The following is a 57,671-nucleotide window of genomic DNA, read 5'->3' as shown; positions in this document are numbered from 1 at the left end:
CAGGCCCTGAACTAGCGGCAGATCTTGCTCAGTTACTTGGGTTATACGGTGAAACTGCACTGCAATTGAACCAAAAACTGTTGGGTATTGATTGGGTGGCTGTGCTTCAATCATCAAACTTAGTGGGAACGACCAACGATTGTGTTAAGCCTCTAATGTTCGATGGGCAGCGTGTCTATTTACAGCGTTATTGGAACTACGAAGTTGTGTTGGCTGAGACCTTAAACCGTTTAAGTAAGCCGGTAGAGTTCAATACTGAGCAGAAAAAAGCGCTGACTGAAACGCTCAATCTGCTTTTTGCACGTAGCTATCATTTTCTGTTTAACGCCTTAGCCAAGGCTGAAGCAAGCCAACAAACGTCTCAGGTATTACGCCAACAATTGGTGTGTGACCATCTTGATATTGTGAATGAGCAGGCTTTAGATTGGGGATCAATCGACCAAGCGATTGTTCAAGCCAAGCAAGTGACAGATTTAGATGCGCTGGATAGCCTCGTGCCGTTATCTGTCTGTTTGAACTGGCAAAAGGTCGCGGCAGCGGTAGCGTTGAGTCGTCGTTTTGCGGTGATTTCTGGTGGGCCGGGTACTGGTAAAACAACCACGGTAACCAAATTACTGTCGGCGATGGTCGAGCAATCTCTCAGCCAAGGTAAAACACCAACGATTAAGCTAGTGGCACCAACGGGTAAAGCGGCGGCGCGTTTAACCGAGTCGATCGGTAAAGCAATTGAACAGCTGCCATTAGCGCCTGAAGTGAAAGCCAACATACCGACCGAATCGAGCACCTTACACAGATTACTCGGTGCGATTCCTAACCGTGCTGAGTTTAGGCATAACCGACGCAATCCACTCCACCTTGATATCTTGGTAGTGGATGAAGCTTCAATGGTTGATCTGTCGATGATGTATAAGCTGGTGGATGCACTTCCTGAGCACGCAAGGCTCATCTTATTGGGTGATAAAGACCAACTCGCTTCAGTAGAGGCAGGTGCTGTGCTCGGTGATATCTGTTCATTCAACTCTGCAGGGTACAGCACAGCGCAAGGCAATTTGATTGCAGAGATGACAGGTTTTGATGCGATAGCTAAACCAAGACAAGACAAAGCTGGAGCGGTGAATCCGCCTGCGATTGCGGATAGCTTGTGTATGCTGCAGAAGAGTTATCGTTTCGATGCGCGCTCCGGTATCGGTCAGCTGGCAAAAGCAATCAATAATGGTTCTGCGAATCAAGTAGACCAAGTGTTTGCCAAAGGTTTTGGCGATATCGAAAACCACCCTCTGTCGAGTGACAGCTATAACCTGATGCTGCGTACTTTGGTTAACGAGTATGGTGAGTACCTCAATAGAATGAATGTGCCGTTGGAAGAGTTAGAAACTCAAGAAGCGAGAGCGAAATCGGTACTCGATTTGTTCAGCCAATGCCGACTGTTGTGTTCCATTCGTGAAGGGGATTTTGGTGTTAAAGGCCTCAACCACAGAATTGAAAGAGCACTGGCCGCAAGGCGTTTGGTGAGCCCTCATAATGATGAGCTGTGGTATCACGGACGTCCTGTTATGGTGACGCGAAATGATCATGGCTTGGGTTTGTACAATGGTGATATTGGTATCTGTATGCTTGAGGCGGGTTCTAGTCAACCTGACTTAACCCCTCGTTTGAAGGTCTATTTTGAGTTGCCCGATGGCAGCGTAAAAGCTGTGCTACCAAGCCGAGTGCCCGATCATGAAACGGCTTATGCAATGACAATACACAAATCTCAGGGTAGTGAATTTGATCTGACCTTAATGATCTTGCCGCCAGATTTCAGCCCTATTTTAACGCGGGAGCTTATCTATACAGGTATTACACGTGCGAAGAAACGACTGATGATGTTCAGCGATACAAATGTGTTGAAGCGTGGGATTAAGGTGAAAACAGAGCGAGTGAGTGGTTTAGGCAGTCGCTTAACGAATTAGTCGTTATGGACGGCTAGAGAAGGTTTTGAACTTAGGGCTAGACAAACACAAAGCAACCATCCTTGGTTGCTTTGAGCGTTATTAGGAATCAGAGCCTAAAAACGCTCGAGTAAACGATATGTGGTTTATCTTGTACTTTGCTTGGCAATTCAAAATAAACTCTTTTAGATTCTCGCTAACAGGGAACACGCAGTGTACGTCTAGCCCTTCTAAGAATTGGTTATCAGCCATATCCCAAAAACTTTGCAGCGAGTTACAAACAATGGTTCTCATATCAATATTGCTCTTTTTGCTGTTTATATTAACGAGCAGAGCTAATGTTAGCGTGCTGGCCGTCAACGGGTATAGCAATCCGTGCAGTGACCACCTCAATGAGTTCGACATGACTATCGAGATGGCAATTCCAATAAAAACATTTGTTAAGATTATTAAAGCGTCTAAATTCTATACAATTATACGTGTGAGTGAAAGTGCATAGTTAATAAATCTCATATAGGAAACGATTACATTTGCAATTATTTTTCTGTCGAAGTGAGATTGTGCTCCAAAACTTTATTTATACGTTGAGCGCCAAGATCTTTGAGTTTCTCTGATAGTTGTATAACCCTTGTTTTTCCATCGGTAATTCATCAACCGCTATCTCGTAAAAACCCTGTTCACGGAACCAGTGAAGGCTGTGCGTAGTAAGGACAAAAATCTGGTCGATATCACGAGATTTTGATTGGTGACGCATGTAATCCAGCAACAATTGCCCACGGTTTCCATCGCGATAGTCAGGGTGAATCGCCACACACGCCATCTCCGCCATATGATCTTCCGGGTATGCGTAAAGCGCTGCGCAACCGATAATCAGCCCGTCTTTTTCAATAATGGTAAATCGGTGGATTTCTTGCTCTAGCTGTTCTCGAGAGCGGCGCACTAAGATGCCTTGTTCTTCAAGAGGGCGAATAAGGTCAAAGATGCCGCCAATATCGTCGATCTGAGCTTGTCTTACTTGCTCGGCACTAGCCATGACCACTTGGGTTCCAATACCGTCAAAAGAGAACAACTCTTGGATTAATGCGCCATCTACCTTGTAGCTGATTAGATGACAACGAGGCACACCAGCTCGACAAGCGGAGATCGCTCCTTTCAAGAAGCGCAGTGTTCCTGTGCTCATGTCTTCGGCAGGATTTTGAGATTCCGTTAATCGTTCTAGAATTTGCTTGGCATCTTTAGGGAAGAGTTCGGCGAGCACGTTACCGCGTTCATCTGTTACCCCTTGTTCGGAGCAGAAGCCAATCAGCTTGTCGGCCTTTAGACGAATAGCAACTTGGGTAGCGACCTCTTCAGAAAGTAGGTTAAAGCTTTCGCCTGTCACGGAGCTGGCAATAGGGCCAAGCAGTACAATTGAACCTTGGTCAAGCGTGCGATTGATCCCTTCGATATCGATTCGACGAATACGCCCGCTGTGGCAATAATCCGTACCGTCATCCACGCCAAGCGGTTGAGCCGTAATGAAGTTACCACTCATAACATTGAGTTGAGTGCCTGCCATCGGCGTGTTGTTTAAGCTCATTGAGAGGCGTGCGGTGATGGCAAGTTGAAGCTGTCCAGCAGCCTGCATAGCGACGCCCAAAGAATATTCATCAGTGACCCTAATATTCTTGTGATAAGGCGTATGGCAATCTTGCTTGGCGAGCAATTGGTTGATCTGCGGTCTTGCCCCGTGAACGAGAACAATCTTTACTCCAAGGCTGTGGAGCAAGGCTATATCACTAATAATGTTACCAAAGTTCCTGTCGGCAACGGCTTCGCCTCCCAGCATAATGACCATGGTTTTGCCACGGTGAGCATTTACGTAAGGGGTTGATTGTCTGAAACCTTTTACTAGCGCTGTACTTCTTAATTTCACAGAACAAGTCCATTTTGTTTATTTATTCGATAATTTAGCATTTAAATTCAAATGTAAACAACACCTTTTTGGAATAAAGCGCAAACTATTCTTATCTAGGCTTCAATATATAAACTGCCTCAGTGTAGAATGCGCATAGCATCCTTATGAGTAGTCACCGAATGCAACAAGCTCCAGCAACAAAGAACAAAATCGATGAGATAACCAAAGGTCTCTACAGCGAAGCTGATCAGCGCAATCAATCTAAGTTGAAGCGTAAGATCATTGAACGCTGTTTAATGGTTCTAGCCTTAGTGGGTTCGTTTGCGGTGGTTTCTTTGTTCGGCGATGTGCTTTCCCGAGTGCAAAATGCGGCGACGCCCGACAATCTGATATACGGCACTTGGATAGAGCAAGATGTTGCACATTATGCGACCGATGAGTTTGTTCTGAATGCTAATGGTGTGTCAGTTCGTGGGTCTGTTGTTTCGACGAGCTTTGACTTTGACGGTAGCTACTTTGAATATAAGGCGGGTGATAAAACCTATCGCTTCCGCATGACCAATTCTGACAATACAGAAATGGTGCTCGATTCTGACAGTCACTACAATCCTATCTTCCGCCTTAAGGGCCATATCGAGAACTCCGTCCGATAGGTTATCTTCTTGTAAACTCTTACAATCTAAGATTGTGTTATCTGACTGTTTTTGTCATCCTCGATGCATAGAATTTTTAGGATGACTCTTGTGATTAAAAAATGGCTTCCCCTTGTCGCTGCCTCTTTGTTATTTGGCTGTGCTCAACCCACTGATCTTGCTCAGCAACACCTTGATGACGAATTTCCTCGCACCTTGAATAAGGTCGATCAGGTTGAATCCAATAAACCAAGAGACTACACCGCATTTGCAGAACAAGCTGAGATGGTGGTTTCTAAATCCCCTTCGATGGCTAAAATCTATGAGCCGCTTTATCAACAACTCAATGAGTGGGCGATGCTGAGTGGAGATCCAAGCGAGCTAGCGAATTTTGGCGTTCAAACCGCTCAACTAGGTGGTGGTGATAAACAAGGCAATGTTTTGTTCACGGGCTACTTTTCTCCTGTGATGGAGCTGCGCCACGAAGCGAATGAAGAATATCGTTACCCTGTTTACGGGCTTCCTGAGTGTGGCAAAGAGTGTCCAACACGCGAAGAGATTTACAACGGCGCATTAGAAGGTCAAGGCCTTGAGTTAGGTTATTCAGCAAACCGCATCGACCCATTTATGATGGAAGTGCAGGGCAGTGGATTTGTGCACTTCGGTGATGATGACACGCTGCAGTATTTCGCCTACGCGGGTAAGAATAATAAAGCTTATGTGAGCATTGGCCGTGTTCTGATTGAACGAGGCTTAGTTCCACGCGAAAAAATGTCGCTAAAAGCAATCAAAGAGTGGGTATTGGCAAACGATCCTGAAGTAGTGAAAGAGCTGCTTGAGCAAAACCCTTCTTTCGTTTTCTTTGAAGCGAGAGACGACCTATCGGTAATGGGCAGCGCGGGCATTCCTCTATTACCGATGGCGGCGGTAGCGGGCGATCGCTCTATCTTACCTATGGGAACACCGATTCTTGCTGAGGTTCCACTACTGAATGCTGATGGTACTTGGAGCGGCGCTCATCAACTAAGACTGCTATTGGTTTTGGATACGGGCGGCGCGGTTAAGCAAAACCATTTGGACCTTTACCACGGCATGGGCCCTCGAGCGGGTACAGAAGCGGGCCATTACAAGCATTTTGGTCGTGTGTGGAAGCTCGGTTTAGATGGCAGCGCAACTGAAGCGCCTTGGGCTTTGCCTCCTGAAAAGGTTGAGTAAGCTACAATAAAATAGGGCATTGAAAGCGAATCGCTAATCCCCTAGACTTTTTATTCAAGAGTGCGTATAAAACGCACTCTTTTCTTTTTCTCAGAAATAAATTGGCGGCAACAATGCGTGAATTGACCACTCCAGCTTCAGAAAACTATGACCAACGATTTGGTGGCACCCGTCGCCTATATGGCAATAGTGAAGTCGACATACTTAGAGCAGCACACGTGTGTGTGATCGGTATTGGTGGTGTCGGTTCATGGGCGGTTGAAGCGCTTGCTCGTACTGGTTTAGGTGAGCTGACTTTGATCGATATGGATGATGTGTGTGTGACCAACATCAACCGTCAGATCCACGCAATGTCGGGTACCGTTGGTAAAAGCAAAATTGAAGTGATGGCAGAGCGCGTTAAGCTGATTAACCCTGAGTGTAAAGTTAACCTGATTGACGACTTCATCGGCCCAGACAATCAGGCTGAATACCTGTCGAAAGAGTTCGACTTTGTATTAGATGCGATTGACAGCATGAAAGCTAAGGCTTCACTGTTGGCATATTGTCGTAGCAACAAAATTAAGGTGATCACCACTGGTGGTGCGGGTGGTCAAATCGATCCGACTCAAATCAAAGTGGCTGATCTGACGAAGACGATTCAAGATCCGCTCGCGAAGAAGCTAAAAGATACCCTTCGTCGTCATCATAATTTCCCTAAGAATCCAGCACGTAAGTTTGGTATCGATTGTGTGTTCTCAACTGAACAGCTGAAATACCCTCAAGCTGACGGCAGTGTCTGTGCTGCGAAAGCGACAGCAGAAGGTCCAAAACGTATGGATTGTGCGACGGGTTTTGGTGCGGCAACAGTTGTAACGGCGACGTTTGGTTTTGTAGCTGTTTCGCGTATCGTTGAAAAGCTGATTCAAAAGCACGCTAAGTAACGTCTTTTACTCAATTAACAATCGACTGGATATTAAAATGACCACATTCCCAAGCTCTCCATTCGGCACTGAAATTACCAGTGATGATATCGTCGCGAAGATGCAGACATTCAGCGGCTGGGAAGACCGTTATCGCCAAGTGATTCAATGGGGTAAGAAACTGCCAACGATGCCTGATGAACTGAAAAGTGAGCAGGTGATTGTCTCTGGCTGTGAAAGCCAAGTGTGGTTGGTTTCTCAAAATATCGACGGTGTTTGGCACTTTTGTGCTGATTCTGATGCTCGTATTGTGCGCGGTCTGATTGCATTAGTGATGGCTGCGTATGATGGAAAAACATCAGAGCAGGTTCAAGCGTTCGATATTGATGGTTACTTTGAACAAATCGGTCTAATTACCCACCTTAGCCCATCTCGCGGTAATGGATTAAAAGCGATTGTTGCTCAAATCCAAGAGCTAAGTGCTTAATATCTTCTTGATACACAGAAGCAAAAAGGGTTGACGTTAAACGCCAACCCTAAGTAATTTCGCTACTCCCTAAAGCATATCAACGGCTTTTTCTATCGCCGCTACGAGCTTTTCAACATCATCCATGTTGTTGTAAATACCAAATGAAATTCGAACCGTTCCTTTCACATTAAGTGCATCCATTAATGGGTGAGCACAATGATGCCCTGCACGTACTGCGATACCTTGCTGATCCAGTAGAGTCGCTATATCTTGATGGTGAACACCATCCATCACAAAAGTAATCACACTTGCGTTAGGTTGATACCCTAAAATCTGAATGTCATCCAGTTTACAGAGAGCAAGATAAGTCTCGTGTTGTAGTTGGTGGATATGATTTTCGACATCTTGTTGTACAAAACCACTTAACCATTCTATTGCGGTGCTTAGTGCTATGGCTCCTGCCACATTTGGCGTGCCCGCTTCGAATTTGCCAGGCAGTTCTGAAAAAGTAGTGCCAGAGAAAGAGACGCGCTCGACCATTTTGCCACCACCATGCCAAGGTGGCATCGCTTCAAGCAATTCAAGTTTGCCGTAAAGCACACCAATACCGGCAGGGGCATAGAGCTTGTGCCCTGAGAATACGTAGAAATCCGCACCTAAAGCAGCAACATCAACTGGCTCATGAACGATGCCTTGCGCGCCATCGACCACAACAATCGCATTCATCTTGTGTGCTTTTTCTATGACAGCTTCAATTGGCTGACGAGAACCCGTCACGTTGGTTATCTGAGCCAATGCAACAATCTTGGTTCGTTCATTTAAAAGCGTATCAAACGCGACTAGGTCAAATTCGCAATCCGATGTCATCGGTACTTTAACGACTTTAGCGCCGGTTTGTTCTGCAACAATTTGCCAAGGCACTATGTTGGCGTGATGTTCCATTTCACTAACCAAGATCTCATCGCCAGGTTGAAGGGTACTTCTTGCGTAGGTTTGAGCGATCAGGTTAAGTGCTTCGGTAGCGCCACGAGTCCAGATGATCTCTTTTGAAGAGCTTGCACCAATAAACTGAGCGACCTTATCTCTTGCCGCTTCAAACTGACTGGTCGCGTTCGCTGTTAAGCTATGACTACCACGGTGAACATTGGCATTTTGTTTGGAGTAATATTGGCTAATGGCATCAATAACCACCTGAGGTTTTTGTGTCGTTGCCGCGCTGTCTAAGTAAATCAATGGTTGTTGATTGATGGTTTGTGATAGCGCAGGAAACTGCTCTCGGATGTGATTGATATCAAGCATCTATTCTTACCTAAAATCTTGGGAATTGGTGCTAGCGTTGTGCTTAGCGGTATTATTATTTTATCGCGACTTGTTAACCGTTGCTGACTAATCTTGATGATTCCAGCTATTTTCTTGCCCTTTGACCTGATCGAAAAGCTCTTGGTTAACGGGAGCTTCTATCTGATGCTTAAGCGCTATTTTTATTAGGTGTCCAGTGATGAAGTCGATCTCTGTCTTGCGCTGGTAAAACATATCCTGCTTCATGGATGAGTTGTTTTGCGCCGTGGCTTGGATAACCTGTTTGACGCTTGCTTCCAATTCATCGAATGAACAAACGATCCCTTCGGCTTGCATAACCTGCGTGAGCTCTTTAACGATAGAACTCAAAATATCCTCAAACCTTTTATCTGCAAGCTCGCCATTCTTGATCTGTTCAAGGCCCGTGAGTGGGTTGATCGCACAATTGATGGCGAGCTTAGTCCAAAGCGCGGTTTCTATTTGTGGGTTCCAACGCACAGCAGGGAGAGCATCATCTAGGACATTAACTAGAAACCTACACTGTTGGCCAGTTTGGTTGAAAGCACCCAATTGAGTTTGGCCGATTCCTGTGTGAGATACATTATTGCGGTCGGGTTTGAATGCAGCTTGAGTAGTCGTCGCCAATATTATTGGGTAAGCATCAATTTGAGTAGCTATCTCATCAACCGCGCCCATTCCGTTATGCATGAACATGAGAATGGTGTCAGAGTCGAGATATTGAAGTAACGGAGTGGTGGCTTCTTCTACTTGCCAAGCCTTGACTGTGAAGATAACCAAATCACTCGTTGATAGCTTGTCGATATTGTTATTGCTGAAGGAAAGTGAAGTTTGCTCATCAAGTGTTAGGTCAATTGAGGTTTCAGGGGAGCGACTCAACAAAGAGACATTATGACCAGCTTGAAGTAGTTTTATCGCCCATAAAGAGCCGATAGCTCCAGGTCCAACAATAGTGATGTTCACAGCAATACCGAGATAAGAAAGTGATGCTGCAAGGATAGCTAGGCATTAAATGAAAGCAATAAAAAATGGCACCCTAGGGTGCCATTTTGGAAACTTTTCTTAGAAGTTCGATTAGAACTTGTAAGTTACTGCAACGTAGTGACCTACGCCAGAAGAATCAGCTTGTGAAGAAGCGTCCCATGGTAGGTCTGCACCATCTTTAAAGCCGTATACATCGCTGTATAGTTTCAGGCCGTAACCAACTGCAAAACGATCTGAGTGCCAGTAGATACCGTTGAACATTGCGCCGCCGTTGCTTACTTGAGCGTACTCATCTTTCATACCGAATTGGTAATCAATGTAACCTTGGTAAGAGATGAATGAACCGTTCTCGAAGAAGTAGAATGGCTTGAACCAGTTAGTCGAGATTTGGAAACCGTTCCAATCTTTTTGGTTTGAGTCGTATGTACCGTAAAGGTTTAGACCCATTTTACCGAACCATGGAACCATTACGTCAGAACCTAGACCAACTTTCTGAGTGTTAACACCACCGTTGTTACCATCCCACTCGAAAAGAGTTGAAAGGTATAGTTCTTCAACTGGACCGAAAGAAAGGTCTTTACCAGTTAGGCCGTCAAGAGACATACGAGGAGCAAACTTCATGAAGATTTTGCCATCTTTGTCTGCTTTGTCGCTGCTTGAGTCTGATGTTAGGTTAAATACATCAACATAGCCGTAAAGGTCGAAGATTCCAGAGCGACCACCAAATTCCATCTCTAGGTAATCATGAGTAGATTCGTAAGGACCTTTCTCGTTGATTGCACCCATGATGTTGAACTGCATCCATTTGTAATCGTTTTTATGGATGTCGCCGTCAGAATAATCCGCTGCCATTACTGGAGCAGAAGTTGCTGCAAGTAGGCCAAGAGTTAAAAGTGATTTACGCATAATGGAACTCTCTATGTTTGAAATAAGTAACCCGCTAATCCGTGCGTGTTTATGATGTCCGAATGCCGAGCATAATAGCGATTTTGTTCTCAAATAAAAGTGAGACAGAGTGAAAATTACAATTATTAAGGTGAGGTTGATCACACTAATGATCTAAATGATGGAACTTTACGGTGGCAATGCATCTTGATGCACCTCTAATTCTATTGATTTTGTGAAATTCGATTATTTTGTGGATAAATAGGTGAAATACTGCGCTAAGCAAACGATTCTACTAATTAGAGTGATATGCATATCAAAATCAACAGTATTCTTTTCTAAGCGTTTTCTCTTAAAAAATGACTCATTCAAACCACCTCTTAATCTCGTCTTTGATCTATTTTTGACCAACAGCGTAGTGGAGTTGGAATCAATTGATGGACAACTCATGTGATGACTGCCTAGGGATTTGAACCTAGCTACTTTTTGAATCACGGAGAATTAAAGACAGTTCACTGCACTAGATTTTGAAATACTTTTTAAAGATTAGTTATTGGACTAATCATTTGTGTGACGAACTGGTCTAACTTTTTTGGAGAGAAGACCGATGAAATATTCACCTATACTCGCTGTAGCGATATCAGCCCTTTTCATTGTTGGGTGTGATGATGACGATGAACCAACAACTCAACTACAAGCTGTACATGCATCGCCAGATGCGCCTTTAGCTAACGTTTTAGTCAATAGCCAGGCTCGTTGGAGCGGTGTCGATTATGCTCAGGCATCCGGATACGCCTCAGTAGATCAAGGACAGACAACTCTTCAAGTCGATGTTCAACTCCCAGGTGACGCTGTTGCTACTGTTATTTCTCCAAGCCAATTCGATTTAAGCGGTGAATTAGATTACACCGTGATGGTTGTAGGCGACGCCGATGGATCCAACAATCCTGTAGAGGCTTTGGTTGTTACTCGCCCTGCTGCAGGAACGGCAACAAGTTCAAGCCTAGATGTGCAAGTAGTACACGCGGCAACAGGTGTTGGCGATGTAAATCTGTATGTCACTGGTCCTAGTGATCCATTGGGCGCACCGTTAGGGACTTTAGCTTATAAAGATTTTACTGACGTGCTGAATATTCCAGCTGGTCAGTACCGAGTAAGATTAGAAACAGTGAGCGGAAGTGCTATTGCTTTTGATTCTGGAGAGATAACTCTGGCTGGCGGTAGCGAGCTAACGATCGCGGCTGTGCCAAGAGCTGACTCCAATAGCACTTCTCCAGTAAAATTGATGGTAATGGACGGTTCGGGCTCATCTTTAATCTACGACATGGCAGAAACTGCAGAAGTAAGAGTCGGTCATCTCGTTGATGGCGCCCCAGATGTAGATGTTTTTGTCAACGGAGCTGCATTTGCACCTCTTGCTGATTTGATGTTTAAAGAGATCCGCGGTTTTATCGATTTAGCCGCCGGAAGTTATGACATTGACATCTTTGCTGATGGCACTACAACCAATGCACTGATTGATGCAGATGGAGTCGCGGTATTTGCTGGTATGGATTACAGCATCTATGCAGTAGGGACGGTAACTCCACTGAGTTTGGAACCATTGGTTATTCCTGAAAACCGTCGTCCGGTTGCGACCAGCGCGGTGCTAAACATTACCCACGCCGCTGCTAACCCAATAGCGGCTTCGGTGGACATATACTTAACAGAAAACGTAGGTATCTCTGGTAGCACCCCGGCGTTAAGTGACGTGAAATTCAAAGATTATGCGAATGGCATTTATGTTGCGGCGGGGTCTTACTTTGTGACGATAACGGTAGCGGGTCAGCCGTCGGTTGTGGCGATTGATTCAGCGCCTGCTACTTTGGCTAATGGTGTGGTGTATCAAGTCGTGGCGATTGATGATTCGATGGGAACGGATTTTAACCTAATTGTCAGTGAAACAACAGACTAGATCTGAAGACAGAACGTAGAAGAGGGTAGCTCAATGCTACCCTCTTCTCATTTTTTTCTTTGACTCTATTCTTGATTGTTTTTGGCTTTTTCTAATAAATCCGTGAAAAAGTGGCGTAACGAGTAGAGCATGATCAAACTCGGTATCACCATGAGTGCAGTCAGTATAAAGAAGGTTGACCAGTCATTGAGGTAATCAACCAACTCACCACTGAAGGAAGCCAGCGTTGTTCGACCAAAATTGCCCAACGATGCTAATAAGGCATATTGTGTCGCAGAGAATGCTTGCCCGGTTAATAGCGTTAAGAAAGAGACAAAAGCTACTGTTGAAAAGGCGGTCGTGAAGTTATCGACAATGATGGTTGCCAAGAACAAGGTCTCACTTGGGCCTGTCTGAGCGATCCATGCAAACATTAGATTACTGGCTGCCATTGCAACACCTCCGATCATCAGTCCGCGTACAATACCGAATTTCACATTGAAGACACTGCCTACCAAAGTGAAGAATATGGTTGCGCCCCAACCAATTAACTTCGAATAGTGGCCGATCTGTTCGTTACTGAAACCTATCTCTTTATAGAAGGTGATCGACATACGACCTAGGAAGGCTTCACCTATCTTAAATAGGAATACGAACAGCAGTAGGGTGATGGCAACTTGGACTCCGTTTCGTTTGAAGAAGTCATAAAACGGTTCTAACACGGTAACACTGAACCAAGCCACGACTTTCGAACCGATAACCTTATTGTGGCGTTGTTGAGCTTGTTCTTGCAGGGCTTCGCGTTGTGTGTTTGGCTCTCCGACAAAAAGCGTAAACAGCATTAGTACGACAACGACGCCTGCCATTCCGTAATACACACCATTCCAACCGATTGAGTCTGCGTTAATAAAGGCAAGGTAGCCTGGTAGAGAATACCCCGTCCACCAACCCATCACTGCCATTGCAGAAGCTTGCGGCAGTTTTGATGCTTCGGATTTTGGGAAGGTGTCAATACGAAATGCATCAATCGCGATGTCTTGCGTGGCTGAGGCAATGGCAATAGCGAGCGCCAACATTGAGGTAAACGCCAAATTCTCTGCGGGATTGACGCCTGCGATGAACAAGGTACCGATTAAAACAATGGTTTGGCAGAAAAAGATCCAACTGCGGCGCTGGCCGAGTATTGCGTGAAGCACCGGCAGTTTTACTCGGTCGACCAATGGTGCCCATAGAAAGTTAATCGCATACACGGCAAACACACTACCAAAGTAGCCAATGGCTGCTCGTGTTAAACCTGCATCTTTTAGCCAACCAGACATGTTGGATCCAATAAGAACCCATGGGAAGCCACTCGAACAGCCGAGCATAAACACCCAAAGTAGGCGTTTATCAAGGTAGCTGCGGAAAGTCTGCATCCAAGAAAGAGAGGGAGTGCCTGATGACATAGGGCGTCCTTGTGTAGAAAAACGCCCTTAAGAAATAAGGGCGTTAGATTGGATTACTTAAGAAGGGTCACTTTAGTGATTACGATTGGGTCGACTGGGATGTCTGACATGCGGCCCATTCGTTTAGTTGGAATTGTTGCCATCTTTTGTACAACATCAAAACCTTCAGTTACTTTGCCGAATACTGCGTAACCTGGGTTACCACCTTTTGCGTTCAAAAAATCATTATCAGAGAAGTTAATGAAGAACTGGCGAGTTGCAGAATCTGGCGCATTAGTGCGAGCCATAGCGATCGTTGCTGTATCATTCTTTAGGCCGTTGCTGCCTTCATTTTTGATAGGAGCATAAGTCGCTTGTTGATTCATCTCTTGATCGAAGCCGCCACCTTGCGCCATAAAGCCAGGAATAACACGGTGGAAGATAGTACCTTCGTAGCTGCCGTCAGCAACGTACTTTAAAAAGTTCTCAGCACTAACTGGTGCTTGCTCTTGGTTAAGCTCGATAGTGAAGTCGCCTAATGTTGTTTCTACGTTCACTTTAGGACCAGCCCAAACGCTCACGCTCACTAGCATTAATGCAATAAAAGATAGAATGCGACCCATTAGAAACGTTCCTTCATGTAAGTTTGTAGCTCTTGGTCATTGGCAATCTCTTTCAATACCAAGTTGATTACATCGTTAAGCACCATCGCGATATCATCGTTTGAAGCGCTTAATGCACCTGTGCGAGTAGCAGTACCGTTGAATGTTTTAACGAGCTTACCTTCCGGTGTTTCAGCGGTAACTTCAAGCGTTACTTTACCGTCCATTTTGTTTTCCATAATGGTGTGTTCTACGGTAACGAGTGCTTCTTGAATTTCTAAAACAATTGAGTTTTCACTGTTTACGCTTGCACGAAAACCTTGAGACTCTAACTGTTGAGCCACAGCGTTTTCTAGAGAAATACGCATGTTTTGCTTAGCATGAATTGGCTGAATGTTTGAACGGCCACTATCAACCAATGCAACATATTGAGCGGCACGAACATCTTTACTGGTTAGTGTGTATGTTTTACCTTGTACAAGGTTGCTTGAGCTTAGTGAAGCTTCTGGCATTACATTGATCTGTTCTTGCTGAGGGGCTGAACATGCTGTCAAAGCCATAATAGAAGCAGCCAAAATCAGTTTTTTCATTCCTTTATCCTTTCTAAATTCACACTAGAAGCTCGGTATCTTAAATTCTTGTGAAGTCGTTTCTGCTTATTTATTAAAATTCGCAGGTTCTCTTGTTGCTTGTAATATCTCAAATTTTTGGTTTAGTTCAAGCGTTTCAACGTTAGCTTCACCAAATAGTCTTGCTAGTTTGACATCGTATCCGAGGTGTCGGTTGCCAATAACAATTAATTTGCCTCCATTGCTTAGAACATGCTTTGCATCACAGAACATTTGCCACGCAATGTGATCCGTAATCGCTTGTTGCTGATGGAATGGAGGATTACACATCACTAAGTAGGTGCTGTTTTTCTTGAAGCCATCTAAACAGTTGTTGGCGATGAACTGGAAGTTGCCTTCTTCACCAAGGTTATCTTTGACGTTTTGGCGCGCCGATTCCACCGCCATAAAGCTTTCATCCACACAGGTGATACGGGCTTGTGGGTTCAATTGCCCTGCTTTTACACTCAATACACCGTTGCCACAACCAAGATCGATGATATGACGTAGCTCAGGATCTTGAGGGATGTGCTCTAGCATATAGCGAGCGCCTTGATCGAGTGCTTCCCCTGAGTAAACATTTGGTAAATTTTTCAGGCGGATATCTTCACCGTCTACATCCCATTCAACAAAAGGCTCTACCGTTTGAATTGGCTGGCAGTTTGGAGATGAGAAGACTAAGCGGTGTTTTTTCTTCGCTAGTGATGTTTTGGTTTCGCCTAGGTATTTTTCGAACAGGTTAAGCGTAGAGGTGTGAATCTCTTTTACCTTGTTGACGCCGATCACTTGGCAGCCTTCAGGCAATGCTTGGCGTAGCTGGCTCAATTGCCAGATTAGGTGACGATTTGTTTTTGGCAGCTGCATGATCACAAGATCGATACCGTGTGGGATATCATCCATCGTGTTCAAGAAGTTCACTCGGTTACTTTGATTGCGCTGCAAGTTTTTCAAGGCACCACGGTGAGAGATAAATGAGTCGCTCATCATAGTGACATCATGATCTTTCGAGAACCAAGTCGATAGGGCACCGAAGCTGTCGTTCATGATCAGGATGTGTTTACCAGGTTCAAGGTTCACCTCTTCAACATGGCTAATAATGTATTCGTCGCCCGCATCCCAAGCTTGAAGGGTTTCATTTGAACGTTTCGGGAAACGATGTAAGGTCAAAGTTCTGTCGTGAAGGGTAAGTTCGGTTTTCATTGCTTGAGATACTTATGTAAGAAATAACAAAGATATTGTCTCAAATGCAGGCTGAACAAGATAGAAAAAACTCAACCAAACCTATGCCATTCGCTATGAAATACTCAGACACTCGACCTGTTAGGGTTTATACTCAGCCCACGGATAATGCCAATACGTTATTAAGGAATCACAATGATCCAAGAAGTTATCGAAACAAAATTGCACAATGAGTTTTCACCAAGTCATTTAAACGTGGTCAATGAGAGCTATATGCACAATGTTCCGGCCGGTTCTGAGAGTCATTTTAAAGTGATTGTTGTCAGTGATGTGTTTGAAGGTTTGCGTCTTATTGCTCGTCATCGAGCGGTAAATAAAGCTCTTTCAGAAGAGCTAGCGAATAATATTCACGCACTGTCCATTCACACTTATACAAAAGATGAATGGATGAAGCAGCTCGATAACGTGCCAGACAGCCCTATGTGTATGGGTGGTGGCAAGTAACACAGCGAGCATATTGACAAAAGGTGGTGATGCCGCCTTTTTTGTCGCCAAACCTATGTGTTTTTCGTTGTTATATCACTCAAACTGATGGTAATTTGAACGACTAAAAATACCTACAATGAGTAATGTTTTTATTAACAGTGTTTCAACATAACTCGTAAAATATTAGTTTGTGACAGAGTATTAATCTCTTGTTTAAAACACGATTCAAAAGCCAATCTATCTGTGCGGCTCGTCAAATTTATACATATTTGAGAGTCCATATGCTTCAAATCTCACCAAATAAACGCGGTATTCAAGTTATTGGTCATGGCATCAAGTTGTCAAAAAATGCTAGAATACGGCACCTGATAAATCTCACATAATATTTGTGATGAGTTTATTAATGTAATGTTGCGATTTTGGTATCTCAAATTTACCAAAACCGGACACTGTAATGTCGTGTCTAAGGGCGATTTTAAAACGTCCTGAATTTACGCAATTAAAAGAATCTTTTTCCCGATAAAGTAGTGCAAGTGCGTATGATTACAATAAAGAAGGGTTTGGATCTTCCTATCGCAGGAACTCCATCCCAGGTGATTAATGATGGTAAGTCCATCACTAAAGTCGCCTTGCTTGGCGAAGAGTACGTTGGTATGCGTCCTACGATGCATGCTCGCGTTGGTGATGAAGTGAAGAAAGGCCAAGTTCTTTTTGCAGATAAAAAGAACCCAGGTGTTGTATTTACTTCTCCAGCAAGCGGTAAAGTTATTGAAGTGAACCGTGGTGCTAAGCGTGTTCTTCAATCAGTAGTGATTGAAGTAGCAGGCAATGAGCAAATCACGTTCAATAGCTATGAAGCTAACCAACTAGCAAGTCTTGACCGTGAAACGGTTAAAGCTCAGTTAGTTGAGTCTGGCGCATGGACCGCTTTGCGAACTCGTCCGTTCAGCAAGGTTCCAGCAGTTGATTCTGAAACTCAGGCTATTTTCGTTACTGCTATGGATACTAATCCGCTAGCAGCTGAGCCAGAATTAATCATTAACGAGCAGTCTGATGCTTTCGTTGCTGGTTTAGATCTTCTTTCAACTCTGACTAACGGTAAAGTGTACGTTTGTAAAAAAGGTACTAGCTTACCTCGTTCAGCTCAGTCTAACGTTGAAGAACATGTTTTTGATGGCCCACACCCTGCAGGTCTTGCAGGCACGCATATGCATTACCTATACCCGGTAAATGCACAAAATGTAGCGTGGAGCATTAACTACCAAGACGTTATCGCATTCGGTAAGTTGTTCCTTACTGGTGAGATTTACTCTGAGCGTGTTGTTTCTCTGGCTGGTCCAGTAGTTAATAACCCACGCCTAGTTCGTACTCAAATTGGTGCTAGCCTTGAAGAGTTGACGGACAGCGAGTTGATGCCAGGTGAAGTTCGCCTGATCTCAGGTTCAGTATTATCTGGTGTTCACGCTTCAGGTCCACATGCTTACCTTGGCCGTTACCATCAACAGGTCTCGGTTCTTCGTGAAGGTCGTGATAAAGAGCTATTTGGCTGGGCTATGCCTGGTAAGAACAAGTTCTCTGTTACTCGTTCATTCCTTGGTCACGTGTTTAAAGGTCAGTTGTTCAACATGACAACGACAACAAACGGTAGTGATCGCTCTATGGTTCCAATTGGTAACTACGAGAAAGTAATGCCATTAGATATGGAGCCTACTTTGCTGCTTCGCGATCTATGTGCTGGCGACGTTGATAGTGCACAAGCACTTGGTGCGCTAGAGCTAGATGAAGAAGATTTAGCACTGTGTACCTTTGTATGTCCTGGTAAGTACGAGTACGGTCAGTTACTTCGTGAATGCCTAGATACAATTGTGAAGGAAGGGTAATTTTCATGGGCCTTAAAAAGTTTATTGAAGACATCGAGCATCATTTTGAACCAGGTGGTAAACACGAAACGTGGTTTGCGCTTTACGAAGCTGCAGCAACACTTTTCTACACACCAGGTACAGTTACAAAGAAAAGCTCGCATGTCCGTGATAGCGTTGACTTAAAACGTATCATGATCATGGTTTGGCTTGCGGTATTCCCAGCAATGTTCTGGGGTATGTACAACGCAGGTGGTCAAGCTATTGCAGCACTAAACCACATGTATTCAGGTGCAGAACTAGTTTCTATCATTGATGGTAACTGGCACTACTGGCTAACCGAAATGCTTGGAGCCTCCTTAGGAGCCGATGCAGGTTGGGGCAGTAAGATGCTCTTGGGTGCGACTTACTTCTTACCTATCTACGCGACGGTCTTTATCGTTGGTGGTTTCTGGGAAGTACTGTTCTGTATGGTGCGTAAGCACGAAGTTAACGAAGGTTTCTTTGTTACTTCTATCTTGTTCGCGCTTATTGTTCCGCCAACACTTCCTCTATGGCAAGCTGCACTAGGTATTACCTTCGGTGTTGTTGTTGCTAAAGAGATTTTTGGTGGTACGGGTCGTAACTTCCTAAACCCTGCACTTGCTGGCCGTGCGTTCCTATTCTTTGCATACCCTGCTCAGATTTCTGGTGACGTAGTTTGGACTGCAGCTGATGGTTTCTCTGGTGCAACAGCGCTTAGCCAATGGGCTCAAGGCGGTGGTAGCGCGCTAATGAACACGGTATCTGGTGAGACGATCACTTGGATGGACGCATTCATTGGTAACATTCCAGGTTCTATCGGTGAAGTATCAACGCTTGCACTTATGATCGGTGCTGCAATGATCGTATACATGGGCATTGCTTCATGGCGCATCATTGCTGGTGTTATGATCGGTATGATTGCTGTATCAACATTGTTTAATGTGATCGGTTCTGACACTAACGCAATGTTCAGCATGCCTTGGCACTGGCACCTAGTTCTAGGTGGCTTCGCATTTGGTATGTTCTTCATGGCAACAGACCCTGTATCAGCGTCATTTACCAATGGTGGTAAGTGGTGGTACGGCATCCTAATCGGCGCAATGTGTGTAATGATTCGTGTAGTTAACCCTGCATACCCAGAAGGCATGATGCTTGCGATTCTATTCGCAAACCTATTTGCTCCTCTGTTTGACCACGTTGTAATCGAGAAGAACATTAAGCGGAGACTAGCGCGCTATGGCAAGTAATAACGATAGCATTAAAAAGACGCTGTTTGTTGTTATCGCATTGAGCCTAGTGTGCTCAATCATCGTTTCAACAGCTGCAGTTGTTCTTAAACCTAAGCAACAAGCTAACGCGGTTCTAGATCAGCAAACTAAGATCCTTGAAGTTGCGGGCATTGAACTTGCGGGTAATATCCCTGAACTGTACGCAGAGAACATTGAACCTCGTCTAGTTGATTTCGCTACTGGCGATTTCGTTGACGGCGATGCTGCTGCATACGACCAACGTAAAGCGGCAAAAGATCCAGCTCAGTCAATCAAGCTTTCAGCTGAAGATGACATCGCTAAGATCCTTCGTCGTGCTAACACGGGTACTGTATACCTTGTGAAAGATGGCGCTGAAACTTCTAAAGTTATCATCCCTGTTCACGGTAACGGTCTATGGTCAATGATGTACGCATTCGTTGCGGTAGAAACTGATGGCAACACAGTTTCTGGTATCACTTACTACGAGCAAGGTGAAACTCCTGGACTTGGTGGTGAAGTTGAGAACCCATCTTGGCGCGCTCAATTCGTTGGTAAGAAATTATTCGACGAAAACCACAAACCTGCTATTCAGGTTGTTAAAGGTGGCGCTCCTCAAGGTTCTGAGCACGGTGTAGATGGCCTTTCTGGTGCAACACTGACTAGCGTTGGTGTTCAACATACATTTGACTTCTGGTTAGGTGATATGGGCTTTGGTCCGTTCCTAGCAAAAGTTCGTGACGGAGGTCTGAACTAATGTCTAGTGCAAAAGAAATTAAAAAGAGCATCTTAGCGCCGGTGTTGGACAACAACCCAATCGCGCTACAGGTTCTTGGTGTGTGTTCTGCTCTTGCGGTAACCACTAAGCTAGAAACAGCATTTGTTATGACTATCGCGGTAATGTTCGTTACTGCTCTGTCTAACTTCTTCGTTTCTTTGATCCGTAACCACATTCCTAACAGTGTGCGTATCATCGTTCAGATGGCAATTATCGCATCACTAGTAATCGTGGTAGACCAAGTGCTTAAAGCATACCTATACGATATCTCTAAGCAGCTATCTGTATTCGTAGGCCTAATCATTACTAACTGTATTGTAATGGGTCGTGCTGAAGCATTCGCAATGAAGTCTGCGCCAATCCCATCTCTAATCGATGGTCTTGGTAACGGTCTTGGTTACGGTTTCGTTCTTATCACTGTTGGTTTCTTCCGTGAGCTTCTAGGCTCTGGCAAACTATTTGGTATGGAAGTACTACCTCTAGTGAGCAACGGTGGTTGGTATCAGCCAAACGGCTTGATGCTTCTAGCACCTTCTGCATTCTTCCTAATTGGTTTCTTGATTTGGGCAATTCGTGTGTTCAAACCAGAACAAGTAGAAGCGAAGGGGTAAGGTAGTCATGGAACATTATATTAGTCTGCTAGTTAAATCGATTTTCATCGAAAACATGGCGCTTTCTTTCTTCCTAGGTATGTGTACATTCCTAGCGGTATCTAAGAAAGTTAAAACTTCTTTTGGTCTTGGTGTTGCGGTAGTTGTAGTACTTACAATCGCTGTTCCTGTAAACAACCTTGTTTACACACACATCCTGAAAGAAAACGCGCTTGTTGAAGGTGTCGATTTAAGTTTCCTTAACTTCATCGCATTCATCGGTGTTATCGCGGCACTTGTACAAATCCTAGAGATGGTTCTAGACCGTTTCTTCCCACCTTTGTACAACGCACTAGGTATCTTCCTTCCACTGATCACAGTTAACTGTGCAATCTTTGGTGGTGTATCTTTCATGGTAACTCGTGACTACAACTTTGCTGAATCTGTTGTTTACGGCTTTGGTTCTGGTGTGGGTTGGATGTTAGCTATCGTTGCTCTTGCGGGTATCCGTGAGAAGATGAAGTACTCTGACGTACCTCCAGGTCTACGTGGCCTTGGTATCACGTTCATTACTGTTGGTCTGATGGCGTTAGGCTTTATGTCTTTCTCTGGTGTTCAACTGTAGGGTAAGCACCCAGTAATAAGGAATAACAAATGTTTAGTATTATTCTTGGCGTAGCGATGTTTACCATTATTGTACTGGCTCTAGTACTAGTGATTCTTTTCGCTAAGTCTAAGTTAGTACCATCAGGTGACATCACTATTTCAGTAAACGGCGACCCTGAAAAGGCGATCGTTACTCAACCTGGTAGCAAGCTACTTGGTGCCCTGGCTGGCGCTGGTATCTTCGTATCTTCTGCTTGTGGTGGCGGTGGCTCTTGTGGTCAGTGTCGTGTAAAAGTTAAGTCTGGTGGTGGCGACATCCTTCCAACTGAACTTGATCACATCACAAAAGGTGAAGCTCGCGAAGGCGAACGTCTTGCATGTCAAGTTGCTATGAAAACTGACATGGAGATTGAACTAGACGAAGATATCTTTGGTGTTAAAAAGTGGGAATGTACTGTTATCTCGAATAACAACGAAGCTACTTTCATCAAAGAACTTGCGCTAGCAATCCCTGAAGGTGAAGAAGTACCGTTCCGCGCGGGTGGTTACATTCAGATTGAAGCTGAACCACATCACGTGAAATACGCAGATTACGATATTCCTGAGGAATACCGTGGTGACTGGGATAAGTTCAACCTATTCCGTTACGAGTCTATCGTTAAAGAACATTCAATCCGTGCTTACTCAATGGCTTCATACCCAGAAGAGAAAGGTATCATCAAGTTGAACGTTCGTATCGCGACTCCGCCGCCAAACAACCCTGACGTAGCTCCTGGTGTTATGTCTTCATACATCTGGTCTCTTAAAGAAGGCGACAAATGTACTATTTCTGGTCCATTTGGTGAGTTCTTTGCTAAAGACACAGACAATGAAATGGTATTCATCGGTGGTGGTGCAGGTATGGCGCCTATGCGTTCTCATATCTTCGACCAACTTAAGCGTCTTAAGTCTACTCGTAAGATGTCTTACTGGTATGGCGCGCGTTCTAAGCGTGAGATGTTCTACATTGAAGATTTCGATGGCCTAGCGGCTGCAAACGAAAACTTCGTGTGGCACTGTGCACTGTCTGATCCTCAACCAGAGGACAACTGGGACGGTTACACTGGTTTCATCCACAACGTATTGTACGAAAACTACCTGAAGGATCACGAAGCTCCTGAAGATTGTGAGTACTACATGTGTGGTCCACCGATGATGAACGCTGCTGTTATCGGCATGCTGAAAGATCTTGGTGTAGAAGATGAAAACATCCTACTAGATGACTTCGGTGGTTAATCCACTTAAGTGATTGATATTATGGCTGACTCCTACGAGTCAGCCATTTGTTTTTCTAAGACAGCTTTTGACAACATACTGGCTTATATAAGAAAGAGTAAGGCATTCAAAATACCTATTTTTTACTCTTATTTTTCCTTATATAAATCCTCAACATTAGACAGGAGTAAGCAAGTGAGAATTTGGCTTGTTGCATTAACTTCTTTGATTTTTCTTGCGGGCTGTGAGCAGTCAAGAGAGCAAGTGCATTTGAGTGGCCCAACGATGGGCACGAGTTACAATATTAAATACATCAATGGTGATGAATTTCCTGAGTCTAATGAAGTTCATACAGAGATCGATCGTCTACTTGAAGAAGTAAACGACCAGATGTCGACTTACCGTGAAGATTCCGAATTAAGCCGTTTCAACCAGCATAAAGGTGCGGATGCGTTCGAAGTATCTGAGCAAACAGCGACGGTTGTGAAAGAAGCGATTCGTTTGAACGGTCTTACTGAAGGAGCTCTGGATGTAACGGTTGGTCCGTTAGTTAACTTATGGGGTTTTGGTCCTGAAGCTCGTCCTGAAGTTGTGCCATCAGATGAAGAGCTGGCGGCTCGCAAGGCTAAGATTGGTATCCATCATCTTAGTGTTGAAGGCAACATGTTGAAGAAAGACCTACCTAACCTGTATGTCGATCTATCCACGATTGCAAAAGGTTGGGGTGTTGACGTCGTCGCTGACTACCTTGATTCTATCGGTATTCACAACTACATGGTTGAAGTCGGTGGCGAAATTCGTCTGAAAGGTTTAAACCGTGAGAACGTGGGCTGGCGTATCGCGATTGAGAAACCAAGCGTTGATGAGCGTAATATCCAAGAGATCATCGAGCCGGGTGATATGGCTATCGCAACCTCTGGTGATTACCGTAACTATTTTGAACGTGATGGTGTTCGTTACTCACACATCATCAACCCTGAAACAGGAAAGCCTCTTCACCATAAAGTGGTTTCTGTGACTGTTTTAAACCCGTCTTCAATGACTGCAGACGGCTTATCTACGGGCCTTATGGTCTTAGGTGAGGAAAAAGGAATGGAAGTCGCAAACCAACATAACATCCCAGTGTTCATGGTGGTAAAAACAGCAGATGGCTTTAAAGAAATTGCTTCTGAAGCATTTAAGCCATACTTAGGTAAATAAGGTAAGCGAGATAATTATGAATACATTTCTGATTACATTTGGTGTTTTTCTTGCAGTAATCGCAGCGATGTCAATTGGCTACATTATCCAAAAGAAAGTTGTGAAAGGTAGCTGTGGCGGTTTGGGTGCTGTTGGTATTGATAAAGTATGTAACTGCCCTGAACCTTGTGACGCGCGTAAGAAGCGTGAAGCACGTGAAGCTTACCGTGAAGAGAAGCTGGCTGAGCGTCAACAAAAAGAAGCGGCTTGGAGTAAAGACCGTATCGCTTAATTGGTGACAGTCATAGGGGATAGAGTTATCTATGCCCTCAAATTGAAAAGCTCAAGATTATCGTCTTGAGCTTTTTTAGTTTTGAGGTCTAGCAATTAATCTTGGTATACCAAAAATGGAAACAGAGGCGAATGACTATTGTTCGATTTGCATGCTGTTACGCGCAAACACTAGTTGGTTTCTACCTTGCTCTTTTGCCGTATAAAGAAGCTCATCAGCGGCTTTGATCTGCTCATCTAGCTTCGCGTCTAAATCGGTTACGCCGATACTGATACTGACCTTGATTCTTTGAGAGTCATGCTCAACAACATGGCTTTCAATGGCTTCTCTCATGGACTCTAAGTTGTCAACAAAGCTCTCAAACGAACCACACGACTGAATACAAAACTCTTCGCCACCGAAGCGTACAGCAACATCATCTTTAAAATGGTCTTTGATGATCTTGCCGACTTCCACGAGGACTGCATCACCACCATCGTGACCGTAGGTGTCGTTCACTTTCTTGAAGAAGTCGATATCCATCATGGCTATACTGCGCTGCTCACAACCTTTACATGTTTGATTGAACAGGTAACGACGGTTCCATAAGCCAGTAAGAGCATCCTCGTTGGCATGTCGAAATAGCTCGTTGGCCGCTTCTTTCATATCAAGCAGTTGATGGATACGGCAAAAAAATTCTTCTTGGTTAAAAGGCTTGTAAAGGAAGTCGTTAGCCCCCGCTTTAAGGAATCGAGCTGTCATGGTGCGATCATCGCTGCCTGATAACCCTAGAATAGCCAACTGGCTTCTGTCGTGATCGCGTCGTATCTCACGGATCATCGCTATACCGTCTTTCTTCGGCATATCATGGTCTGTAACAACGAACGTAATATCGGGATCGTTATGAAGGAGCTTTAATGCTTGTTCGCCATCTTCGGCTTGGATAGTTTGGATATATTGGTGTTCTAGAAGTTGAGCTATGTAACGGCGAACGACCGCTGAATCATCGACAACCAATGCTTTGTGATGGCGATTATTCGAAATTCTTTGAACCAGGGGAAGTAGGTAGCTTACTGATGACATACTGTCTTTAAGTATGTAATCGATAACGCCTTTGGCTAGGACTTGCTCTCGCAGTTGATTGTCGAACATCCCGGTCAGGACAATGATTTTCTGTTGATAGCCTAAGACGAGATCAATGATCTCGCCGTCTTGGCCGTCAGGTAAACAGTAGTCGAGGACTGCACACAAGAAATCCGTTTCTTGCTCTAAGATCGCTTTGGCTTCTTCTACAGATTCCGCCAACGCAACTTCATAGCCATCGTTCTTAAATTGTTGGTAAAGATAGTTTCTGAATGCGCGACTATCCTCTACCACTAGTATTTTTTCACTCAAAAGCTATCCCTACTTATAGACTAAATACTCGTTAACAATAGTATCAGAAGAGCTCATGGCTATTGAAGAGAAACCTCTTTAGCTGGACTCGAGATCGTTTTAAATCTGATAATAATTGGATTATACTGTTTATAGATACAGTTGTAAGGTCGAGTGATTCCTAGATGTGTAGTGCGGGTGAAGAGAAAGTAAGAAAAATAATTCATGTTGATATGGATTGTTTTTACGCTGCTGTAGAAATGCGTGATAACCCTGCTTACCGAAATCGCCCGTTAGCTGTTGGTGGGCATGAAAAGCAACGTGGTGTTTTGAGTACCTGTAATTACGAAGCCCGCAAGTTTGGTGTTCGCTCTGCAATGCCGACCGGAAAAGCCCTGCAGCTTTGTCCTAATCTATTGGTTGTGCCGGGAAGAATGTCGGTCTATGTCGAGATATCTAAAAAGATCCGTGAAATCTTCTCTCGATACACATCAATCATTGAACCACTTTCCTTGGATGAAGCTTTCCTTGATGTCACCGATTCTAAGCGGTGTCACGGTTCAGCAACACTTATTGCCGAGTCTATTCGCCGTGATATTTGGAACGAACTGAACCTGACAGCTTCTGCAGGAATTGCACCGATTAAATTCTTGGCGAAAGTGGCCTCAGATCTGAATAAGCCCAATGGTCAGTTTGTTATCCCTCCACAAGACGTGCAATCAGTGATCGATGAGCTACCACTTGAAAAGATTCCCGGTGTTGGCAAGGTGAGCATTGAAAAGCTGCATCAAGCAGGTTTCTTTACTTGTAAGGATATTAAAGAGTCTGACTATCGAGACCTCCTACTCAAGTTTGGCCGTCAAGGTGCATCACTCTGGAAGCGCAGTCATGGCATTGATGATCGAGAAGTTATCATCGAGCGCGAGCGAAAATCGGTAGGCGTAGAGCGCACCTTCACTCAAAATATTTCAACTTACGCTGAATGTTGGCAGGTAATCGAAGACAAGCTATTTCCTGAACTCGAGACTCGCTTAGAAAAGGCTAGTCCAAGCAAAGCGATCATCAAGCAGGGCATTAAGCTCAAGTTCGCCGATTTTCAACAAACCACGATTGAGCACATCCACGCCTCTCTCGATCGTGAACACTTCAAAGAGCTGCTTAGTGAAATACTGAAAAGACAACAAGGGCGAGAGATACGCCTACTTGGTTTAAGTGTAATGCTGCAACCCAAAGACCAAATGCGTCAGTTGAGCTTCTTTTAAAGATAATGAGTGAGATGAATACCGACTACGCTTCATAGCCTAGTCGGTTTTTTATAAGTAAGAATTACCTAGGAAGTTGTTTTACTCGCGCTAAGGTATCACTGAACGGTTGCTGCTCTAGCTTGCCGTAACCGACCATTTTACTGGCTTTGAGTTTGGTTGAAAGCGGGGTGGCTATTCCACATAAGAAGCGAGTAATTGCCTCGTCGGTAATCAGTTGTTGGCTAGCCGAAATAAACTCATGTATCCATGTCATCACCGTCTCATCATCGATAGGTTCAACATCAACGGTTGGTAAGATTGCCACTTCTCCTCGACATACAGAGCAGTGACCGCAGTTTGTTGGTGCTTTATCATCGGCAAAATAACTCGCAAGGCGTGAGCTTAGGCAAGTATCTGCCTCAAAGAAATTCAGCATTTGGTTAAGGCGGTTTATCTCGCTGTTTTCTTTTGCTTTAAACAACTCAGTTAGACGCTCTGACAGTTGCATCATATCTTCAGAAGTATTGTGGATCGCGTAGACATCGGTGATCTGCTTGCTCTCCAATTCAATCCAACCTTGTTCATTGAAGTAATCGATAGCTGCAATTACGCGCTGACGATCGGCTTGGAAGTGTGTCCAAAGCGCATCGAAGTCGATTTGGCACCACACTCTTGCTTGAGGAGAGCATTGGAAAATCGCTTCGACAAATTGACGACGTTCACTTTGAAATTGCTCTGTGATCTGCTGTTTCGGACGAATGAACTTAAATTTGTAGTCTGCGAAGTAGCTGTACTTGGGCTCAATCACACCTTCAATTTCGAGATACACCAGTAGTGTTTTTAGCGGTAACTGACGAATGTTGGATTCACGTGATAGTTGATTAAGCATGATCTCCCATTGATTCGAGCCAGAAGCGCCAATGTTTTGATTTTCGTAGATCTCTTTTAATACCGCTTGGATCGATATGTTGTCTGGCGTATCACCAAAAACGAAGTTCTCGAGTGTGCTTAAACCGTGTTTGTTAGCCAGTAAAATACATTCAGACGCTTGCCCATCTCGACCAGCTCTGCCGATCTCTTGTGAGTAGTTTTCGATCGATTTTGGTAAGTCAAAGTGAATCACTCGGCGAATGTTGGACTTATCCACGCCCATACCAAACGCGATAGTTGCGACGATACAGCTCACGTCATCATTCATGAATTGGTGTTGAATAGCATCTCTATTTTCAGGCTTAAGACCCGCATGGTAAGCCACTGCATTAACGCCAGCATTGCGAAGCTGCTGAGCCACCATCTCTGCCGTTTGTTGAAGGGTGACATAAACAATAGTCGGAGCGAGAGAAGCTTGGTTAACCACATTGCACAAGGTTTCTAGCTTACTGGTTTGTTCACAAGGTTGAATCGACAGATCGAGATTTTGACGATAGAAACCCGTAACCACAACGCGCTCCTCATCAATTTCAAACTTTGACTTCATATCTTGGATAACCGCTGTAGTCGCAGTGGCTGTCAGTAGTAGAACCTGAGGAATGTTGAGCTGTTTTTGGTATTGAGGAAGCTTCAGGTAGTCGGGTCTGAAGTTGTGTCCCCATTCTGAAATACAGTGCGCTTCATCGACCACAAGCAGTGAGATCGACACTTGGGAGATAAACTGACGAAAGCGTTCGTTCTTCAAGCGCTCGACGGAGATCATGAGGATCTTGGTGTCACCGTTACGCACTGACTGCATAACCTGCTGTGTGGTTTGTCGGTCTTGGCTTGATTCGATTGCCGCTGCGCTAATGCCTTTACTGTGCAGGAAAGCGAGTTGGTCTTTCATCAAGGCTAACAGTGGCGATATCACCAAGGTTAAGTGCGGTAACTCTAATGCTGGTAATTGATAGCACAGCGATTTACCTGAGCCTGTCGGGAATATCGCGGCAGTCGAGTGACCAGATAGAACGTTATCAATGACTTGCTTTTGCCCATTGCGCAGTGAGTCGAATCCGAATACTTGTTTTAGCTTCTGCTCAATCATTTATGTTCTACCTGAGTTATTAAGTGTCGTATTGATGCTAAAGCGGGCGCCCATTCATGATAGCGTCGCTTGATGAATCAAATGTCTTGCACCTGATTGTACCTAATTCTATTCTGTAGCTCCTATAGAAAAGCACCCCAATAGTATGAATAAGTCTGAGCTTCGCCAAATAATCATAGAGCAACTTGAATCCCGATTACGTATCGCACAATCTGCTACTCAACGCGCTATTGATGCTGCGACAGATGAAGAGACAGTGCCTGAACATAAGTACGATACATTGGCATTAGAAGCTTCGTATCTCGCCCATGGTCAAGCGGTGAGGGTACAAGAGTGTGAAGACGATATTCAGTGTTATCGTAACTTAGTGTTGCGTGATAGTGAGAAGGTTACGGTGAGCAGTTACGTTGTGGTCATTGACGAGCATGATCAATATAAACACTTTTTTATGGGGCCGAGAGTCGGCGGACTTTCTGTCACGTGGAATGAGAATGAGATTGCCATCGTGACGGCAAATGCACCTTTTGGCCAGGCTCTAATGGGTAAAGAAGTTGGTGATGAGATTGAGTTTAAGGTCGCAGATAAACAGTTTTGCTACGAAGTTATCTCTATCGACTAACTAACTGACTAATAGATATAAAACGTTTCTCTGACAAAGGAGCATATACCAAGGGTATAGTAATCTGTCAGATTGATGAGAGGATGTTATGAAAAACAATGTATTTATGAAAAACAGTGTATTAATTGCATCACTAACAGCGGTTATCGCTGTTGTGAGCTTGCCAACGTTTGCTGCTCAGTGTCGAGTTGATTTGAAGAATGAACTACGAATTGATGACCAAAAAGTCGAAATCCATCAAGTGAATGGTGATACGGCCGTTTTTGATGATAACAACGACCTCTATATTCATGGTGAGAAGGTTGAGCTTGATGCCGACCAACAAGCGGCGATTGAGAAATATCGCGAAAACATGAGTGAGTACTTACCTCGAGCGAAACAAATGGCCAACGATAGCTTAGCGTTAGCCAATGACGTGATTGATGATATCGCGGCTAGCCTGGATTCACCTGAGTCATTTGATAATGTAAAAGAATCAATGAAAACCTACTTTGCAGAACTGGAAGCGCGTTATTACAAAGATGGCGAATTAGTGTTGCCTGCAGAAAGCTTTGATTCGATGGCCAATGGTTGGTCTGAAGATTTCGAGAAGGCGAAAGAAATCTTTAACCAAGAATTTATCTCTAGCGCTTTTAATGCGATGTCAGAAAAAATGAAACAAGACGGTGGCCTAAACCTGACTGAACTGGCTGACAGTATGGCTGAATTAAAGCTGAAAGTTGAAGAGCGAATGAAAGAACACTCTCAACAAGTACAGGAGGAAGCGAATGAGTTCTGTGATTCACTTGATGAGATGGCAGAACAAGAGCAAGAACTGCATGAAATCATTCCGAACTTAAAAGATTACCAAGTCTTCACAATTTAATTCGAGTCTAGTGATGAATAGTAAGAGCACCGGTCGGTGCTCTTTTTGTTTGTATAAATGGAACCACACGGCGAGTATTTATCTCAATTCAATCCATTTCCTTCTTAAGCCTACTGCTTCGCTTTGTTGCTTATAATTGAACGATAAGACTGGTTTTTTGTTAATTTTGTTGTTCTAAATAGCGCATTGATTGTAAAAATCAGAGAATTGTTCATTTATTGGTTGTGCCTATCATTGCTTTTTATTACTGTACTTCTCAACTAGTTCACTGATTTTTAATGCGGGCGATATGGACCAACAATCTTCCTCTTCAAGAGAGTACTTTAGCTCTCGTTTAGGTTTTATTTTAGCAGCGGCTGGTGCAGCGGTTGGCTTGGGTAATATTTGGGGTTTCCCGACTCAAGTTGCTAGCAACGGTGGTGGCGCTTTCCTTTTAGTCTATTTGATCATGATCTTCGTGGTTGCTTTCCCTATGTTGGTGGTTGAGATGGCTATAGGCCGTCACGGCCAAGCAAACCCAGTTGATAGCATGCGATCTTTGACGACAAACCCTTTGGGTAAGAAAGTCGGTGAGTTTGTCGGTTGGGTTGGACTGAGTGTACCAAGCGCAGTGTTGGCGTTTTACAGTATTGTTGGTGGCTGGTTGATCTGTTTCCTAATTGGTGCGGTCGCGGATCTTATCGGCCTAGAAGCGATTGCTGATTGGTTTAAGGGCTTCAGTGTTGAGCGCAACGTATTTGGTACCGTCGTGTTCTATGTACTGACTATCTTGATTGTGCAGGGCGGTGTTAAGCAAGGCATCGAGAAATGGTCGACTCGTTTGATGCCTGCGCTGTTTGTTTTATTTGGCTTATTGTTTGTTTACATCATGACGCAATCTGGCGCGATGGAAGGCCTAAAACATTACCTTATTCCAGACTTTGAGAAAGTGTGGGATAGAAAACTGATTCTGGCGGCAATGGGACAGGGGTTCTTCTCACTCACTATTGGCGGTTGCTCGATGTTGGTTTATGGCTCTTACTTAAGCAAGAAAGAGAACCTACCAAAAATGGCGATGAACGTAACTCTGGTGGATACTGCTGTCGCTTTTATTGCTGGATTAGTGGTGATGCCAGCAATGTTTGTTGCGATGCAAAAAGGCGTTCAAATCTACGCTGAAGACGGCTCACTATTAAGCTCTGACACTCTAGTATTCACGGTTTTGCCGTTGATGTTTGATAGTTTAGGTGTGCTTGGACAGATCTTTGCGATTGTGTTCTTTTTACTACTAACGATTGCTGCACTGACTTCTTCGATTTCGATGCTTGAAGGCCCGGTTGCGCTAGTGAGTGAGCGTTTCAATACTAGACGAACGCCAACAAGCTGGGTGATTGGTGGTGCTATCGCGCTGTTTAGTGTGGTGATTGTTTACAACTTTGCTGCGATGTTTGGCATGGTAGCGATGATTGCAACTCAGTATCTTCAACCAGTCGCTGCACTGATGTTCTGTGTGTTTGGTGGTTGGGTATGGAGCCGAGCTTCAAAAGTGAAAGAGCTTGAACAAGGCAGTCCTGATTTTCAACTTGGTTGGTTTGGTAAGGTTTGGCCAATGTATGTGAAGTTTGTGTGCCCAATTTTGGTAGCAACGGTTATCTGGGCATCTTTCGGTTAATGCAGAACCCTATCTGGGCTTTTTGAAATTACCTCCTCTGAACTTGAAATATTAAGCACAAAGCCACTCATAAAGAGTGGCTTTGTTGTTTTTATATAAAGCTTAGTGGCACGAAATATAAAGCTATAGCGGCACGAACAAGATAGAAAAAAGGCGCTGAACATAATATTCAGCGCCTTTGCATTGTTCGTTAAGCAATCGTGATTACTTAATTTCCATACCTTGAGCTTGCAAGTCCGCATGGTAAGAAGAACGTACAAACGGGCCACACGCTGCGTGAGTAAAGCCTAGCTCTAGAGCAATCTCTTTCAGCTCATCAAACTCAGAAGGCGGCACGTAGCGTTCTACTGGTAAGTGGTGACGGCTTGGTGCTAGGTATTGACCTAGTGTCAGCATAGTCACACCATGTTCGCGAAGGTCTTTCAGTACTTGAACGATCTCTTCTTTTGTCTCGCCAAGACCCATCATCACACCTGATTTTGTTGGGATATCAGGGTGCTGCTCTTTGAATTTCTTCAGTAGATCAAGAGACCACTTGTAGTTCGCACCTGGACGCGCTTTACGGTATAGACGTGGCGCTGTCTCTAGGTTGTGGTTGAAAACATCTGGCGGGTTGTCTTTCATTAGGTCAAGCGCAACGTCCATACGACCGCGGAAGTCTGGAACCAGTGTTTCGATACGAATATTTGGGTTGAGTTCGCGAATCTCACGGTTACAGTCAGCAAAGTGCTGAGCACCGCCGTCACGCAAGTCATCACGGTCAACTGAAGTGATTACAACGTACTTCAGTTTCATGTCTTGAATTGTTTTAGCCAGTTTCTTCGGCTCTTCAGCTTCAGGAGCAACAGGACGACCATGGGCAACATCACAGAACGGGCAGCGACGAGTACAGATAGCGCCAAGAATCATAAACGTTGCCGTACCGTGGTTGAAACACTCGGCTAGGTTAGGGCAAGACGCTTCTTCACAAACTGAGTGCAGGTTGTTTTCACGCATTGCTGATTTGATTTCTTGAATACGATGGCTGTCTGAAGGAAGTTTAATCTTCATCCATTCAGGCTTACGTAGAACTTCTTTCTGTTCAGCAGGCATATTCTTTACGGGAATTAATGCCATTTTGTCAGCGTCACGATATTTAACGCCTTTTTCCATTTGGATTGGTTTGCTCATGATTTTATGCTTCTGCTGTAATGTTACTGGTGGCTTGAATGTCTACTTGGTCATAGCCGAGTAGCTCTACGAGCTCTTGTATTAACTGTTGCTCAACGTTTTCTAGTTCACTTGGTCCGCCGAGTTGGCTTACCTGCGCCATTTCCATACCTTGGTAACCACATGGGTTAATACGTAGGAATGGAGACAGGTCCATATCGACGTTGAGTGCTAACCCGTGGAACGAGCAGCCACGTCGAATACGTAATCCAAGTGAACAGATTTTCTTGCCATCGACATAAACACCAGGAGCGTCAGGTCGGGCAGCTGAATCTATATTGTAAGCTTTCAGAGTATTGATTACGAGGTTCTCGATATGAGTAACCAAATCACGTACTCCGAATTTCTTGCGGCGGATGTTAATCAGAAAGTAAGCCACTAATTGGCCTGGGCCGTGATAAGTCACTTGGCCACCGCGATCGCTTTGTATTACAGGGATATCACCAGCATTTAATACATGCTCAGCTTTGCCTGCTTGTCCTTGAGTGAAGACAGGGTTGTGTTCAACCAACCAAACTTGGTCTACGTCTTCTTCCGTGCGTTCGTCTGTGAACTTATGCATGGCTTTCCATACAGGTTCGTAATCCTGACGGCCTAATTTTTTTACGATTAGCTTATTTTGCAAAGCTGCACTCCCTCAAGGATTAATAAAGTGAACGCATTATAAACGCGAAACATGATTCTAACTACAGACGGACTGCAAGGTTTTTCAACTTTCTTTGTATTTATTGAAAATTAAGTTGAATGAATTTGAGCTAGATAGGGTGCTTTAAACAAAAACAGCGGCAATAAGCCGCTGTTTTTCATGTGTAATCGGAGATTACAGAACCATACGAACGATTTCGATCTCGCCCAGTTCTTTATAAAGAGTTTCTACTTGCTCAATTGAAGTCGCAGTAATATTGATAGAAACAGAGTGGTAGTTACCTTTCGCACTTGGTTTTAGCGTTGGGCTGTAGTCACCAGGAGCATGACGCTGGATCACTTCTAGTACTAGCTCAGTCAGTTCTGGCTTAGCGTGGCCCATTACTTTGTAAGTGAATGAACAAGGGAACTCTAAGAGGTCTTTTAGTTTTGCATCAGAATTGATGTTCATGATTAGCTCCAAAAGGCTAGACTCTCGCAAAGTGGCGAAAAGTCGATAAAAAGCGTGTTCGGTCAACAGACACGAGTAATAATGCGGAATATTACGTGTAAATATCGCCGAACTCAAGATCAACAAAAGCCGCACATGGCGGCTTTTGGTTCGCTAATGAGTAAATCATGAACTTACTCATTAGGTTAGCTATACAACAAGCTTGGGTTTTACCTAGAACAAACCTTTTGCTTGTTTAGAATAAACCCTTGAACAGAAGAACTAGGTAGTCCCATAGACGGCTGAATAGGCTGCCTTGGTCTACATCTTCAAGTGCTAGTAGTGGGTATTCAGCAACGTCTTCACCGTCTACTTGGTAGAATAGTTTACCAACTACATCGCCTTTGCTGATTGGCGCTTCTAGCTCTTTCTCAAGAACGAAGCTTGCCTTCAGGTTCTTAGCTTGACCACGAGGTAGCGTTACGAAAGTATCTTCGTCGACACCCAGTGCAACTGTGTCCTTGCTACCCATCCAGATCTTCTCTTCTACGAAGGTTTCACCGGCTGTGTGTGGTGCCACTGTTTCAAAGAAGCGGAAGCCGTAGCTAAGCAGTTTTTTGCTTTCTGTTTTACGAGCATTCGCATTCTTGGTGCCCATAACTACAGCCACTAGGCGCATTTTGCCTTCTGTCGCTGAGCTTACTAGGCTGTAACCTGCATTGCTTGTGTGGCCCGTTTTGATGCCATCAACGTTCATGCTCTTATCCCATAACAGACCGTTACGGTTGTATTGGGTGATGCCGTTGTATGTGAATTTCTTCTCTGAGTAGATACGGTACTCGTCTGGTACGTCGCGAATCAGCGCCTGACCAAGTAGCGCCATATCGTAAGGCGTTGAGTATAGGTTCGGGTTGTCTAGACCGTGCACGTTAGCAAAGTGCGTGTCTTTCATGCCGATAGAGCTTGCCCAAGCGTTCATTAGGTCAACGAATGCATCTTCAGAGCCAGCGATGTGTTCAGCCATAGCAACACATGCGTCGTTACCTGATTGAATGATGATACCGCGGTTTAATTCTTCAACTTTAACCGTAGTGCCCACTTCAACGAACATCTTAGATGAATCTGGGAAGTTTTTAGCCCAAGCATTTTCACTGATTACAACATCGTCGTTTAGGTTGATGTTGCCACGGTCGAGCTCTTGGCCGATCACGTAGCTCGTCATCATCTTGGTTAAACTTGCTGGAGAAAGCTGAGTATTCATCTCTTTCTCTGCTAGTACTTTGCCTGAATGGTAATCCATCAGAACAAAACCTTTAGCGGCGATTTGAGGTGCATCAGGAACAACAATAGGAGCGGCGAATGACGATGTAGCTATCGTTGCAGAAAGAGCAACAGAAGTAGCAAAAATCGATTTAACAAGTTTATTAGATTTAATCATTTTGAATGCAATTATTTGGTGAACTATTCATATATTAACAGAATCACTCTGTCACACCAGAGCGCTGATTACCAGAAGTAACTGTTAGATTAATTAGCGAGTTAGGGTGTGTTTTTTTATATAAGCTGACGGGTAACCCATTAGCTTAACTTGTTCTAATTTCTCTTGAGTCAGAGCATAGTCATGAAATGGCCCAATCATCAGACGGTAGTTGTCATCATTTGGCTGCAAGAACGTTGCTACTTCTAGCTTTTCGGCTAGATCTTTCGCTAACTTTTCGGTCCTATCTTCATGTGGAGATGTTGCGACTTGAATAATAAATTGCGGTAAAGCAGCCTTTTTATTTGCGTCGGTTGGCATAGCCACAGTAATGACTTCAATCTCAACATTTGCCGTGCCGGTTCTCAACACATCGAGCTTGTAAGCTGCCGCATAACTAAGGTCAATGATTCGGCCTTCATGGAATGGGCCGCGGTCATTGATACGAACAATTGTCGTTTTGTTGTTGTCAGTATTCGTCACTTTTACATAGCTTGGAATTGGCAATGTTTTGTGCGCCGCAGACATCGAATACATGTCGTAGATCTCGCCGTTCGACGTTAAGTGGCCATGAAATTTCTTACCGTACCAAGAGGCTTTGCCTTTCTCAGTAAACCCTTCGGTCTTCTTTACGATCTTGTAGTCTTCGCCACGTAAAGTGTAATCCGTGTTACCACCTAAACTATAAGGTTCATACTGAGGGTGAGCATCCTCGAGATGCTCTACTGAGATCGGTGCGTCTGGTGCAATATCTGAATCAATATCGTAGCGGCCTGTTGGCTGCTTTGAAGAACAACCATTGATTAAAATCGCTAGCCCCAAGATAGAGACTATTTTTTTGATTGGCAGTTCTTCAACCAAGGATGCTTTTTTTTGAAACGTTGTAATAGACATCGATTAGGTCGCCTTTGAGAATGCTTTTCTGTGTGTATGTATCGACATTAAAATACCAAAACCAGCCATAAGGGTAACCATTGAAGTACCGCCATAACTGACTAGAGGAAGAGGAACACCAACTACAGGTAGAATGCCACTTACCATGCCAATGTTTACAAAAATATAAACGAAGAAGCTCAGTACAATACTTCCGCCCATCATTCGACCGAATGCGGTTTGAGCTTGGCTCGCAAGCACTAAGCCACGTCCAATAATAAACAGGTAGATCGCAAGCAAGAACAAGATACCGATCATGCCCCATTCTTCGGCGATGACCGCAAAAATGAAGTCGGTGTGGCGCTCTGGAATGAATTCTAATTGAGATTGAGTGCCTTGCAGCCAACCTTTTCCTGATATACCACCCGAACCTATCGCAATCTTACTTTGAATGATGTGGTAACCCGCACCTAATGGATCTGATTCAGGATCAAAAAGGGTTCTAACACGCACTTTTTGATATTCACGCATCAAGAAGAACCATAGGATTGGGATAAATGCCCCTAATGCGATTGCCGCGCTAGCAATGATTTTCCAACTGATACCAGCCAGGAATATCACGAAGATACCAGATGCGGCGATAAGGATAGATGTACCTAGGTCAGGCTGCTTTGCGATTAGAATCGTTGGTACAAACACCATCACTAGCGAGATCGCTAATGTTTGGAATGTTGGTGGAAGTGAGCGCTTACCGATAAATCGTGCCAGCATCAAAGGCACCGCGAGCTTTAATAGCTCTGACGGTTGGAATCGAACAAAGCCGAAGTTTAACCAACGCTGGGCGCCTTTAGAGGCTTCACCAAAGAACAACACGCCCAATAGCAAGATGACACCACCTACAAATAGCAGTGGTGCCAAGGTTTCATAAGTGCGAGGTGAGATTTGCGCTAGGAAGATCATCACACCTAAAGACAGAGCCATGCGCATCGCCTGGCGATCCATCATCGCAAGGCTTTGTCCGCTTGCGCTGTACATGATCAGTAGGGCAAAGCCCATTAAAACCAGAATGCCGAGCAATAGCGGCAGGTCGATATGCAGCCTTTCGAATAGGGCTCTATTTCGTCCAGTTGAAGGATCAAGTTTCATTATTTAATTGGCTCACTTTGATAATCTTCTGCAAGGATAATATGGTCTAAAATCCTTCTTACTACTGGGCCGCCGTTAGAAGAACCGCCACCTGCGTTCTCTAGAACGATAGTCACGACGGCTTCAGGATCTTCAAAAGGCGCGTAACCCGTAAAGAGGGCGTGATCGCGTAAGTGCTCTGCGATTTCATCCGCGTTGTACTCTTCATCTTCTTTTAAGCCGAATACCTGCGCGGTACCCGATTTACCAGCGGTTTGGTAAGACATTTTCTGGAATGAACGTCTTGCCGTGCCTTTTTTACCGTGGTTAGCCAGCCTCATACCTTCCTGAGCGATATCCCAATACTTCTTCTTAACCCCGGTTAGCGGTGGGTAAGTTTCAATGTCCGACATGATTTGTTCATCGAATGGACGACCGTTATCAATGGTTGAACGAAGTAGGTGAGGTGCGGTTACTTCACCTTCATTGACCAAAACTGATGTGGCTTTTGCAATCTGCATGGGTGTTGCAGTCCAGTAGCCCTGTCCAATACCAACTGGAATAGTATCACCTTGATACCAAGGCACACGGTGTCTGGCCATCTTCCAATCACGAGTTGGCATATTGGCTTTGCTTTCTTCGTAGATATCGATGCCAGTATAATCACCAAAGCCGAACATCATCATCCATTTGGATATGCGATCAATGCCGAGATCATAAGCAATTTGGTAAAAGAAGGTATCCACCGACTCTTCAATCGCTTTTTCTATATCCACGACACCGTGTCCCCAACGCAACCAGTCACGGAATGGTCTCGTTTTTGAGTTTGGTATCTTCCAATAGCCTGGGTCATTGCGCGTAGTGTTTGGTGTAATAACACCTTCTTGCAGAGCAGCAACAGCAATGAAGGGTTTGATCGTCGATGCTGGTGGGTAAATCCCTAGCGTGGCACGGTTAACCAAAGGGCGGTTTTTGTCTTGAAGTAGCGCGTTATAGCCTTTAGACGAGATACCATGCACGAATGCGTTTGGGTCGTAGCTTGGGCTCGATACCATGGCTAACACGCCATTGTCTTTCGGATCGAGAACGATAGCTGAACCACGGCGGCCATCAAGTAACTTATGTACGTATAGCTGTAGCTTGATATCTAAGTTAAGTACGATATCTTTGCCTGGAACCGAAGGGACAAATTTGAGGGTACGAATCACTCGTCCACGACTGTTAACTTCGACTTCTTGGTAGCCAGCTGTACCGTGCAACATATCTTCGTAATAACGCTCAATACCCAACTTACCGATATCACGTGTAGCTTGGTAATTGGCGTCTTTTTCTTCTCGCATCAAGCGCTGCATATCACGGTCATTGATGCGCGATACATAGCCTATTACGTGAGTGAGCACATCACCGTAAGGGTAGAAACGCTTCAAAGTTCCCGTAACTTCAACACCTGGGAATTTGTGTTGGTTTACAGAGAAGACGGCAACTTGTTCTTCAGACAGTTGATTAAGAATAGGTACTGATTTAAAGCGTCGTGAATTACGACGATCACGATTAAAGCGCTCGATACGCTCTGGCGGGATCTCAATTAATGCTTGCAGACGAGCAAGCGTGTCATCCATATCTTTAATTTTTTCGGGTATGATTTCTAGATTGAAAACAGGACGGTTTTCGGCAAGAAGTATACCGTTGCGATCGTAAATCAAACCACGGTTAGGGGCGATCGGAACGACCTTGATACGGTTGTCGTTAGAACGAGTTTTATAGTCTTGGTATTGATTGACCTGAATGTTGTACAGGTTAACAACCAACATCGACATCATGACAATGATCCCCGCAAACGCAACAAAAGCACGGCTAGTAAATAGTCGTGCTTCTGCTTTGTAATCGCGGATTTGGCTACGTTTACGTAACATTAACGCTTATTCTCGATGATAAGGGTGGTTAGCAGTGATGCTCCAAGCTCGATACAAGCTTTCAGCCATGATAACGCGTACTAATGGGTGAGGGAGAGTAAGCGCAGACAGAGACCAACTTTGGTCTGCGGCCGCTTTACATGCAGGTGCTAATCCTTCAGGCCCGCCAATTAGGATAGATACGTCACGTCCATCCAGCTTCCAACTTTCTAATTGCTCAGCAAGTTGAGGTGTATCCCACTTTCTACCTGGGATATCGAGCGTGACAATACGGTTGCCTTTTGGAACTGCAGCCAGCATCGCTTCACCTTCTTTTTGAAGAATGCGTGCAATATCTGCATTTTTACCGCGCTTTCCTGCAGTAATTTCAATGAGCTCTAATGGCATATCGTGAGGGAAGCGGCGTTTGTATTCTTGAAACCCTTCTTCAACCCACTTTGGCATTTTTGTGCCAACTGCGATTAACTGGATCTTCAAAGCTTAGCCCCAAAGTTTTTCTAGTTGGTACAGCTCACGATGCTCTTCTTGCATAACGTGAAGCATGCTTGTGCCCATATCTAGAACAACCCATTCACCTTCTTGCTGACCGTCCATACCTAGAGGTTGCATACCCGCTTTACGCACTTCATCAGCAACATGCTGTGCAATAGAGGCAACATGGCGTTTAGAGGTGCCAGTACAAACAATCATGTAATCAGTAACGCTTGATTTGCCTTCTACATCGATAGTTACAATCGATTCTGCTTTCATGTCGTCGGCTTTGTCTGCAAGAAAATCTTTTAGTTCTTCACGTAACACTGGGTGTTCCTTTAATCTGAATTTAGCTTTGTTTAGGGCTTGTTGACCCTAGAATATAACACGCTTTTATGCGTGGAATGGTATTGAAGCTGAAGGGATACAAAACTCTACGCTTAACTGATGAATTAGTGGCCAAGGCGACTGCTCATATTGAGTTTTTGTCATCAATTCAGCTTGAGTGAGCAACGCGAACAAAGAGTGTAATTGAGAAATCGAAACTCTTGTTAGCGCGGCGTTATAAAGAGGCTTTTTAGATTGCCAGATACGGTGTTTTTCGAAGACCTGACCAATCGGCATCTGTTTCATTTGTTGCTGCATTTGTAATAGCAGAGCAAGCTCTCGTTGTATGCTACGTAATAAAATGACGGGTTCGACACCTTCAGCTTCTAGCTGACGCAGGATTCGTTGTGCTCGATTTCCTTTCCCTGCCAATAGGGCATCACTCCAATGGAATGGAGTGAAGTGGTTGTGGCGGCTCAGCGATTCTTCTAAGCGCACTAAGGTTAGCTTTCCATCTGGATATTGAAGTGCCAGTTTTTCGAGGCTTTGTGTGAGTGCAAACAGGTTACCCTCATGCCATTGCGCCAGCATTTGAATCGCTTCAGGGTCTGGCGACAACCCGACTTGACGGCAGCGTGCTTGAACAAATTGAGGTAGCCTGCTGACATCTGGCGTTAGGCAACTGACCCAGTGACCCTGATTCGAAAGAGCCTTAAACCACTTAGCGCTTTCTTGAGCTTTGGTGAGCTTAGTGCCCACCAAGATTAACAAGATATCACTGTGGATATGCTCGGAGATTGCGAGTAGCTCTTTCGCTATTGCGGCATTGACGCCTGACTCTGGCAGTTCAAGCTCGATGACCTGACGGCTAGAAAACAGGCTTAGCGCTTGAGTACAGTCATAGACTTGGTTCCAGTCCATACTGTTATCAATCGCAAAGCGGTGACGTTCCTCGAAACCTTGTTGTTTAGCCGCTTTTTGAATCGCTTCTCTGCTTTCTTGTAATAGCAGTGGCTCATTACCAAAGATCAGGTAAACGTTGCTCAGTTGTTTAGCAAGCTGTTCTGGTAAGCGGTCAGCAAAAATACGCATCAAATAAACCTATTATTGAGCAGATTCGCTGAGCTCTGGTTGTTGTTCTGTGCTTGGTTCGATTTCAACGTCGTCAATCTCAACATTCTTGATGTTGTATTGCTTTTCAAGCTCTTTTACTTGAACGTGTTCTAGTGCTTCAAGGTCCATACTGTCTGCAGCGATGTTGGCTTTTAGGCGCGCCATTTGGCGAAGGATTTGGCTAGTTGCTAGCTTGCGCATTTCATCTTCGATCATGTCGCGTTCAACCGACTTTGCGAGGGCTGTTAGCGGGTTATCTAGGTAACTACGGGTAACACTGGTTGAGAACGTTTTTGAGCCAAGATCTGGGATCGTTACTCGGTATGAAGCGTTAAATGTTAGCTCAATTTCGGCGGCACGAGTATTTTGGTATAGCGATAAAGTACGCTCACCAACACTCTCGCTAATGATGTGCAGGTTAGGGGTATTTTCAGCTGGTGGCACAATTTCTACATCATTCATGCGCAGTTGGCCTTTCATCATACGTGTAAACGTACTGTATTGGTCGTAACTGGTTACGGAGATCTTGTTGAGTTCTTCTGGTACGGAGTAATCACCACGTAGGTGGAAACCACACGCACTTAATAGGCTGACGGTTAAAACAACAACAGTAACTTTCAATGAAGATAGTGAAATCAGGCGCATTATTTGATGGCTCTCATGAAGGTAGAATACTTATTTAAAGGCTTTAGTTCGTTTGAGTGGTTAGGCTCAAGTCTAAAGCGCTTAAATAAGTAGACAGGGCAATTAGCTACCCTGTCTACAGACTGCTTTTGATGAATTAAGTTCGTTAATTCTTTAGCAATTGCATTGTGCTAACGAAATTAGTTAGCAACGATGTTTAGAAGCTTACCTGGTACGAAGATAACTTTACGGATAGTTAAGCCATCTAGGAACTTCTTAGCGTTCTCATCGTTTAGACCAAGCTCACGAACTTGCTCTTCTGTTGCATCAGCAGCAACGGTTAGTTTCGCACGTAGCTTACCGTTGATCATAACAACGATAGTTTTCTCGTCTTCAACTAGCGCTTTCTCATCGAAAGTTGGCCATGTTGCTGAGTCTACGTTTGATTCACCCAGTGCAATCCACATTTCGTAAGAGATGTGTGGCGTCATTGGGTAAAGCATGCGAACAACAGCTTTTAGCGCTTCATCAAGGATTGCACGATCTTGTACAGACTCTTGAGGTGCTTTCGCTAGCTTGTTCATCAATTCCATGATCGCAGCGATTGCTGTGTTGAACGTTTGGCGACGGCCGATATCGTCCGTTACTTTCGCGATAGTTTTATGGATATCACGACGAAGTGCTTTTTGGTCGCCAGATAGCGCAGAAGCATCAACAGATTCAGCAGCACCCTTAGAAGAGTGAGCGTGAACCAATTTCCAAACACGTTTAAGGAAGCGGTTAGCCCCTTCAACGCCAGACTCTTGCCACTCAAGCGTCATGTCTGCAGGTGATGCAAACATCATGAATAGACGTACTGTATCAGCGCCGTACTTGTCTACCATCTCTTGTGGGTCGATACCGTTGTTCTTAGACTTAGACATTTTGATCATGCCTGAGTGTTCAACTTCACGACCTTGATCGTCGACTGCTTTTTCGATGCGACCTTTACCGTCACGTTCAACCGTTACGTCAGTCGGTGCAATCCACTCTTTGGTGCCTTTTTCGTTTTCGTGATAGAACGCGTCAGCCAGAACCATGCCTTGACATAGTAGTTGCTTGAACGGTTCATCAGACGTCACGTAGCCAGCATCACGTAGAAGCTTATGGAAGAAACGAGAGTAAAGCAGGTGCATACAAGCGTGCTCGATACCACCAACGTATTGGTCAACTGGTAGCCAGTAGTTTGCTTTCTCTGGATCTAGAATGTCGTCTGCTTGCGGTGAACAGTAACGTGCGTAGTACCAAGAAGACTCCATAAACGTATCGAACGTGTCAGTCTCACGTAGAGCGGGTTCGCCGTTGAATGTTGTTTCAGCCCAAGACTTGTCAGCCTTGATTGGGCTCGTTACGCCATCCATTACTACATCTTCAGGAAGAATGACTGGCAGTTGGTCTGCTGGTACTGGGTGAACTTCACCGTCTTCAGTGGTTACCATTGGGATTGGAGCGCCCCAGTAACGTTGACGAGATACACCCCAGTCACGTAGACGGAAGTTTACTGTCTTCTTACCTTTGCCTTCAGCTTCAAGCTTCGCAGCAATTGCATCGAATGCTTCTTGGAACGCAAGACCATCGAATTCACCAGAATCAAACAGTACACCTTTTTCAGTGTAAGCCGCTTCAGACACGTCTAGTTCAGAACCATCTTCAGGTTTGATTACTGGGATGATATCGATGCCGTACTTAGTTGCGAACTCGTAGTCACGTTGATCGTGAGCAGGAACCGCCATTACCGCACCTGTGCCGTAATCCATAAGTACGAAGTTTGCTACGTATACAGGAACAACACGACCGTTAAGAGGGTGGATAGCCGTTAGGCCAGTATCCATACCTTTCTTTTCCATCGTTGCGAGTTCAGCTTCAGCAACTTTAGTGTTACGACACTCTTCAACGAATGCAGCAAGCTCTGGGTTGTTCTTCGATGCTTTCTCTGCAAGAGGGTGACCTGCAGCGATACCAACGTAAGAAACACCCATTAGTGTATCTGGACGTGTTGTGTACACTTCTAATGGTGCTTCTTCGCCGTTAACAGCGAAAGATAGCTCAACACCTTCAGAGCGGCCGATCCAGTTGCGCTGCATGGTCTTAACCATTTCAGGCCAACCTTCAAGGTTGTCTAGATCGTCTAGTAGCTCTTGAGCGTACTCAGTGATTTTAATAAACCACTGTGGAATTTTCTTTTGCTCTACTGGAGTGTCACAACGCCAGCAACAACCGTCTTCTACTTGCTCATTTGCCAGTACTGTTTGGTCGTTTGGACACCAGTTCACTGAAGATGTCTTCTTGTAGACCAGGCCTTTTTCGTAAAGCTTAGTGAAGAACTCTTGTTCCCAACGGTAGTACTCTGGAGTACACGTTGCGAATTCACGGTTCCAGTCGTAACCAAAGCCTAGAAGCTTAAGCTGGTTCTTCATGTACTCAATGTTTTCGTAAGTCCATGGTGCAGGTGCTGTATTGTTTTTAACAGCGGCGTTTTCTGCAGGTAGGCCGAATGCATCCCAACCAATTGGCTGCATTACGTTTTTGCCTTGTAGACGTTGGAAACGAGATACCACATCACCGATGGTGTAGTTACGCACGTGACCCATGTGCAGTCGGCCACTTGGGTAAGGGAACATAGAAAGACAGTAGAATTTTTCTTTGTTTGGGTCTTCACTTACAACGAAAGTCTCGCTGTTATCCCAGTGTTGTTGAACCTTTTGTTCAATCTCTTGCGGGTTATATTGTTCTTGCATCGATGGTATCCGGTTATCTTGGAATTTGTGAGTTCGGTTAGAACAGAATCTTACAGATCGTCATAGAATACCTAAAGGAGCTGAGTACAACAATAGTTATACCCTTCATACTTGCAGTTGCCGCTTAGTAGATTGTGTAATTTTCACTGAATTTCGCAGGGCAACTATACTTAAGAGTATGAATTGCATTTGTTTGTAAGCGGGAGTGCATTGCAGCGCATCCGTTTGCTCACTAAAAGGTTGGTTATCTTAAGGAGGTTGTTATGCCGAAGAAAAAAGCGCTCTATGAAGAAGTCGTCGAAGAGGTGATTGAAACGCTGAAGCATAGCCCTGAAGAGCTCAACAACAAAATCGAAACGTCGGGCAAGTTTGCGAAAGCAGCTAATGATATGACTAAAGATGAGCTTTCATTGATCTCTGCCTACGTGAAGTCGGACTTAAAAGAGTTTTCCGAAAGCTATGAAGAGAGTAAAAGCGGTCCATTCTATTTGATGATTGCGGACTCTATTTGGCAAGGGCTGTTGGATATTACTGATCGTACTAAGGTGGAATGGGTTGAACTGTTCCAAGACTTAGAACACCAAGGCTTGTATCAAGCGGGTGAAGTCATTGGCTTGGGAACCTTAGTATGTGACGAGTGTGGTCACCAAACCGAATATAACCACCCAACCAATATCATTCCATGCATTAAATGTGGTTCTAAAGGGTTTAGTCGTAAAGCCCTTAAACCGTAAGCTTCTGAACCATAGCGTATCAACGCAAAACCACAGCAATGAAAAAGGGTTGACCCGATCAGTCAACCCTCAAATCACTTTTCGTCGAATCTAGCTTTTTGGCTTTCTAATTACCCAACCAATCACCAAGCTGAGCATCGCCCAGATATACAGTGGCCAAGTACCTACTGTGTGATAAGGCGTTTGACCATCCGTTGAAATGAGTTCAGCTTTTAACACTGCCGTTTCAAACTGAGGTACTTGTTTGAGGATGTTGCCTTTGTAATCGGTAACTGCCGTCACACCATTGTTGGTCGAGCGAATAACTGGCTTACCAAGCTCCAGAGCACGCATCTGTGCGATTTCCATATGTTGCAGAGGGCCAATCGAACGACCAAACCACGCATCGTTAGAGAGCGTTAAAATAAAGTCAGTCTCGTCGGTTACGTTCTGCCTAACTTGATCATTAAAGATGATCTCGTAACACAACGCAGGCGCTAAGTGACGACCATTTGCCACTATGTTTGGTTGAACAAAGTCGCCACGGCTAAATGATGACATTGGCAAGTTAAAGAAAGGTGCTAATGGACGCAAGATATCTTCAAACGGCACAAACTCACCAAATGGTAACAGGTGGTGTTTATGGTAGCGTTCGTCTGGATCGTAGCTGTACTCACCGTATGGATTCACACCGAGAGAAAGAACACTGTTGTAGTATTTCTTATCTTCAGACTGATTCAGCACACCGGTAATGATCGAACTGTTGTTCATCTTCGCTGCGCTATCCAAGTTACGTAGGAAAGATGGGATCTCAACTTCGAATGCTGGAATAGCCGCTTCAGGCCAGATGATGATATCCGCTCCCCAGTTTTCTCTGCTTAGGTCGGTGTACTTCATCATGGTTGGCCAGCGATGACTCGGTAGCCATTTACTGTCTTGATCGACGTTGCCTTGTATCAAGACGACTGACGTGGTTTTTTCAGGGTTCGGCGTGACCCAGTCGATGTTGCGAATACCAAAGCCTGCACTAAATACGACGGCGGGAATGAGAGCGATGCTCCAAGCCCGGTTAACAATCGCATAAGTGAATGCAGAGGCTGAAACAATGATCGCTAAAGTTACTAGCTCTACGCCGCCAATCGGTGCAAATGAACCCAATGGCGAATCGATTTGGCTGTAGCCTAACCAAAGCCAAGGGAAGCCCGTCATTACCCAGCCACGCAGCCAATCACAGACTAGCCAGAATGCAGGAGCTGCAAGGAAAAAGCGGCTTAGGTTATTGGCAGGGAAGAATTTATTCAAACCCCAGGTAAATAGCCCTGAATAAACGGCTAGGTAGCCAACAAGCAATGCCATCAAAAATAGGTTGGCTGCCAGTGGCATGCCGCCAAAACCATCAATGCTGACGTATACCCAGCTGATACCTGTGGTGAATTGACCTAAACCCCATGCGTAGCCAATCCAAAGCGCACTTTTAGGAGAGCGGTTGTGGATCAGTAACAGCAACAAAGCTGGGCTGAGAATAGCAAGAGGCCATATAGAGTATGGAGCGAATGAAAGGGTGGTTATAGCGCCAACAAAAACGGCCGCAAGCGGCCGTAATAGGCGATGAATAAAGGTATTAGTCATCTAATTTCTGTCATCTCTTTAGAGAGAAGTTGTTATTCTTCGATAGTCGGAAGAGGCTGTTCGTCAGGAATGGTTACCTGTAGCTGAATCACACGACGGTTATCTGCTGATGTTATTTTGAAATGGTAGTTTTCGATTTCTACAATTTCGCCACGAACCGGCAGGTGGCCGAGTGCTGTCATAACCATGCCGCCTACCGTATCCACTTCGTCGTCACTAAAGGCAGTGTTAAACGTATCGTTGAACTCTTCAATAGTGGTTAAAGCTTTTACAGAGAAGGTATGCTTACTCAGCTTACGAATATCTAGCTCTTCTTCATCGTCGAACTCGTCTTCAATTTCACCAACGATTTCTTCGAGGATATCTTCAATGGTTACCAGGCCAGAAACTCCACCAAACTCATCGACAACGATAGACATGTGGTAACGCTCTTCTTGGAACTCCTTAAGCAGGCGATCAACTCGCTTACTTTCAGGAACAACCACGACAGGGCGAATCACTTGTTCGATATCAAATGGAGCACTTTCTGAACCCAAATACTTAAGTAGGTCCTTCGCTAATAGAATGCCTTCAACATGGTCTTTATCTTCACTGATCACTGGGTAGCGAGAGTGTTGAGCATCAGTAATGAGCGCAATCAATGTATCTAGATCATCTGTGCGTTCAACTGTAACCATTTGAGAGCGAGGCAGCATGATATCGCGTACTCGCATCTCTGAAATTTCCATAACACCCTCGAGCATGTCGCGTGTGTCGTGGTCAATTAGGTCATTAATTTCTGAGTCGCGGATTACATCTACGAGCTCTTGGCGATCTTTTACTTCACCTTGAAATAGTTGGCCTAGGCGTTCAAAGAAGGACTTTCTACTCGGACCTTCAGATTTTTTACTTCCCTCAGAAGTGGGGGGGTTACCTTCGTTCATGATTTCTCAAAAAATAACGCTATCAGAAGTGTGATAGCACACGTTAAAACTCAGATTCCTGCGAAAATCACAGGTTCGATGAGTTATTGTTTCTCTGCAACCTACTTTACTAGAATCAATTTACTTTTCTAGAATGTAAGGGTCTTCAAACCCCATAGATTGCATGATTTCTGTCTCGAGTGACTCCATCTCTTCAGCTTCATCATCTTCGATATGATCATAACCTAGCAGATGCAGACTGCCATGTACAACCATATGAGCCCAGTGTGCTAGCAGAGGCTTACTTTGCTCTTCTGCTTCTTTTTCGACAACTTGGCGGCAGATAATGAGGTCGCCCAGTAGATCTAACTCGATCCCTGGAGGAGCCTCGAATGGAAAAGACAACACGTTAGTTGGCTTATCTTTGCCACGATATTCATGATTGAGCTGGTGGCTTTCTTGTGTATCAACGATACGAACCGTCAACTCAGCGTTCTCTTGAAACTGAGGAATTGTCTTGTCCAACCAAAGCTGAATATCTTGCTCAGTTGGAAGACCTTGCTCATTTTCGACCGCTAATTGCAGGTCTAGTTCAATAGACATCTATTTATCACCTTGTTCTGCAATTACAGAGCTATTTTGTGTTGCTAATTGTGTCGTAACTACCTGCTGAGCCTCAAGAAGTTTGGCTTCACGCTCTTCACGTTTACGCTTTTCAAACTCTTTGCGCTCTTTCTGGTCTTTTGCTTCCCACTTCTCGTATGCGTTGACGATACGAGCAACTACAGGGTGACGAACGACGTCTTCAGACATGAAGAAGTTAAAGCTAATGTCGTCGACTTCATTGAGCACTTCAGTCGCATGGCGTAAGCCTGATTTTGCACCACGAGGTAAATCGATTTGCGTAATATCACCTGTGATCACAGCGCGTGAGTTAAAACCGATACGGGTTAAGAACATCTTCATCTGTTCTACCGTGGTGTTTTGGCTCTCATCAAGAATGATAAACGCATCATTCAATGTACGACCACGCATGTAAGCCAGTGGCGCAACTTCAATTACGTTACGTTCAATCAGCTTCTCAACTCGCTCAAAGCCAAGCATCTCAAACAGCGCATCGTAAAGTGGACGTAAATATGGGTCTACTTTTTGGCTTAAATCACCCGGTAGGAAACCAAGCTTCTCACCGGCTTCAACAGCAGGACGAGTCAGTAGGATTCGGCGAACCTCTTGGCGTTCAAGTGCATCAACTGCTGCAGCAACGGCTAAGTAGGTTTTACCTGTACCTGCTGGCCCAATACCAAAGGTGATGTCATGAGTCACCATGTTCATTAGGTACTGTGCTTGGTTTGGCGTTCGAGGTTTGATGACGCCTTTTTTAGTCTTAATGGTCACTTCTTTGCCGTAGTCAATTTCAGACTCGACGTGTTGCTCCAAAATGCCTGACTCGGTGATCGCCAGATGTATTTGCTCTGGTTCGATATCGATTATGTTGCCTTTAACTGGAGCCGTTTCAACATAGAGGTGTTTGATGATGTCTAAAGCAGCGGCTGCTGTGTGAGGCTTACCAACGATGGTGAAGAAGTTGCTTCGGTAATTAATCTCAACGCCAAGACGACGCTCAAGGTGTTTGATGTTGTCGTCGAATGGTCCGCATAAGCTAGCCAAGCGCTTGTTGTCGGCTGGCTCTAGATTTATCTCTAAGGTAACGATTTTATTGCTCAAATTAGCCTCTCATTTTGTGCCACTCGCTCTTAAATAAAACAAAGAGCAAAAAGCCCGATTTAGACCGGGCTTTTGATTGTGATATCCCTATTTCTAAGATGGTCACTTAGTTAGGTAATTTCAAGCTTTGTGTTTGCGCTTTGTGCTCAAACAGTTGTATTGCCTACGGCGTAAATGTCGCTACACCTAGCTCGTCTTCACGTTTTGTTTTTTCCATCATTTCTGCTGGAGTCATAACAACGCGTAGACCCATGTCTTTTTCTGTGCGAACTAGCTCACCACGTAGTGAGTTGGTGTAAACCTCAGTGATCTTCACATCTACGAACTGGCCGATTAGGTCTGCAGAACCTTCGAAGTTCACAACACGGCTGTTTTCTGTACGGCCGCGAAGTTCCATTAGGTTCTTTCTTGATGGACCTTCAACAAGGATACGTTGCTCTGTGCCTAGCATTAGACGAGAGAAGCGCATAGCTTGTGTGTTTACCGTTTGTTGCAGTTCGTACAAACGATCTTTCTTCTCTTGTGCTGGTACGTCACATGGGTAATCTGCCGCTGGCGTACCCGGACGAGGAGAGAAAACAAAGCTGAAGCTCATATCGAAATCAACTTCTTTAATTAACTTCATTGTATCTTGGAAGTCTTGTTTAGACTCACCAGGGAAACCAACGATAAAGTCAGAACTGATTTGAATATCAGGACGAGCTTTACGCAGCTTACGGATAATAGACTTGTACTCGATAGCCGTGTGTGGACGCTTCATCATCGTAAGAATACGGTCACTACCACTTTGTACTGGTAGGTGAAGGAAGCTCACTAGTTCAGGAGTATCTTTGTAAACTTCAATGATGTCGTCACCAAACTCAAGCGGGTGGCTGGTTGTGAAACGAATTCGGTCGATACCATCGATAGAAGCAACAAGACGAAGCAGTTCTGCGAATGAACAGATATCGCCTTCGTGTGTTGGACCGCGGTATGCGTTTACGTTCTGACCTAGTAGGTTAACTTCACGTACGCCTTGCTCTGCAAGTTGAGCCACTTCGAACAGTACATCATCCATTGGACGGCTAACTTCTTCACCACGTGTGTATGGTACAACGCAGTAAGTACAGTATTTAGAACAACCTTCCATGATAGAAACGAATGCCGTCGCACCTTCAGCTTTTGGCTCAGGCAGGTTATCGAACTTTTCGATCTCTGGGAAAGAGATGTCCATTACTGGCTTTTCGTTAGACAGTGATGATTTAATCATCTCTGGCAGACGGTGCAGTGTTTGTGGGCCAAAGATAACGTCTACGTAAGGTGCACGTTGACGAATGTGATCACCCTCTTGAGTCGCTACACAGCCACCCACACCGATCACCACACCTTCTTTCTTATCTTTAAGCGTTTTCCAACGACCAAGCTGGTGGAATACTTTTTCTTGTGCTTTTTCGCGGATAGAACAAGTATTCAATAGTAGTACGTCTGCTTCCTCAGGTACTTCAGTTAGCTCATAGCCATTTGCAGCGTTAAGCAGGTCGGCCATTTTTGATGAATCGTATTCATTCATCTGACAGCCCCAAGTTTTAATTAGCAGTTTCTTACTCATTATATGTTCGCTCGATCGTTAGTTTAATTTAAGGGAGCAAATCGCCCATTATTCATCCGCTAGCTCCATATGTCATAATTCAGTATTCAGTTTTATGACAGGCTCTAGCGGCAAGCGGCGTATTGTACTGGTTTCAAAACCGACTGACTAGTAGTCTGAACAAATCTCTTATGTAGTGGTTTTTATTATCGTTAACGCCATATGCCATAAGGGATAACCCTTTTTTCGAATAAGGTTTTTGGTTACAAGTTAGTTATGAAAAAGTACAATCAAAAACAGTCAAAGAATCAAACTGATAAGTACAAAATATGAACAGTTACGATATTGTAGTAGTCGGTGGCGGCATGGTTGGCGCAGCAACAGCTATCGGTTTTGCAAAGCAAGGTCTGAGTGTTGCGGTAATCGAAGGTTTTGCCCCACAAGCTTTTGATGAGTCACAAACGATGGACATTCGTGTGTCAGCGATTTCTCAAGCATCGGTCGAGTTGCTTGAAGATCTTGGTGCATGGCAAAGTATTGCAGCGATGCGAGTGTGTTCATATAAGCGTTTAGAGACGTGGGAACACCCAGAGTGTCGTACTCGGTTTGATGCTGCATCACTGGACCTTCCTCGTTTGGGCTATATCGTTGAGAACAGACTCATTCAATTAGGTTTATGGTCTCAATTTGATGCCTACGACAATCTCGAACTGCTATGTCCAGAAAAGCTCGATGAGATTGAGTTTGGTGAAATCAATATCGTTAAGCTTCAATCTGGGGCTGAGCTATCCGCGAAATGGGTGATTGGCGCGGATGGCGCCAATTCAGCCGTTCGTCAACAAGCTGGTATCGGTATTACTGCTTGGGACTACCGCCAGCACTGTATGCTTATCAACGTAGAAACCGAGCAGCCTCAGCAAGATATTACTTGGCAGCAATTTTTACCAAGTGGTCCTCGTTCATTTTTGCCTTTGTGTTCTCTAACCTCTGACGGTCAAGAAATCGGGCAGGGGTCATTAGTTTGGTATGATTCTCCACTGCGTATTAAGCAACTGTCAGCAATGACCCCTGAAAAACTACGTAACGAAGTACTTTCTCACTTTCCTAAAGAGTTAGGTGATATTAAAGTCTTGAATTCGGGTTCTTTTCCTCTGACACGACGTCATGCTCAATCATATTCGAAGAATAACTGTATTTTAGTCGGGGACTCTGCACATACGATCAACCCATTGGCAGGGCAGGGTGTTAACTTAGGCTTTAAAGATGTATCAGTACTGTTGGATATCACCAACGAAAAGGGTGAATTGAATCAGTCTGTAGCAAGACGTTATGAAGTGATGAGAAGAGGCGACAACCTAATGATGCAGAGTGGCATGGATTTTTTCTACAAGACATTCAGCAACGACATTGGTCCGCTCAAGTTTGCACGTAATGCTGCGCTAAAATTAGCAGAGAACTCTGGGCCGATTAAAATCCAAGTATTGAAATACGCATTAGGCCTTTAATTTATTAGTTCAGATTATCTATATAGAGAAGGAGAGCAGATGCTCTCCTTTTTTGTTTGGTGCTGAGTGCTATAACTGCTGTGTAACGCAAACCGGTGCGTCGATCTCTAAAGAGTATCCTGTATAAACCAAAGACCCATCCTCACTATTTCGTTTGAATGAGGTGATGCTATTGGAGTGTTGGTTTGTTGCGATAAGCCATCGTCCGCAGTCAGTAATATGAAAATCGCGAGGGAAGTTGCCTTCAGTATTATAGCTATCAATAAAAATAGGCATTTTCGTTGTCGGCTCGATTCTGAAGCAACTGATCCTTGATTGGTGTCGACAAGATACATAGAGGAATTGCTCATCCGGCGATAGTTTTATCGCAGCCGTAGCTTCTCCTTTCTCCATATTGGGAAGCGCATCAATTTCTTCTACGATATTCCATACCCCCAAAACCTTTTCCAACATAAGTATCGATTCAGATAGCTCGCAGATCACATAGGCTCTGTCTTCTGCTTTGTTAAAGATTAAATGGCGAGGTCCATTGCCGGCTGGCACTTTAATAGACTGCACAGGCTCGTCTAGAAACTCTTCCTGTTCTTCATCGAAGCAATAGAAGTTGATTCGATCGGTGCCGAGATCGACAGTCACAAACTGTGGCGAGTTTTGTAAGAACAGGCATTGGTGGGCGTGCGGGCTAGTTTGTCTCTCTTTGTTTGGCCCGGAACCAACCATCTTGATTGTTTTGAGGCGCTTATCGATGTTGCCATTGATACTTAAGCTAAAAATATCGAATGTGCCTGATGAGTATTGCGACGTGATAGCAAACTTATTGTGTGGATCTATCGTGATGTGACAGGGGTGACCGCCAGCGATAGTACCGGAGTTCTTAACCGTCTTTGAGTTAGGGCTAGGAATATGAATCAGCTGCGGCTGTTTTGGCTGATCAATTTCAGACGCGGTATAGATGCCAAGTTTTGTCGCTACGACAAAAGACGGGTTAGTGCACTCTGCAACGAGCTCTAAAGGTAATAGCTTTCCGCTTTCCAAGTCTAATTGAGCCTGATATACGCCTTGGCTTTTACTGGGAGTGTCTGTGTAGCAACCGATCGTTAGAGTGAGGTTTTTCATAGGGCAGTCATACTCAATTAGAAAATGGAGCAGACATTGTCTTATAAAAAAGTCATGAAGTGATTAGATAGAGAGAAATACTTGGTGACGGAGTTATCAGATTTACATATTCCAGATAAAACAAAACCCAGCTAAAAAGCTGGGTTTCATTCAATGATGGTGCGGTCGGAGAGACTTGAACTCTCACACCTCTCGGCGCCAGAACCTAAATCTGGTGCGTCTACCAATTCCGCCACGACCGCAGCAAATCTTTGTAGTCATATCGAATATTGGTGCTTCAATAAGACATTGTATAAGTGGTGGCTACTGCGGGATTTGAACCTGCGACCCCATCATTATGAGTGATGTGCTCTAACCAACTGAGCTAAGTAGCCATAATAAATCTAATAGATTCACTATTTGTTCTCTAATTAAAGAGAAATAATGGTGCGGTCGGAGAGACTTGAACTCTCACACCTCTCGGCGCCAGAACCTAAATCTGGTGCGTCTACCAATTCCGCCACGACCGCAGCAAAGCTTTATAGTTATATCGACATTGGTGATTCGATGTAACGTTGTGCTCTTAGTTAACTACTTAAGTAATAAAACAAAGAGTTTAAATAGTGGCTGGGCTACCTGGATTCGAACCAGGGAATGCTGGCATCAAAAGCCAGTGCCTTACCGCTTGGCGATAGCCCAACAATGATATCACTTAAGATATCTAAATAATGGTGCGGTCGGAGAGACTTGAACTCTCACACCTCTCGGCGCCAGAACCTAAATCTGGTGCGTCTACCAATTCCGCCACGACCGCAGCAAAGCTTTTACTCTAGCGAAGAGTATAGTTATATCGACATTGGTGATTCAATATAACGTTGTTTGTTCTTCTTTCATAAAGAAAGAATGGTGGCTACTGCGGGATTTGAACCTGCGACCCCATCATTATGAGTGATGTGCTCTAACCAACTGAGCTAAGTAGCCATCTGAGAGCGAAGTAATATAATATAATCTCGCTTCCAATGCCATTATCTTTTTAAAGATAATTACACTTTAAATTGTGGCTGGGCTACCTGGATTCGAACCAGGGAATGCTGGCATCAAAAGCCAGTGCCTTACCGCTTGGCGATAGCCCAACAATGATATCACTTAAGACATCTCAATATGGTGCGGTCGGAGAGACTTGAACTCTCACACCTCTCGGCGCCAGAACCTAAATCTGGTGCGTCTACCAATTCCGCCACGACCGCTTTACTTTCCTAAAAACTCTTGTCGTTAATAAACATGTGTTTAATAACAAACAGAGTGCTTAGGAAATGGTGGCTACTGCGGGATTTGAACCTGCGACCCCATCATTATGAGTGATGTGCTCTAACCAACTGAGCTAAGTAGCCATTTCCAAATTGTCGTTCATTTCGAGACGTTGCCGCTTCGTTGTGAACGGGGCGCATTATGCGTAGTTGAGCGAAACCCGTCAACTTTTTTTTTGAATAAATCGCGAATAAACATCTGTTCGGTTTCTTTTTAGGCAAAGAGGCGTATTTGTCGACAAAAAACAGGTCTAAAAGGCGATATATATAGGAAGTTAAGTTTCTGATGAGGGGCAATTTAGAAAGGGGAAAAACAAAAAGGCCAGTGAATTCACTGGCCTTTTTTCTAGATGTTTAATCAGAATTATACGTTGAAGCGGAAGTGAACAACGTCACCATCTTTAACAATGTATTCTTTACCTTCAAGGCGCCATTTACCTGCGTCTTTCGCTCCGCTCTCACCGTTAAATTCGATGAAGTGATCAAATCCAACAACTTCAGCACGGATGAAACCTTTCTCGAAGTCTGTGTGGATCTTACCCGCTGCTTGTGGCGCAGTTGCACCTACAGGGATTGTCCAAGCACGAACTTCTTTAACGCCAGCTGTGAAGTAAGTTTGAAGAGTCAGTAGTTCGTAACCAGAGCGGATCACTCGGTTAAGACCTGGCTCTTCGATACCCATATCCGCTAGGAACTCTTCGCGATCTTCGTCGTCAAGTTCAGAAAGCTCAGATTCGATTGCTGCACAAACAGCAACAACTACGTTGTTTTCGTTTTCAGCGTATTCACGAACAGCGTCTAGGTATGGGTTATTTTCAAAACCATCTTCTGCAACGTTTGCGATGTACATTGTTGGCTTAAGCGTTAGGAAGTTTAGGTAGCCGATTGCTGCCGCTTCTTCTTTGCCAAGTTCAACAGTACGCGCCATCCCACCTTCTGTTAGAACTGGAAGTAGCTTTTCTAGTACAGTGATTTCGAATTTAGCGTCTTTGTCGCCGCCTTTTGCTTTCTTCGCGTTACGTTGAATTGCACGCTCACAGCTGTCTAAGTCAGCCAGTGCAAGTTCAAGGTTGATCACTTCGATATCTTCGATTGGAGATACTTTGCCAGCAACGTGAACAATGTTTTCATTTTCAAAGCAGCGCACAACGTGACCGATAGCGTCAGTTTCACGGATGTTAGCTAGGAATTTGTTACCAAGACCTTCACCTTTAGATGCGCCAGCTACTAGGCCCGCGATATCTACGAATTCCATTGTCGTTGGAAGGATCTTCTGTGGATTAACAATTTTTGCTAATGCATCTAAGCGTAGATCTGGAACCGGAACGATACCTGTGTTTGGTTCGATCGTACAAAATGGAAAGTTTGCTGCTTCGATGCCTGCTTTAGTCAGTGCGTTAAACAGAGTTGACTTACCAACGTTTGGTAGACCAACGATGCCACATTTAAAACCCATGATATAAACCTTATTCTGCTTTGAACGTATGTAAGCGATTTTGTGCTTTTGGTAGGCCATCTTTCAATAAGATGTCTAGGCTGCGAACCGATTCGTCAACGACGGCCTCGATACACTCTTGCTCTTTTTGAGGAGCTTTGCCTAATACATAACCTGCAACTTTATCTTTGTGTCCTGGATGGCCAATGCCTAATCTAAGACGATAGAATTCTTTATTGTTACCCTGTTTGCTGATGATGTCTTTCAGACCATTATGTCCACCATGACCACCACCTTTTTTAAACTTTCCAATACCAGGAGGCAGATCTAACTCGTCGTGAGCGACCATGATCTCTTCAGGTTTAATTTGGTAGAACTTTGCTAAGGCTGCAACTGCTTTGCCTGACAAGTTCATAAAAGTAGTTGGGATCAGCAAACGAAGATCTTCACCGTGAACCATGATACGACCCGTTAGGCCAAAGAACTTTGGTTCGTTCTTTAGTGTCACGTTATGTACACGCGCTAATTCTTCAACTACCCAAGCACCCGCGTTGTGGCGAGTTTTGGCGTATTCTGGACCTGGATTAGCCAGTCCAACGAGAAGTTTTATTTGTTGGCTCAAGGTATGGATCTCTCTTGGGATTTCAAAAAGCGCCGTATGATATCACAGTTTATGAAAAAGGTGCGAGCTAGCTGATAGCTGCGCGATTATTCCTGTTTGTGATAACTAGCTGTGCAATATTACTCAGTGTCTCGTCCTAAAATAC

The 57,671-nt window shown here is 44.4% G+C and carries 52 protein-coding genes and 9 tRNA genes (1 of these 61 running past the window's edge); 21 read left to right on the top strand and 40 right to left on the bottom strand.

Annotated elements, in window-relative coordinates; genetic code table 11:
* On the top strand, positions 1–1,952 hold the 3' portion of the coding sequence (gene recD, locus AB4482_RS06715) for an exodeoxyribonuclease V subunit alpha (protein ID WP_372180722.1). Its footprint begins 259 nt before the window's first position; the window shows 1,952 of its 2,211 coding nt (coding positions 260–2,211); its start codon lies beyond the left edge, outside the window; it ends in the stop codon at positions 1,950–1,952.
* 81 nt (positions 1,953–2,033) lie between these two features.
* Here recD and AB4482_RS06710 read toward each other — a convergent pair whose 3' ends face one another.
* Both AB4482_RS06710 and argA read right to left on the bottom strand, forming a co-directional pair.
* On the bottom strand, positions 2,034–2,225 hold the full coding sequence (locus AB4482_RS06710) for a hypothetical protein (protein ID WP_046224581.1): 192 nt from the start codon (positions 2,223–2,225) through the stop codon (positions 2,034–2,036).
* 283 nt (positions 2,226–2,508) lie between these two features.
* Positions 2,509–3,846 carry an amino-acid N-acetyltransferase gene (gene argA, locus AB4482_RS06705; protein ID WP_017065782.1) on the bottom strand — a complete coding sequence of 446 codons (1,338 nt, stop codon included), beginning with the start codon at positions 3,844–3,846 and terminating at the stop codon, positions 2,509–2,511.
* A 161-nt stretch (positions 3,847–4,007) separates the two neighbouring features.
* On the opposite strand from argA, the gene AB4482_RS06700 reads away from it, so the two are divergent.
* The 4 genes from AB4482_RS06700 (at position 4,008) to csdE (ending at position 7,064) form a co-directional block, all read left to right on the top strand.
* A complete protein-coding gene (locus AB4482_RS06700) occupies positions 4,008–4,481 on the top strand; it encodes a DUF2850 domain-containing protein (protein ID WP_372180755.1) in 474 nt (157 codons plus the stop codon).
* Between the two features lie 81 nt (positions 4,482–4,562).
* Positions 4,563–5,675, top strand: coding sequence for a murein transglycosylase A (gene mltA, locus AB4482_RS06695; RefSeq protein WP_017059898.1), 1,113 nt, complete (start codon positions 4,563–4,565; stop codon positions 5,673–5,675).
* A gap of 113 nt (positions 5,676–5,788) precedes the next feature.
* A complete protein-coding gene (gene tcdA, locus AB4482_RS06690) occupies positions 5,789–6,598 on the top strand; it encodes a tRNA cyclic N6-threonylcarbamoyladenosine(37) synthase TcdA (protein ID WP_017059899.1) in 810 nt (269 codons plus the stop codon).
* A gap of 37 nt (positions 6,599–6,635) precedes the next feature.
* On the top strand, positions 6,636–7,064 hold the full coding sequence (gene csdE / locus AB4482_RS06685) for a cysteine desulfurase sulfur acceptor subunit CsdE (RefSeq protein WP_017059900.1): 429 nt from the start codon (positions 6,636–6,638) through the stop codon (positions 7,062–7,064).
* Positions 7,065–7,133: 69 nt separating this feature from the next.
* Here the strand turns inward: csdE and csdA are convergent, their stop codons facing one another.
* The 3 genes from csdA to AB4482_RS06670 all read right to left on the bottom strand — a co-directional run bounded on the left by csdA (position 7,134) and on the right by AB4482_RS06670 (position 10,253).
* Positions 7,134–8,345 (bottom strand): cysteine desulfurase CsdA, encoded by a 1,212-nt coding sequence (csdA, locus tag AB4482_RS06680; RefSeq protein ID WP_372180721.1) that lies wholly within the window; start codon positions 8,343–8,345, stop codon positions 7,134–7,136.
* An 87-nt stretch (positions 8,346–8,432) separates the two neighbouring features.
* On the bottom strand, positions 8,433–9,326 hold the full coding sequence (panE, locus tag AB4482_RS06675; RefSeq protein ID WP_372180719.1) for a 2-dehydropantoate 2-reductase: 894 nt from the start codon (positions 9,324–9,326) through the stop codon (positions 8,433–8,435).
* A gap of 111 nt (positions 9,327–9,437) precedes the next feature.
* A complete protein-coding gene (locus tag AB4482_RS06670) occupies positions 9,438–10,253 on the bottom strand; it encodes an outer membrane protein OmpK (protein WP_102320250.1) in 816 nt (271 codons plus the stop codon).
* A gap of 586 nt (positions 10,254–10,839) precedes the next feature.
* Between AB4482_RS06670 and AB4482_RS06665 the strand changes: the two genes are divergently transcribed.
* Positions 10,840–12,186, top strand: coding sequence for a DUF4397 domain-containing protein (locus AB4482_RS06665; protein WP_372180718.1), 1,347 nt, complete (start codon positions 10,840–10,842; stop codon positions 12,184–12,186).
* A 65-nt stretch (positions 12,187–12,251) separates the two neighbouring features.
* Here the strand turns inward: AB4482_RS06665 and AB4482_RS06660 are convergent, their stop codons facing one another.
* From AB4482_RS06660 to AB4482_RS06645, 4 genes are all read right to left on the bottom strand, one after another.
* Entirely contained in the window at positions 12,252–13,610 is a 1,359-nt protein-coding gene (locus AB4482_RS06660) for an AmpG family muropeptide MFS transporter (RefSeq protein WP_050052883.1), read from the bottom strand.
* Between the two features lie 53 nt (positions 13,611–13,663).
* Positions 13,664–14,212 (bottom strand): peptidylprolyl isomerase, encoded by a 549-nt coding sequence (locus AB4482_RS06655; RefSeq protein WP_102480753.1) that lies wholly within the window; start codon positions 14,210–14,212, stop codon positions 13,664–13,666.
* Entirely contained in the window at positions 14,212–14,781 is a 570-nt protein-coding gene (locus AB4482_RS06650; protein ID WP_048663688.1) for a YajG family lipoprotein, read from the bottom strand. Before AB4482_RS06650 ends, AB4482_RS06655 begins: the two co-directional genes overlap by 1 nt.
* Before the next feature lie 66 nt (positions 14,782–14,847).
* The gene (locus AB4482_RS06645) at positions 14,848–15,999 is read right to left on the bottom strand and encodes a methyltransferase (protein ID WP_372131411.1); all 1,152 of its coding nucleotides are present in this window, start codon (positions 15,997–15,999) and stop codon (positions 14,848–14,850) included.
* 174 nt (positions 16,000–16,173) lie between these two features.
* Between AB4482_RS06645 and bolA the strand changes: the two genes are divergently transcribed.
* The 9 genes from bolA to nqrM all read left to right on the top strand — a co-directional run bounded on the left by bolA (position 16,174) and on the right by nqrM (position 24,293).
* Positions 16,174–16,482, top strand: a complete 309-nt coding sequence (gene bolA, locus AB4482_RS06640) for a transcriptional regulator BolA (RefSeq protein ID WP_017064186.1) — start codon at positions 16,174–16,176, stop codon at positions 16,480–16,482.
* Positions 16,483–17,003: 521 nt separating this feature from the next.
* On the top strand, positions 17,004–18,344 hold the full coding sequence (locus tag AB4482_RS06635) for a Na(+)-translocating NADH-quinone reductase subunit A (protein WP_032545690.1): 1,341 nt from the start codon (positions 17,004–17,006) through the stop codon (positions 18,342–18,344).
* A gap of 5 nt (positions 18,345–18,349) precedes the next feature.
* Positions 18,350–19,594 carry an NADH:ubiquinone reductase (Na(+)-transporting) subunit B gene (locus tag AB4482_RS06630; protein WP_010439046.1) on the top strand — a complete coding sequence of 415 codons (1,245 nt, stop codon included), beginning with the start codon at positions 18,350–18,352 and terminating at the stop codon, positions 19,592–19,594.
* Positions 19,584–20,351 (top strand): Na(+)-translocating NADH-quinone reductase subunit C, encoded by a 768-nt coding sequence (locus AB4482_RS06625; protein ID WP_017059911.1) that lies wholly within the window; start codon positions 19,584–19,586, stop codon positions 20,349–20,351. The genes AB4482_RS06630 and AB4482_RS06625 overlap by 11 nt, the downstream gene beginning before the upstream one ends.
* Positions 20,351–20,983, top strand: a complete 633-nt coding sequence (locus AB4482_RS06620) for an NADH:ubiquinone reductase (Na(+)-transporting) subunit D (protein WP_008223083.1) — start codon at positions 20,351–20,353, stop codon at positions 20,981–20,983. The genes AB4482_RS06625 and AB4482_RS06620 overlap by 1 nt, the downstream gene beginning before the upstream one ends.
* 7 nt (positions 20,984–20,990) lie before the next feature.
* Positions 20,991–21,587, top strand: coding sequence for an NADH:ubiquinone reductase (Na(+)-transporting) subunit E (gene nqrE / locus AB4482_RS06615; RefSeq protein WP_009848375.1), 597 nt, complete (start codon positions 20,991–20,993; stop codon positions 21,585–21,587).
* 29 nt (positions 21,588–21,616) lie between these two features.
* Positions 21,617–22,843, top strand: a complete 1,227-nt coding sequence (gene nqrF, locus AB4482_RS06610) for an NADH:ubiquinone reductase (Na(+)-transporting) subunit F (protein ID WP_017059912.1) — start codon at positions 21,617–21,619, stop codon at positions 22,841–22,843.
* A gap of 174 nt (positions 22,844–23,017) precedes the next feature.
* Positions 23,018–24,022 carry an FAD:protein FMN transferase gene (locus AB4482_RS06605; protein WP_017059913.1) on the top strand — a complete coding sequence of 335 codons (1,005 nt, stop codon included), beginning with the start codon at positions 23,018–23,020 and terminating at the stop codon, positions 24,020–24,022.
* Between the two features lie 16 nt (positions 24,023–24,038).
* Positions 24,039–24,293 carry a (Na+)-NQR maturation NqrM gene (nqrM, locus tag AB4482_RS06600; protein ID WP_009848378.1) on the top strand — a complete coding sequence of 85 codons (255 nt, stop codon included), beginning with the start codon at positions 24,039–24,041 and terminating at the stop codon, positions 24,291–24,293.
* A gap of 135 nt (positions 24,294–24,428) precedes the next feature.
* Here nqrM and AB4482_RS06595 read toward each other — a convergent pair whose 3' ends face one another.
* The gene (locus tag AB4482_RS06595) at positions 24,429–25,667 is read right to left on the bottom strand and encodes a response regulator (RefSeq protein WP_372180717.1); all 1,239 of its coding nucleotides are present in this window, start codon (positions 25,665–25,667) and stop codon (positions 24,429–24,431) included.
* Between the two features lie 164 nt (positions 25,668–25,831).
* On the opposite strand from AB4482_RS06595, the gene dinB reads away from it, so the two are divergent.
* Positions 25,832–26,908 (top strand): DNA polymerase IV, encoded by a 1,077-nt coding sequence (gene dinB / locus AB4482_RS06590; protein ID WP_017071277.1) that lies wholly within the window; start codon positions 25,832–25,834, stop codon positions 26,906–26,908.
* Positions 26,909–26,972: 64 nt separating this feature from the next.
* Here dinB and AB4482_RS06585 read toward each other — a convergent pair whose 3' ends face one another.
* Positions 26,973–28,907, bottom strand: a complete 1,935-nt coding sequence (locus tag AB4482_RS06585; protein ID WP_372138954.1) for an ATP-dependent DNA helicase RecQ — start codon at positions 28,905–28,907, stop codon at positions 26,973–26,975.
* A gap of 145 nt (positions 28,908–29,052) precedes the next feature.
* Between AB4482_RS06585 and AB4482_RS06580 the strand changes: the two genes are divergently transcribed.
* From AB4482_RS06580 to AB4482_RS06570, 3 genes are all read left to right on the top strand, one after another.
* Positions 29,053–29,526, top strand: a complete 474-nt coding sequence (locus tag AB4482_RS06580) for a GreA/GreB family elongation factor (RefSeq protein ID WP_017059917.1) — start codon at positions 29,053–29,055, stop codon at positions 29,524–29,526.
* Positions 29,527–29,614: 88 nt separating this feature from the next.
* A complete protein-coding gene (locus tag AB4482_RS06575) occupies positions 29,615–30,391 on the top strand; it encodes a YggN family protein (protein WP_137001977.1) in 777 nt (258 codons plus the stop codon).
* Positions 30,392–30,680: 289 nt separating this feature from the next.
* Positions 30,681–32,042, top strand: a complete 1,362-nt coding sequence (locus AB4482_RS06570) for a sodium-dependent transporter (RefSeq protein WP_372138953.1) — start codon at positions 30,681–30,683, stop codon at positions 32,040–32,042.
* Between the two features lie 204 nt (positions 32,043–32,246).
* Here the strand turns inward: AB4482_RS06570 and lipA are convergent, their stop codons facing one another.
* The 12 genes from lipA to leuS form a co-directional block, all read right to left on the bottom strand.
* Positions 32,247–33,212 (bottom strand): lipoyl synthase, encoded by a 966-nt coding sequence (gene lipA / locus AB4482_RS06565; RefSeq protein WP_372180716.1) that lies wholly within the window; start codon positions 33,210–33,212, stop codon positions 32,247–32,249.
* A gap of 4 nt (positions 33,213–33,216) precedes the next feature.
* On the bottom strand, positions 33,217–33,876 hold the full coding sequence (lipB, locus tag AB4482_RS06560) for a lipoyl(octanoyl) transferase LipB (protein ID WP_004737632.1): 660 nt from the start codon (positions 33,874–33,876) through the stop codon (positions 33,217–33,219).
* Positions 33,877–34,071: 195 nt separating this feature from the next.
* Positions 34,072–34,350, bottom strand: coding sequence for a DUF493 family protein YbeD (ybeD, locus tag AB4482_RS06555; RefSeq protein WP_026084358.1), 279 nt, complete (start codon positions 34,348–34,350; stop codon positions 34,072–34,074).
* 232 nt (positions 34,351–34,582) lie between these two features.
* A complete protein-coding gene (locus AB4482_RS06550) occupies positions 34,583–35,764 on the bottom strand; it encodes a serine hydrolase (protein WP_017068508.1) in 1,182 nt (393 codons plus the stop codon).
* A gap of 93 nt (positions 35,765–35,857) precedes the next feature.
* Positions 35,858–36,697: a septal ring lytic transglycosylase RlpA family protein gene (locus AB4482_RS06545; protein WP_048615264.1), complete on the bottom strand. Its 840-nt coding sequence runs from the start codon at positions 36,695–36,697 to the stop codon at positions 35,858–35,860.
* A 3-nt stretch (positions 36,698–36,700) separates the two neighbouring features.
* Positions 36,701–37,822, bottom strand: coding sequence for a rod shape-determining protein RodA (gene rodA, locus AB4482_RS06540; protein ID WP_017062334.1), 1,122 nt, complete (start codon positions 37,820–37,822; stop codon positions 36,701–36,703).
* Positions 37,822–39,714, bottom strand: coding sequence for a penicillin-binding protein 2 (mrdA, locus tag AB4482_RS06535; RefSeq protein WP_017068507.1), 1,893 nt, complete (start codon positions 39,712–39,714; stop codon positions 37,822–37,824). Before mrdA ends, rodA begins: the two co-directional genes overlap by 1 nt.
* A 6-nt stretch (positions 39,715–39,720) precedes the next feature.
* Positions 39,721–40,191, bottom strand: coding sequence for a 23S rRNA (pseudouridine(1915)-N(3))-methyltransferase RlmH (gene rlmH / locus AB4482_RS06530; protein WP_017068506.1), 471 nt, complete (start codon positions 40,189–40,191; stop codon positions 39,721–39,723).
* Between the two features lie 3 nt (positions 40,192–40,194).
* Positions 40,195–40,512, bottom strand: a complete 318-nt coding sequence (gene rsfS / locus AB4482_RS06525; protein WP_004735247.1) for a ribosome silencing factor — start codon at positions 40,510–40,512, stop codon at positions 40,195–40,197.
* A 66-nt stretch (positions 40,513–40,578) separates the two neighbouring features.
* Positions 40,579–41,604, bottom strand: coding sequence for a DNA polymerase III subunit delta (holA, locus tag AB4482_RS06520; protein WP_372180715.1), 1,026 nt, complete (start codon positions 41,602–41,604; stop codon positions 40,579–40,581).
* 12 nt (positions 41,605–41,616) lie between these two features.
* On the bottom strand, positions 41,617–42,270 hold the full coding sequence (gene lptE, locus AB4482_RS06515) for an LPS assembly lipoprotein LptE (protein WP_372072597.1): 654 nt from the start codon (positions 42,268–42,270) through the stop codon (positions 41,617–41,619).
* Positions 42,271–42,449: 179 nt separating this feature from the next.
* Positions 42,450–45,026: a leucine--tRNA ligase gene (leuS, locus tag AB4482_RS06510; protein WP_017068503.1), complete on the bottom strand. Its 2,577-nt coding sequence runs from the start codon at positions 45,024–45,026 to the stop codon at positions 42,450–42,452.
* A gap of 263 nt (positions 45,027–45,289) precedes the next feature.
* Here leuS and AB4482_RS06505 point away from each other — a divergent pair, with 263 nt between their 5' ends.
* Positions 45,290–45,760 (top strand): zinc ribbon-containing protein, encoded by a 471-nt coding sequence (locus AB4482_RS06505; protein ID WP_017062329.1) that lies wholly within the window; start codon positions 45,290–45,292, stop codon positions 45,758–45,760.
* A gap of 90 nt (positions 45,761–45,850) precedes the next feature.
* On the opposite strand, the gene lnt is transcribed toward AB4482_RS06505, so the two are convergent.
* The 5 genes from lnt to miaB form a co-directional block, all read right to left on the bottom strand.
* Complete coding sequence (lnt, locus tag AB4482_RS06500; protein WP_136982348.1) at positions 45,851–47,368, bottom strand: apolipoprotein N-acyltransferase; 1,518 nt, start codon at positions 47,366–47,368, stop codon at positions 45,851–45,853.
* Positions 47,369–47,400: 32 nt separating this feature from the next.
* Complete coding sequence (gene corC / locus AB4482_RS06495) at positions 47,401–48,291, bottom strand: CNNM family magnesium/cobalt transport protein CorC (RefSeq protein WP_012603382.1); 891 nt, start codon at positions 48,289–48,291, stop codon at positions 47,401–47,403.
* A gap of 120 nt (positions 48,292–48,411) precedes the next feature.
* Positions 48,412–48,873 carry an rRNA maturation RNase YbeY gene (gene ybeY / locus AB4482_RS06490; RefSeq protein WP_012603383.1) on the bottom strand — a complete coding sequence of 154 codons (462 nt, stop codon included), beginning with the start codon at positions 48,871–48,873 and terminating at the stop codon, positions 48,412–48,414.
* Positions 48,874–49,995 carry a PhoH family protein gene (locus AB4482_RS06485; RefSeq protein WP_372180714.1) on the bottom strand — a complete coding sequence of 374 codons (1,122 nt, stop codon included), beginning with the start codon at positions 49,993–49,995 and terminating at the stop codon, positions 48,874–48,876.
* Positions 49,996–50,158: 163 nt separating this feature from the next.
* Complete coding sequence (gene miaB, locus AB4482_RS06480; protein WP_012603385.1) at positions 50,159–51,583, bottom strand: tRNA (N6-isopentenyl adenosine(37)-C2)-methylthiotransferase MiaB; 1,425 nt, start codon at positions 51,581–51,583, stop codon at positions 50,159–50,161.
* Positions 51,584–51,891: 308 nt separating this feature from the next.
* On the opposite strand from miaB, the gene AB4482_RS06475 reads away from it, so the two are divergent.
* On the top strand, positions 51,892–53,067 hold the full coding sequence (locus AB4482_RS06475) for a 2-octaprenyl-3-methyl-6-methoxy-1,4-benzoquinol hydroxylase (protein ID WP_372180712.1): 1,176 nt from the start codon (positions 51,892–51,894) through the stop codon (positions 53,065–53,067).
* Between the two features lie 69 nt (positions 53,068–53,136).
* On the opposite strand, the gene AB4482_RS06470 is transcribed toward AB4482_RS06475, so the two are convergent.
* From AB4482_RS06470 to pth, 12 genes are all read right to left on the bottom strand, one after another.
* Positions 53,137–54,183, bottom strand: a complete 1,047-nt coding sequence (locus tag AB4482_RS06470; protein WP_372180710.1) for a lactonase family protein — start codon at positions 54,181–54,183, stop codon at positions 53,137–53,139.
* A gap of 157 nt (positions 54,184–54,340) precedes the next feature.
* A tRNA-Leu gene (locus tag AB4482_RS06465) sits at positions 54,341–54,425 on the bottom strand.
* Positions 54,426–54,480: 55 nt separating this feature from the next.
* Positions 54,481–54,557 (bottom strand) — tRNA-Met (locus AB4482_RS06460).
* Between the two features lie 50 nt (positions 54,558–54,607).
* Positions 54,608–54,692: transfer RNA gene (locus AB4482_RS06455), tRNA-Leu, on the bottom strand.
* A gap of 94 nt (positions 54,693–54,786) precedes the next feature.
* Positions 54,787–54,861, bottom strand: a tRNA-Gln gene (locus tag AB4482_RS06450).
* Between the two features lie 30 nt (positions 54,862–54,891).
* Positions 54,892–54,976 (bottom strand) — tRNA-Leu (locus AB4482_RS06445).
* A gap of 90 nt (positions 54,977–55,066) precedes the next feature.
* A tRNA-Met gene (locus AB4482_RS06440) sits at positions 55,067–55,143 on the bottom strand.
* 77 nt (positions 55,144–55,220) lie between these two features.
* Positions 55,221–55,295: transfer RNA gene (locus tag AB4482_RS06435), tRNA-Gln, on the bottom strand.
* 29 nt (positions 55,296–55,324) lie between these two features.
* A tRNA-Leu gene (locus AB4482_RS06430) sits at positions 55,325–55,409 on the bottom strand.
* 67 nt (positions 55,410–55,476) lie between these two features.
* Positions 55,477–55,553: transfer RNA gene (locus tag AB4482_RS06425), tRNA-Met, on the bottom strand.
* 280 nt (positions 55,554–55,833) lie between these two features.
* Complete coding sequence (gene ychF / locus AB4482_RS06420; RefSeq protein WP_010439159.1) at positions 55,834–56,925, bottom strand: redox-regulated ATPase YchF; 1,092 nt, start codon at positions 56,923–56,925, stop codon at positions 55,834–55,836.
* Positions 56,926–56,935: 10 nt separating this feature from the next.
* Entirely contained in the window at positions 56,936–57,526 is a 591-nt protein-coding gene (gene pth, locus AB4482_RS06415) for an aminoacyl-tRNA hydrolase (RefSeq protein WP_004739815.1), read from the bottom strand.
* Between the last annotated feature and the right edge of the window lie 145 nt (positions 57,527–57,671).

The organism is Vibrio sp. 10N.222.55.C7, from assembly GCF_041473335.1.
GTDB classification, from domain to species: domain Bacteria; phylum Pseudomonadota; class Gammaproteobacteria; order Enterobacterales; family Vibrionaceae; genus Vibrio; species Vibrio crassostreae_C.
The sequence above is the reverse complement of the archived record's forward strand: the minus strand, read 5'-3'. Positions and strand labels throughout refer to the sequence as shown.

Coding starts and splice junctions, on each gene's coding strand:
- AB4482_RS06710 (WP_046224581.1), bottom strand. CDS start 2,225: ATGAGAACCATTGTTTGTAACTCGCTGCAAAGTTTTTGGGATATGGCT.
- AB4482_RS06700 (WP_372180755.1), top strand. CDS start 4,008: ATGCAACAAGCTCCAGCAACAAAGAACAAAATCGATGAGATAACCAAA.
- mltA (WP_017059898.1), top strand. CDS start 4,563: ATGACTCTTGTGATTAAAAAATGGCTTCCCCTTGTCGCTGCCTCTTTG.
- tcdA (WP_017059899.1), top strand. CDS start 5,789: ATGCGTGAATTGACCACTCCAGCTTCAGAAAACTATGACCAACGATTT.
- csdE (WP_017059900.1), top strand. CDS start 6,636: ATGACCACATTCCCAAGCTCTCCATTCGGCACTGAAATTACCAGTGAT.
- csdA (WP_372180721.1), bottom strand. CDS start 8,345: ATGCTTGATATCAATCACATCCGAGAGCAGTTTCCTGCGCTATCACAA.
- AB4482_RS06670 (WP_102320250.1), bottom strand. CDS start 10,253: ATGCGTAAATCACTTTTAACTCTTGGCCTACTTGCAGCAACTTCTGCT.
- AB4482_RS06665 (WP_372180718.1), top strand. CDS start 10,840: ATGAAATATTCACCTATACTCGCTGTAGCGATATCAGCCCTTTTCATT.
- AB4482_RS06660 (WP_050052883.1), bottom strand. CDS start 13,610: ATGTCATCAGGCACTCCCTCTCTTTCTTGGATGCAGACTTTCCGCAGC.
- AB4482_RS06655 (WP_102480753.1), bottom strand. CDS start 14,212: ATGGGTCGCATTCTATCTTTTATTGCATTAATGCTAGTGAGCGTGAGC.
- AB4482_RS06650 (WP_048663688.1), bottom strand. CDS start 14,781: ATGAAAAAACTGATTTTGGCTGCTTCTATTATGGCTTTGACAGCATGT.
- AB4482_RS06645 (WP_372131411.1), bottom strand. CDS start 15,999: ATGAAAACCGAACTTACCCTTCACGACAGAACTTTGACCTTACATCGT.
- bolA (WP_017064186.1), top strand. CDS start 16,174: ATGATCCAAGAAGTTATCGAAACAAAATTGCACAATGAGTTTTCACCA.
- AB4482_RS06635 (WP_032545690.1), top strand. CDS start 17,004: ATGATTACAATAAAGAAGGGTTTGGATCTTCCTATCGCAGGAACTCCA.
- AB4482_RS06630 (WP_010439046.1), top strand. CDS start 18,350: ATGGGCCTTAAAAAGTTTATTGAAGACATCGAGCATCATTTTGAACCA.
- AB4482_RS06625 (WP_017059911.1), top strand. CDS start 19,584: ATGGCAAGTAATAACGATAGCATTAAAAAGACGCTGTTTGTTGTTATC.
- AB4482_RS06620 (WP_008223083.1), top strand. CDS start 20,351: ATGTCTAGTGCAAAAGAAATTAAAAAGAGCATCTTAGCGCCGGTGTTG.
- nqrE (WP_009848375.1), top strand. CDS start 20,991: ATGGAACATTATATTAGTCTGCTAGTTAAATCGATTTTCATCGAAAAC.
- nqrF (WP_017059912.1), top strand. CDS start 21,617: ATGTTTAGTATTATTCTTGGCGTAGCGATGTTTACCATTATTGTACTG.
- nqrM (WP_009848378.1), top strand. CDS start 24,039: ATGAATACATTTCTGATTACATTTGGTGTTTTTCTTGCAGTAATCGCA.
- dinB (WP_017071277.1), top strand. CDS start 25,832: ATGTGTAGTGCGGGTGAAGAGAAAGTAAGAAAAATAATTCATGTTGAT.
- AB4482_RS06585 (WP_372138954.1), bottom strand. CDS start 28,907: ATGATTGAGCAGAAGCTAAAACAAGTATTCGGATTCGACTCACTGCGC.
- AB4482_RS06580 (WP_017059917.1), top strand. CDS start 29,053: ATGAATAAGTCTGAGCTTCGCCAAATAATCATAGAGCAACTTGAATCC.
- AB4482_RS06575 (WP_137001977.1), top strand. CDS start 29,615: ATGAAAAACAATGTATTTATGAAAAACAGTGTATTAATTGCATCACTA.
- AB4482_RS06570 (WP_372138953.1), top strand. CDS start 30,681: ATGGACCAACAATCTTCCTCTTCAAGAGAGTACTTTAGCTCTCGTTTA.
- lipA (WP_372180716.1), bottom strand. CDS start 33,212: ATGAGCAAACCAATCCAAATGGAAAAAGGCGTTAAATATCGTGACGCT.
- AB4482_RS06550 (WP_017068508.1), bottom strand. CDS start 35,764: ATGATTAAATCTAATAAACTTGTTAAATCGATTTTTGCTACTTCTGTT.
- AB4482_RS06545 (WP_048615264.1), bottom strand. CDS start 36,697: ATGTCTATTACAACGTTTCAAAAAAAAGCATCCTTGGTTGAAGAACTG.
- rodA (WP_017062334.1), bottom strand. CDS start 37,822: ATGAAACTTGATCCTTCAACTGGACGAAATAGAGCCCTATTCGAAAGG.
- mrdA (WP_017068507.1), bottom strand. CDS start 39,714: ATGTTACGTAAACGTAGCCAAATCCGCGATTACAAAGCAGAAGCACGA.
- holA (WP_372180715.1), bottom strand. CDS start 41,604: ATGCGTATTTTTGCTGACCGCTTACCAGAACAGCTTGCTAAACAACTG.
- lptE (WP_372072597.1), bottom strand. CDS start 42,270: ATGCGCCTGATTTCACTATCTTCATTGAAAGTTACTGTTGTTGTTTTA.
- leuS (WP_017068503.1), bottom strand. CDS start 45,026: ATGCAAGAACAATATAACCCGCAAGAGATTGAACAAAAGGTTCAACAA.
- AB4482_RS06505 (WP_017062329.1), top strand. CDS start 45,290: ATGCCGAAGAAAAAAGCGCTCTATGAAGAAGTCGTCGAAGAGGTGATT.
- lnt (WP_136982348.1), bottom strand. CDS start 47,368: ATGACTAATACCTTTATTCATCGCCTATTACGGCCGCTTGCGGCCGTT.
- corC (WP_012603382.1), bottom strand. CDS start 48,291: ATGAACGAAGGTAACCCCCCCACTTCTGAGGGAAGTAAAAAATCTGAA.
- ybeY (WP_012603383.1), bottom strand. CDS start 48,873: ATGTCTATTGAACTAGACCTGCAATTAGCGGTCGAAAATGAGCAAGGT.
- miaB (WP_012603385.1), bottom strand. CDS start 51,583: ATGAGTAAGAAACTGCTAATTAAAACTTGGGGCTGTCAGATGAATGAA.
- AB4482_RS06475 (WP_372180712.1), top strand. CDS start 51,892: ATGAACAGTTACGATATTGTAGTAGTCGGTGGCGGCATGGTTGGCGCA.
- AB4482_RS06470 (WP_372180710.1), bottom strand. CDS start 54,183: ATGAAAAACCTCACTCTAACGATCGGTTGCTACACAGACACTCCCAGT.
- ychF (WP_010439159.1), bottom strand. CDS start 56,925: ATGGGTTTTAAATGTGGCATCGTTGGTCTACCAAACGTTGGTAAGTCA.